Below are 51,959 nucleotides of genomic sequence, written 5' to 3' on the forward strand. Positions count from 1 at the left end.
GATGGCGCAGACCACCCAGTACAACGCAGATACCGCTCGTTCGATTCCGACTCAGGATGGTTACGCCACTGGCCAGATCACCAACCTGACCATCGACGGCACCGGTACGCTGTTCGCCAACTTCAGCAACAACCAGAGCAAGGCCATCGGCCAGGTTGCGCTGGCCAGCTTCACCAACGAGCAAGGCCTGCAGCCTGTCGGCGGCACAAGTTGGAAAGAGACGTTCGCCTCGGGTATCCCGGGTTACGACGCGCCGAAAACCGGTACCTTGGGTGAGGTGGTGTCCAACTCGCTGGAAGAGTCCAACGTTAACCTGACCAACGAGCTGGTGGATCTGATCAAGGGCCAGAGCAACTATCAGGCGAACGCCAAGACTATCTCCACCCAGAGCACTATCATGCAGACCATCATTCAGATGACCTGATTGCGGTTTCTGATTGTGCAAGGGAGCCCCTCTTTTTGAGGGGCTTTTTTGTGGGCTATTGTTTTGTGAGCTTATCCGTTGCTGCGGTAACGGCTACTTAGGGTTTCGCCCTTACGGCGAGTCACTTTTGCAGACGCCCAAAAGTAACCAAAACGCTTGGCCCCAACGTTCGGCCCTCGCTTAGGCTCGGGTTCCTTCGCTGCGGGATTCATCCGGGGGCATCGCCTCCGGTTTGCTTCGCTGCACCTCCTCTCGCTGTGTTTGGCTTCGCCAAACGGTCGCTTCGCTCCCACCCCCGGATAAATCCCTCCACTCAGCCTGCCGACGGGGCCGGTACGGCAAAATCAAAAGCTTTCGGCGAGCTGACACTCGGCCATTGAGTGGTGAAAAGCATGCGCTTGGCTTTTGCTCTTCTGTGGAAGCCAGCCTGCTGGCGATGGCGGCCTGCCAGCCGACCACTCTCTATCCGAATGCATCCAGTCCCTGTGGGAGCTGGCTTGCCAGCGATGGCGGCCTGCCAGATGTACTCATCCTCTGGAGCTGCCGAAGGCTGCGATCTTTTGATCTTTGGCAGAGCACTAAAGATCAAAAGATCGCAGCCTCGTTGCACTCGACAGCTCCTACAGGTAAATGGCGGACAAAAGAAAACCCCCGACAAACCAAAAGTCTGTCGGGGGTTTCTTTTGCCTGGAGAAATCAGGCGTCTCGCGACGCCTGATCCGGCTCAGCTTATTGGCAAGCTTCGCAATCCGGCTCGTCGATTGCGCAAGCCTTTGGCACTGGCGCCGGACCGGCTGGAGCTGCCAGAACCGAATCGTCGCCGTGGTTGCCGCCGCTGGAAACAGCGTTCAGCTTGCCGGTGTTGATGGTCGACTTCTCGGTGCTGGTCGCGGCCAGGGCACGGAGGTAGTAAGTGGTTTTCAGACCACGGTACCAGGCCATGCGGTAGGTCACGTCGAGCTTCTTGCCCGAGGCGCCGGCGATGTACAGGTTCAGCGACTGGGCCTGGTCGATCCACTTCTGACGACGGCTGGCGGCGTCAACGATCCACTTGGTGTCCACTTCGAACGCGGTCGCGTAGAGCTCTTTGAGTTCTTGCGGGATGCGCTCGATCTGCTGCACCGAACCGTCGTAGTACTTCAGGTCGTTGATCATGACCGAGTCCCACAGACCGCGAGCCTTGAGGTCGCGAACCAGGTACGGGTTGATCACGGTGAATTCGCCCGACAGGTTCGATTTCACATACAGGTTCTGGTAGGTCGGTTCGATCGACTGCGAGACGCCCGTGATGTTGGCGATGGTCGCGGTCGGTGCGATGGCCATGATGTTGGAGTTACGAATGCCTTTCTGTACACGGGCGCGAACCGGTGCCCAGTCCAGGGTTTCGTTCAGGTCAACGTCGATGTACTTCTGGCCGCGCTGTTCGATCAGGATCTGTTGCGAATCCAGCGGCAGGATGCCTTTGGACCACAGCGAACCGTTGAACGTCTCGTACGCGCCGCGCTCGTCGGCCAGGTCGCAGGACGCCTGGATCGCGTAGTAGCTGACCGCTTCCATCGACTTGTCGGCGAACTCGACGGCCGCGTCGGAACCATAAGGGATGTGCTGCAGGTACAGCGCGTCCTGGAAGCCCATGATGCCCAGACCGACCGGGCGGTGGCGGAAGTTGGAGTTCTTCGCTTGCGGCACCGAGTAGTAGTTGATGTCGATCACGTTGTCGAGCATGCGCACGGCGGTGTTCACGGTGCGTTGCAGCTTGGCGGTATCCAGCTTGCCGTCGACGATGTGGTTCGGCAGGTTGATCGAGCCCAGGTTGCAAACGGCGATCTCGTCCTTGTTGGTGTTCAAGGTGATCTCGGTGCACAGGTTCGAGCTGTGAACCACGCCGACGTGCTGCTGCGGGCTACGCAGGTTGCACGGATCCTTGAAAGTCAGCCACGGGTGGCCGGTTTCAAACAGCATGGAGAGCATTTTGCGCCACAGGTCTTTGGCCTGGATGGTCTTGAACAGCTTGACCTTGCCCGGGTACTCGGTCAGGGCTTCGTAGTACTCGTAGCGCTCTTCGAAGGCTTTACCGGTCAGGTCGTGCAGATCCGGTACTTCGGAAGGCGAGAACAGGGTCCACTTGCCGTCATCGAAGACACGCTTCATGAACAGGTCAGGGATCCAGTTGGCGGTGTTCATGTCGTGGGTACGACGACGATCATCACCGGTGTTCTTGCGCAGTTCGATGAACTCTTCGATGTCCATGTGCCAGGTTTCCAGGTAGGCACACACAGCGCCTTTGCGCTTGCCACCCTGGTTAACGGCTACGGCGGTGTCGTTCACTACTTTGAGGAACGGAACCACGCCTTGCGACTTGCCGTTGGTGCCCTTGATGTACGAACCCAGTGCACGCACCGGCGTCCAGTCGTTGCCCAGGCCGCCAGCGAATTTGGACAACATGGCGTTGTCGTGGATCGCGTGGTAGATGCCCGACAGGTCGTCCGGAACGGTGGTCAGGTAGCAACTCGACAGCTGTGGACGCAAGGTACCGGCGTTGAACAGAGTCGGGGTCGAAGCCATGTAGTCAAAGGACGACAGCAGGTTGTAGAACTCGATCGCGCGGTCTTCTTTCTGCTTCTCTTCGATCGCCAGGCCCATGGCCACGCGCATGAAGAAGATCTGCGGCAGTTCGAAACGCACGCCATCCTTGTGGATGAAGTAACGGTCGTACAGGGTCTGCAGGCCCAGGTAGGTGAATTGCTGATCGCGCTCGTGGTTGATCGCCTTGCCCAGTTTTTCCAGGTCGAAGGAGGCCAGCACAGGGTTCAGCAGTTCGAACTCGATACCTTTGGCGATGTAAGCCGGCAGTGCCTTGGCGTACAGGTCGGCCATTTCGTGGTGAGTGGCGCTTTCGGCCACGCCGAGGAAGCCCAGGCCTTCGGCACGCAGGGTGTCCATCAGCAGACGGGCGGTGACGAACGAGTAGTTCGGCTCACGTTCAACCAGGGTACGCGCGGTCATCACCAATGCGGTGTTGACGTCGTTCAGGGCCACGCCGTCGTACAGGTTTTTCAGGGTTTCGCGCTGGATCAGATCGCCATCGACTTCAGCCAGGCCTTCGCAGGCTTCGGTGACGATGGTGTTCAGGCGGCCCATGTCCAGCGGCGCGAGGCTGCCGTCGGCGCGGGTGATGCGGATCGACGGGTGCGCGTCGACCGCGGCTTCGACCGGGGTATGAGCTGCGCGTTCTTTCGAGCGGGCGTCACGGTAGATCACGTAGTCGCGAGCGACTTTCTGCTCGCCGGCACGCATCAGGGCCAGTTCGACCTGGTCCTGGATTTCTTCGATGTGGATGGTGCCGCCCGACGGCATGCGACGCTTGAAGGTCGCGGTGACTTGTTCGGTCAGGCGGGCAACGGTGTCGTGGATTCGCGACGAAGCGGCAGCGGTGCCGCCCTCAACTGCGAGAAACGCTTTGGTGATAGCGACGGTGATCTTGTCATCGGTGTAAGGAACGACAGTGCCATTACGCTTGATCACGCGCAGTTGACCAGGCGCGGTGGCGGCCAGATCCGAATTCGAATCGGCGGCCTGCGGCAAGGTGCCCTGCGGGTTCTCGCGAGTTGTGTCGGTTTGCATGGGGGGTGATCTCCACATTCTCTATGTTTGTTTGGGCACCATCATGGTGCTCACCGTTCTGGTCCGAAGCACTACAACCGACGGGCGTCGGGCATAACAACTTCGGATCAGTAGGAAAAAGGCTAATGACGCCGCATCCTTGCCGAAGTTTTTGGCTGCGAGCCAGGGCTCGAGCCGGATTCCTTCCCGGATGACAGTAATGACTGCAACACCCGTACCGTTCCGGTCGTTTCCGACCTGAAAAACGGCGCCATCCGCAAGTGCGGTTTGGGCTTTGAAAAACTTGCTTGGTTCAACCGGAAACTGGCAATAAAGCGCTTGAGTTTCAGGTCCGAAATGTGGTTGGTCGTCTGAGCGTAAAACCCTATATGTAGGGTCTCTCCTCGCGCCGTGCTACAAGATAATGCGTTTTGAGAGGGCTTGCAACGTACTAGCTGTGGATAAACCTGTGCGTAAATTGTGTAAGAAACCAGGAATTCCCGTGTAGGCCGCGAACCTGCTGAGCCAGACCGTTTGTCACTGTTTTTCTCTCGGGAAAAACGCTTCAGCGGATTTTTAAGGGCGCGAACCCTATCACAAAAAACCGCCTTGTCCGAACGCATTTGCCGACTTGTGTTCTGGCTGTACGCTGTTTATACAATCGGGCGGTGTTTACTCATTCTTATCCTCCTCAAACATGACAAAAGGTCGGGAGGATCTAAAACTGTGGGAGCGAGCCTGCTCGCGAATGCGTCGGCAGGTTCAGCATCAACGTTGACTGATCCAACGCTTTCGCGAGCAGGCTCGCTCCCACATGAATTGTGCTGCGTCGTACGGTTCTTCCTTTATTAATAACAATAGAAAGCAGAGGTCACCGGTGGAGCAAGAAGCCTGGCAGGTATTGATAGTCGAGGACGACCAGCGACTGGCCGAACTCACCCGCGAATACCTGCAAGCCAATGGATTGCGCGTGGAGATCGAAGGCAACGGTGCGCTGGCGGCGGCGCGGATCATCAAGGAGCAGCCGGACCTGGTGATCCTCGACCTGATGCTGCCCGGTGAAGACGGCTTGAGCATTTGCCGCAAGGTCCGCGACCGTTACGACGGGCCGATCCTGATGCTCACCGCGCGCACCGACGATGCCGACCAGATCCAGGGCCTCGACCTCGGTGCCGACGATTACGTGTGCAAACCGGTGCGCCCACGGCTGTTGCTGGCACGGATTCAGGCTTTGCTGCGGCGCAGTGACAGCGCCGAGCCGGTCACGGAAAAAAGCCGCCGCCTGCAATTCGGCCCGCTGGTGGTGGACAACGCCTTGCGCGAAGCCTGGCTCAGTGACAGCGGCATCGAACTGACCAGCGCCGAATTCGACCTGCTCTGGCTGCTGGTGTCGAATGCCGGACGAATCCTCTCTCGCGAAGAAATTTTCACTGCGCTGCGTGGCATCGGCTATGACGGCCAGGACCGTTCGATCGATGTGCGCATCTCGCGCATCCGCCCGAAAATCGGTGATGACCCCGATCATCCGCGCCTGATCAAGACCATCCGCAGCAAAGGCTATCTGTTCGTTCCGGAAGCCTGTGTGGATCTGGCGCTGTGAACTCGATCTTCCTGCGCATCTATGGCGGCATGTGCGCGGCGCTGATTCTGGTGGCGGTGCTTGGGGTGCTGGCATTGCACCTGCTCAATCAGGTGCGCAGCGAGCAATACCGCGAGCGCCTGGCCCACGGCACGTTCTCGCTGATGGCCGACAACCTGCAACCGATGAACGCAACCGAGCGCCACCGGGCATTGTTGGTCTGGGAGCGTCTGCTGGGGATTCCGCTGGCGCTGAAGACGTTTTCCGAGACCGATCTGGACCTCTCTCAGCGCGCCCGGGTGCAGCGCGGTCAGGCCTTGGTGGAGCAGACCGGCCCGCATGCGGCGCGGGTCTATCGACTGGTCAGCGACAAGGAACAGTTGCTGCTGACCGGCGACGTCCAGCAGATCAGCGAACAACTGGCCCGCGCGACTATTTACCTGCTGGCCGATGAACTGGTGCGGGTGCCGGTTGGCGAACAGCCCAAGCGGCTGGCGCAGTTAAAGGAGGAGAAAGGTTTCGGTTTTGATTTGCGCCTGGTCACGGTCAACGAGGCCGACATGGACGAAGACCAGAGCCGCCGTGTGTCCGAGGGCGATACGGTGATGGCGCTGGGCAAGGGCGGGGATTCGATCCGGGTGTTTGCCGGCATGGTCGGCACGCCGTGGGTGCTGGAAATCGGTCCGCTGTATCAGATGAATCCGTATCCACCGCAATGGCTGGTGCTGATTGCGGCCCTCGGCCTGAGCCTGATCGGCCTGATCGTTTATCTGTTGGTGCGCCAGCTCGAACGACGTCTGCGCGGTCTCGAGGCCGCAGCCACGCGCATCGCCAAGGGCAGTCTGGAAACCCGCGTGCCGGCCCGTGGCGCTGACTCGGTGGGGCGGCTGGCGGCAGCGTTCAACGGCATGGCCGAGCACTTGCAGCAGTTGCTGGCGATCCAGCGCGAACTGGTGCGCGCGGTGTCCCATGAGTTGCGTACACCCGTGGCGCGTCTGCGATTCGGGTTGGAGATGATCGGCTCGGCCACCACCCCGCAGGCGCTGGAAAAGTACCGCGAGGGCATGGATCACGACATCGAGGATCTCGATAAGCTGGTGGACGAAATGCTCACCTACGCGCGGCTGGAGCAGGGGTCGCCCGCGCTGACCTTTCAACGCATCGACCTCGATGCGCTGGTCAATCAAGTGATTGAAGAACTGGCGCCGTTGCGTGCCGAGGTCACGGTGCAGCGCGGATTATGCCTGTCCGCTGCCGATAATGACGGCGCCTGGGTCGAGGCCGAGCCGCGCTTTTTGCACCGCGCGTTGCAGAACCTGGTGAGCAACGCGATGCGCCATGCGCACTCGAACGTCACGGTGAGTTATCAGGTTGGGCAACTGCGCTGCCGGGTGGACGTCGAGGATGATGGGCCGGGTGTGCCGGAGTCGGCGTGGGAGCGCATCTTCACGCCGTTCCTGCGTCTGGATGACAGCCGCACACGGGCGTCGGGCGGGCATGGGCTGGGTCTGTCGATTGTGCGGCGGATCATTCACTGGCATGACGGGCGGGCGCTGATCAACAAGAGCAAGAGTCTGGGTGGGGCCTGTTTCAGTCTGAGCTGGCCGAGGAATCAGGAACGCCGCTGAGTTTTGTGCTGGTTTTGCCGGCCGCAATCGCTGGCAAGCCAGCTCCCACACTGTCCGGGGGCAGCACACGTTTTGGATACACCCCTGAAACCTGTGGGAGCTGGCTTGCCAGCGATGGGGCCCTCAGCGGCGCTGAAAAATCTTCAGGCAGGGATGCTGACCAGACTCAACAACTGCCCATCCTGCACCCCGAACTGCGCGTCCAGCTCGGTGCCATGACGCCATTCACCTGCAAGATCGGTCAGCAAGCGCAAGCGAACCTGACCCTGCTCCGTCCATTCCAGCACCTCGGCGTGCTCGAAATAAAAGCGCTTCTGCACAATCGGGTACAGCGCCTTGAACAGGCTCTCTTTCACCGAAAACGTCAGGGTCACCCACAACCCCAGTTGCTCTCGCGAGCCGGCGGCCATGCGCTGCAACTCCGCTGGCGTGAGGATCTCCCCGGCCAGGCGTTCGGCACGCTCGGTCTCGAGCAGGTTCTCCAGATCCATGCCCAAGCCGCGCCAGTGTCGCTTGTTGGCGACAATCGCCGCCGCGTGTCCGGTGCTGTGGGTGATCGAGCCGCAGATGTGCGCCGGCCACACCGGTGCGCGGTCTTCGCCAATCGCCGGAATCACGTTTGAGCCTTCCAGTTGCTGCAGCGCAGCCCGGGCACAAATCCGCCCGGCGAGAAACTCGGCCTGCCGTTTGGCCACCGAGCGCTGAATGCTCGGCGGCGGCTCGATGGCACTGCGCTGGAAGTCATCGCCGAGCAGTTGCTTCGGATCGAAACGGGTGCTGAGCAGGACGGTGTCGGGCAACACGTTGGGCAACGGCCAATGGGCGTCGAGCGGGGTGCAGCAGGCGGGGAGGGGCGGGCTGGAATTCATGGCGGGCATTTTGCCGGTTGGCGCGGATGCTGGGTAGAGCCAAAACCTGTATCAGGCGTCGCTGACCCTGTAGGAGCTGCCGAAGGCTGCGATCTTTTGTTCTTGATCTTAAGAAGCAAGATCAAAAGATCGCAGCCTTCGGCAGCTCCTACAGGGGGCGAAGTGGGTCAGCTGAAGATTTTCTGGAAGAACGCCTTCATGTCCGCCCAGGATTTTTCATCGGCCGCTTTGTTGTAGCCGATATCCGGGCCACCGTGATCGCCGTGGCTCAAGCGATCGGCATCCGGATTGGTGAAACCGTGCTTGGCGCCGTCGAGGCTGACGAATCTGTAGTCGGCGCCGGCCTTGTCCATTTCGGATTTGAACGCGGTGACGTTGTCGGCAGTGACCATGCTGTCCAGCGCGCCGTGTTCGACCAGAATTTTCGCCTTCACACTGCCGGGAGTCGCCGGAGTAGTGGTCGCCAGCGCACCGTGGAAACTCACCACGCCCGCCAGCGGCTCGCCCTGACGCGCCGCATTGAGCACCACGCCACCGCCGAAGCAGTAGCCGATGGCGGCGATTTTATTGACGTCGGTCTGCGGCTGCTTTTTCAGCAGGTTCAGCCCGGCCTCGAAACGTTTGCTGGAGGCGGCGGCATCCTGGGTCGCGGCCTGCATGAACGCCATCGCATCTTTCGGGTGCTCGGTGTTCTTGCCCTCGCCATACATGTCGATTGCCAAGGCGCTGTAGCCCAGTTCGGCGAGATCGCGGGCGCGGCGTTTGGCGTAATCGTTCAGGCCCCACCATTCATGCACCACCACCACGCCCGGGCGTTTGCCCTTGATTGCGTCGTCGTAGGCGTAATAGCCGATCAGTCGGGTGCCGTCGGCGCTCTGGTAAGGAATCTCCTGAGTCTTGATCGCAGCGTTGGCCAGGCTGCTGGCGGCGAGCAGGGCAAGGGCGAAAAACAGGCGCATGGTCGGTCTCCTTATCGAAAGTGGTCAAGACAGCCTAGTCGATTTGATTCAGCGCAGGTTCAGAGAGTGTTCAGGGCAGGTACAGGGGCAGGTCAGTAACCTTGCGCCATACCCAAACAGCGCTGTGAAAGAGGAAACGCGATGAATCGTCTGAACAAACTGCTGCTGGCTTTTACCTTGTTGGGCTCCAGCCTTGCGGCACATGCCGATGACACCAGCAACTTCGCCGGCCTGACGTTCGGCCAGACCAGTGACAAGGTCAAAAAGTCCCACGCGCTGAACGACAACCTTGGCCACCCGGACGCCAGCGGCGCAATCGACGGCAACAACGCTTACGGTGTGCGCCTCGGTCAGCAAAACTCGCAAGGTCGCTACTACGCCACTTACGACAACGTGTCCGGTTCGCACAATGGCATTAAACTGCGCCAGGAAAATCTGCTGGGCAGCTACGATCTGTTCTATCCAGTGGGCGGCAGCACCAAGCTGTTCGGTGGTGCCACGGCCGGTTTGACCAAGCTGACCCAGGATTCGCCAGGCTACAGCCGTGACAGCGACATCGGGTACGCCGTTGGTGGTCAGTTCGGTGTGCTGCAACAAGTGGCGCAGAACGTTTCGGTGGAACTCGGTTACCGTTACCTGATGAGCAACGCCAGCACCGAAATGAAAGAGAGCGGTGGCAGCAAGCAAGGCTCGCTGGACTTGACCAGCAGCGCCCAGACTTACCTGTCGGCGAACTACGCTTTCTAAAGCGCGGTTCGCTCTAGACCCTGTGGGAGCGAGCTTGCTCGCGAAAGCGGTCTATCAGTCGACGACACTGTTGGCTGATACATCGCCTTCGCGAGCAAGCCCGCTCCCACAGGTGCGTTGTTGGAGTTTTTGATTTGCCCGGGAGAGCGTTATGAAACTGTTGGTCGTCGAAGATGAAGCGCTGTTGCGTCATCACCTGCAAACCCGCCTGACGGAGAGTGGCCACGTGGTCGAGTCCGTGGCCAATGCCGAAGAGGCGCTGTACCAGACCGGACAGTTCAACTTCGATCTGGCGGTGATCGACCTCGGTCTGCCCGGCATGGGCGGTCTGGACCTGATTCGCCAGTTGCGCTCGAGCGGCAAGAGCTTTCCGATCCTGATTCTCACCGCCCGTGGCAATTGGCAGGACAAGGTCGAAGGCCTCGCCGCCGGTGCCGACGACTACGTGGTCAAGCCGTTTCAGTTCGAAGAACTCGACGCGCGCCTCAACGCCTTGCTGCGCCGTTCCAGCGGTTTCACCCAGTCGACCATCGTTGCCGGGCCGCTGTTGCTTGATCTCAATCGCAAGCAGGCGTCACTGGATGAAGAGCCGCTGGCGCTGACCGCCTACGAATACCGCATCCTCGAATACCTGATGCGCCACCACCAGCAAGTGGTGCCCAAGGATCGCCTGATGGAACAACTCTATCCGGACGACGACGAGCGTGATCCGAACGTGATCGAAGTGCTGGTCGGCCGCTTGCGCCGCAAGCTCGAAGGCCCGGGCGGGTTCAAGCCGATCGATACCGTGCGTGGTCTCGGCTACCTGTTCAATGAGCGCTGCACTTGATTCGTTCTCTTCGCGTTCGCTTGATGCTCGCCGCCACCACGTTGGCGGTGTTGTTCATGCTCGGCTTGCTGCCGGCCATGCAGGGCGCGTTCAGCCTGGCACTGCAGGACTCGATCGAGCAGCGCCTGGCCTCGGATGTCACCACGCTGATCTCGGCGGCGCGCATCGACAGCGGCCAACTGGTGATGCCGACGCAGTTGCCGGATGAACGTTTCAACCTCACTGACAACCGCTTGCTCGGCTACATCTACGACCGCCAGGGCAAACTGGTCTGGCGTTCGAAAGGTACGCAGGAAGAGCAGATCAACTACAAGCCGCGTTACGACGGCATGGGTAACGAATTCGCGCGGATCCGCGAGAGCAACGGCCAGGAGTTCTTCGTCTACGACGTCGAAGTCAAACTGCTCGGCGGCAAGAGCGCGGCTTTCAGTATCGTTGCGCTGCAACCGGTGCGCGAATATGAAAACACCCTTGAAGGCCTGCGCGAGAACCTCTATCTGGGCTTCGGCGCTGCCTTGTTGGTGCTGCTGGCGCTGTTGTGGATCGGCCTGACCTGGGGCCTCAAGGCGCTGCGTCGGCTGAGTCAGGAACTCGACGAAATCGAAAGCGGCACCCGCGAAAGCCTCACCGAACAGCACCCGCGCGAACTGCTGCGCCTGACCGGCTCGCTCAACCGTTTGCTGCACAGTGAACGCCAGCAACGCAGCCGTTACCGCGACTCTCTCGATGACCTGGCGCACAGCCTGAAAACCCCGTTGGCGGTGTTGCAAGGGGTCAGTGAAGACATGGCCCAACGCCCGGAAGATCGCGATCAGGCCTGGGTGCTGCAAACCCAGATCGAACGCATGAGCCAGCAGATCAGCTATCAACTGCAACGGGCCAGCCTGCGCAAAAGCGGTCTGGTACGCCATCAGGTGCGGCTGCAACCGGTGCTCAAGAGTCTGTGCGACACGCTGGACAAGGTTTACCGCGACAAACATGTTCGAGTGGCGTTCGACCTGCCTGAGCAATGTTATGTGCCGATCGAACAGGGCGCGTTGCTGGAGATGATGGGCAACCTGCTGGAAAACGCCTATCGCCTGTGCCTGAGCGAAGTGCGCATCAGCGTGCGCGAGAGTCTCGCCGGCATCGAGTTGTGCATCGAAGACGACGGCCCCGGCGTGCCGCCGAATCAGCGCGCGCGAATCCTTGAGCGCGGCGAACGACTGGATCGTCAGCATCCGGGGCAGGGCATCGGGCTGGCGGTGGTCAAGGACATCATCGAAAGCTACAACGCCAAGCTGATGCTCGGAGATTCGCCGATGGGCGGGGCGGCGTTCAGGATTCAGTTTCCTGCGGTTTAGGTGTTGGTCTTTCGGGCGCTATCGCTGGCAAGCCAGCTCCCACAGTGTCCGAGTCGTATACAAATTCCTTGAACGACATCAAAACCTATGGGAGCTGGCTTGCCAGCGATGAGGCCAGTCAAGGCGTCACAGACGGCGAACAGATCACTGCTCCTGCGCCCGATACGCCCCCGGCGTCAGCCCGGTCCATTTCTTGAACGCCCGGTGAAACGCCGACGGTTCGGAAAACCCCAACTGCTCGGCAATCTGTTGCAACGACAGATCCGCCCGTCCCAGATGATAAATCGCGATATCGCGGCGCAACTGATCCTTCAATTCCTGAAAACTGCTGCCTTCCTCACGCAAATGCCGACGCAGAGTTTGCGGGCTGATGTGCAACTGCGCAGCCACGGCCTCCAGGTCCGGCCACTGCGCGCTGTCGCGGCTGAGCAAACGGCGCAGGCGGCTGCTGAGGCTGTCGCCGTCGTCCGGGCGCGACAACAGGTCGGCGGGGGAGCGTTCGAGGAAATGCTTCAAGGTGCGCTCGTCCTGCAACAGCGGCATGTGCAGGTAGCGACTGTGAAATAGCAGGCTGCTTTGCTCGGCGCAAAACACCAAAGGGCAGGGGAACAGCAGGTCGTACTCGGCACCGTGCGCCGGTTTCGGGTAACTGAAGGTGGCCTGCTCCAGACGAATCCGCTGGCCGATCAGCCAACTGCCGAGGCGATGCCAGATCACCAGCAGGCTCTCGCTGAGAAAGTGATCCGGGTCCCATAACTGCGAGTCAGCGAGGCTCAGGCGCACCCATTCGTCTTCGCGGCTCAGGCTCAGGCGCGGAGCCTCGGGGAATAGGCTATAAAACAATAAACCGCGTTGCAGTGCCTTCTCCAGATTGCGGCAGTGGATCAGCGCGTGGCACATCATCGCGAAGCTGCCGGGTTTGCTTGGCGCATTGCCGAAACCCAGGTATTCGTCATCCAGCGCCAGCCACAGACTCTGGATCAACTGGGTGAATTGCTCCGGGGCGATGCGCGCCCGAGGTTCATCGAGCAACTCGGGGCTGATGCCCAGTTGCTGCAGCAGCGGCGCATAGTCGAACCCCGAACGGCGTGCGCCACCGAGGGCGGCACGGGCGAAATGACTGGCGATGGTACGTTCGCGCATAAGCGGCTGATCCTTCCTCTGGCGCCGGATGGTAGCCGGGGCAAGCGCAGGGCAACAAGGCGGATTTCCGCCAAATTGTAGGACGAGATCCGCTGACTTGGCGGAAATCCGCCACACCTGCGTCACCGGGCTGTGACAAAAAATACCCTGCATACCCTGATATCAAAAGGCTTGCAGCGAATCGCACCAAAGTGGCACGGCGTTTGCGATAAGAGCGACAGAAGTGTGCGTCTTTCCGCTGGAAAAACGCTGCTCGACACAACAAATCCCTCCAGTGCAGGAGGGTTCGCAATTCAGGTTCTGCGCTCAACAGATGGATGTTGCCCGCGGGACGCTTGAGGACACTTGCAATGACGACTCGTCAGCCACTGTACAAATCCCTGTATTTCCAGGTGATCGTCGCGATCATCATCGGTATTGCCCTTGGTCACTACTACCCGCAGTTCGGTGTGGCGGTTAAGCCGCTGGGCGACGGGTTCATCAAGCTGATCAAAATGATCATCGCCCCGATCATTTTCTGCACCGTGGTCAGCGGCATTGCTGGCATGCAAAGCATGAAATCGGTCGGCAAGACCGGCGGTTACGCACTCCTGTACTTCGAAATCGTTTCGACCATCGCCCTGCTGGTCGGTCTGATCGTGGTCAACATCGTGCAGCCGGGCAACGGCATGCACATTGACGTCAGCACCCTGGACGCCTCGAAAGTCGCCACTTATGTGCAGCAAGGCGCAGACCAGAGCGTTGTCGGCTTCCTGCTCAACGTGATCCCGACCACCATCGTCGGCGCGTTTGCTACCGGTGACATCCTGCAAGTGCTGATGTTCTCGGTGATCTTCGGTTTCGCCCTGCACCGCCTGGGTGACTACGGCCGTCCGATCCTCGACTTCATCGATCGCTTCGCCCACGTGATGTTCAACATCATCAACATGATCATGAAGCTCGCGCCAATCGGTGCCTTCGGTGCGATGGCGTTCACCATCGGTGCCTACGGTGTCGGTTCGCTGGTGCAGTTGGGTCAACTGATGGCCTGCTTCTACATCACCTGCCTGGCGTTCATCCTGATCGTGCTGGGTGCCATTGCCCGTATGCACGGCTTCAGCGTGCTGAAGATGATCCGTTACATCCGTGAAGAGCTGCTGATCGTACTGGGCACTTCCTCGTCGGAATCGGTACTGCCACGGATGCTGATCAAGATGGAGCGTCTGGGCGCGAAGAAATCCGTCGTGGGTCTGGTGATCCCGACCGGTTATTCGTTCAACCTCGACGGTACCGCGATCTACCTGACCATGGCCGCCGTGTTCATTGCTCAGGCCACCGACACGCACATGGACATCACCCATCAGATCACCCTGCTGGTGGTATTGCTGCTGTCGTCCAAAGGCGCCGCCGGTGTGACCGGTTCGGGCTTCATCGTGCTGGCCGCCACCCTGTCGGCGGTAGGTCACCTGCCGGTGGCCGGTCTGGCGCTGATTCTCGGTATCGACCGCTTCATGTCCGAAGCCCGCGCCCTGACCAACCTGGTCGGCAACGCCGTGGCGACCATCGTGGTTGCCAAGTGGGTGAAAGAGCTGGACACCGACGTGCTGCAAGCCGAGCTGGCTTCGGGTGGTCGCGGTATTGCTGACACCCGTCCGGAAGACGACCTGGGTGTGGCTGAAGGTGCTACCCCGAGCAACGTCAAGTAACTGCAATTTGGTAATACCTTGTGGCGAGGGAGCTTGCTCCCGCCGGACTGCGCAGCAGGCCCCTCTTTGAAGAACGGGGCCGCTTCGCGCCCCTGCGGGAGCAAGCTCCCTCGCCACAGGTGTCCTGAAAAACCTGCTTCGGCAGGTTTTTTATTGCCTGCGATTTGAGCATTACGGTCACTGCCGCTGACACATCCGGTGATTGCCGTGCGCGGCATCGCTGCCTAGTCTGAGTGCATCGCACAAGGAATTCGCCCATGTCCGCACCGCTGGCCTCACTGAAGATTCTCGATTTCTCGACCCTGCTACCGGGGCCATTCGCGTCGCTGTTGCTGGCCGACATGGGCGCCGAAGTGCTGCGCATCGAGTCGCCCACGCGCATGGACCTGCTGCGGGTGTTGCCGCCGCACGATCAAGGGGTGTCCGCCAGCCACGCTTACCTCAACCGCAACAAGCGCAGCCTGGCGCTGGATCTCAAGCAGCCGGAGGCGCTGGAGGTGATCAGGCAGTTGCTGGGCGAATACGACATCGTTCTGGAACAGTTCCGTCCCGGGGTGATGGAACGTTTGGGTCTGGGCTACGAGGCGTTGAAGGCGATCAACCCGAAGCTGATTTACGTGTCGATCACCGGCTACGGCCAGACCGGCCCGTACAAGGATCGCGCCGGGCATGACATCAATTATCTGGCGCTGGCCGGGCTCTCCAGCTACACCGGCCGCACCGACAGCGGGCCGTTGCCGTTGGGCATGCAGGTGGCGGATATCGCGGGCGGTTCACTGCATGGGGTGATCGGCCTGCTGGCGGCGGTCATCGCCCGGCAGCAGAGCGGGCAGGGCACGCATCTGGACGTGAGCATGACCGATTGCACCTTCAGCCTGAACGCCATGGCTGGCGCCGGATATCTGGCCTGTGGCGAGGAACCGCACTGGGAAGACCAGATGCTCAATGGCGGCAGCTTCTATGACTATTACCGCTCGCGCGACGGGCGCTGGCTGTCGGTGGGCAGTCTGGAACCGGGGTTCATGCAGCAACTGTGCGCGGCGTTGGGCCGGCCGGAGCTGGCGGCGCAGGGCTTGTCGCCGAAACCCGAACAGCAACGGTTATTGAAGGATGCGCTGAAAGTTGAGTTCGAGAGGCACGACTTTGCCGAGCTGTGCGAATTGTTCGCCGGAGTCGATGCCTGTGTCGAACCGGTCTTGAACCTGAGCGAGGCGGTGCAGCATCCGCAGTTGCAGGCGCGGGAACTGGTGACCCAGGTGCCGCGTGGCGACGGTACGACTCAGGCGCAGATCGGCTGTCCGTTGAAATTCTCCGAGGCGCTGCCGGCGCCGCGGCATGTTGGTGCGAAGTTGGGACAGCACACGGAGCAGGTGCTGGGGGAGTTGGGGTTTGATGCTGAGCGGATTGCTCAATTGCGTGCGGCCAAGGTCATTCTCTAGCGTTGGTGCTGGCCTCATCGCTGGCAAGCCAGCTCCCACAGTTTCTTTGGGGTGTTCACAGGCTCTGTGTTCGGCACAAAACCTGTGGGAGCTGGCTTGCCAGCGATGAGGCCCTCCAATGCAGCAACGAACCGGCTATTCCACCCGCATCTCACCACTGAACACCAAGGTGTTGCGACAACGCCGGCACAAATACCGCCGCCCCTGGCGCACCAGGCTATGACGCTGCGCCGAAAACGGAAAATCACTGTCGGCGCACGGGCATTTGTAGATATAGCGGGTCACGCTGCGGCGTTTCACGGCGTAGGTGTGGCAACGATCCGGTGGCAGTTCATAAACCCCGCGCATGATCAGTTGCCATTCTTCGCCATGCGGCTGGATACGGTCGCCGAACAGTTGATGGGCGATCAGGTGCGCGACTTCATGGGCCACGGTCTGCTTGAGGAAGTGTTCGGTGTTTTCCCGGTACAGCTGCGGGTTGAAGCGCAGCAGGTTCTCGTGCAGATGCGCGACACCGGCTTTTTGCCCGCGCAGCTTGAGGCTGACGACCGGGCGTTGGAAATGACGTTTGAAAAAGGCTTCAGCGAGTTGGTAACAGTCTTCGACGCGGGTATTGAGTTGCTCGGGCATGCTTGATGGATCTCCAGAGGCGTCGAGTATGCCGCAACCTCCAGGACTTGCGAATCGTTGACCTGCCGAATGGTCATTCGCGAAACGAGAAGGCCGCCTTGCGGCGGCCTGTATTGGCAGATCTTGTTTTTCTCGGGGATAAAGCCTGTCAGTTGGTATACACCGGCCCCACGCCGAGGCCCCAGACAATCACGGTGAACGCCATGATGGCCACCAGCACCACCAGACCCACCGCCAGCACTGAGCTGGAAAACAGGAAGCCTTCGTCTGACGGTATGTTCATGAACGTTGGTAGCCCGACGTACAGCAGATACACCGTGTAGCAGATGGCCGCCGTGCCGACGATCATCCCCAGCCACATATGCGGATACAGCGCCGCCAGCCCGCCAACGAACAACGGCGTGGCGGTGTAGGTTGCGAACGCCACGCAACGCGCCAGACTTGGATTGGCGTCATACGTGCGGGCCATCCAGTGCACAAAGGCGCCCATCACCGCGACCCCGCCGAGCATTGCCAGGTACGACATCACGGTCATCCAGATCGCACTTTCGACGGTGAGCATCACCGGTGCGCGATTGCCGATCACCCAGCCGACCTGCGTGGTGCCGATAAACGCCGAAACGGCCGGAATCGCCGCCAGGATCAGCGTGTGTGTCAGGTACATGTGGCTGATGCTTTCCTCTTGGTCGCCACGGATTTCCTTCCATTCCTGATCGGGGTGGGTAAAAAGTCCCACTACGTGATGGATCATGCCAGTCACTCCTCTTGTTATTGCCATCGCCCCCCAGCGGAGCGCCTACGGGCCAAGGTGGCCGAGCAAATACAGGTCTTCAGATGTGTGCGACCTTATGTCGCAGTATAGAAAGGACTTAACCGCACAGGGACTAGGGGCTTAGAGCAAATTGCGCTGTAAACACTGGGCGTAATCGCGGCAGGGTCTTGCGCATTTGAGGCTGGGTCACCTCTGTGGCGAGGGAGCTTGCTCCCGCTCGGTTGCGCAGCAGTCGCCAATCCTTGCAGTTCGGTGAGTCAGGAAAATAGCGACTGCAGGTTTGGGGGCGCTTCGCACCCCAGCGGGAGTAAGCTCCCTCGCCACAGGGGATCGGTTGAAAGGGACAGACCCACGGCCCTTCGCGCTCCCCGGGTTTTTGCGTAAAATGCCCGCCTTTCGTCACACCTCACGGATTTCGCGTCATGGGCACTCTTACGGTCAACCAGAACAAACTGCAAAAGCGCCTGCGCCGCCTGGCCGGCGAAGCGGTCGCCGATTTCAACATGATCGAAGACGGCGACAAGGTCATGGTCTGCCTGTCCGGGGGCAAGGACAGTTACACCATGCTCGACGTGCTGCTGCACCTGCAGAAGGTTGCACCGATCAAGTTCGAGATCGTCGCGGTGAACATGGATCAGAAGCAGCCGGGCTTCCCCGAGCACGTGCTGCCGGCCTACCTGAAAGAGCTGGGCGTCGAGTACCACATCGTCGAGAAAGACACTTACTCGGTGGTCAAGGAGTTGATTCCCGAAGGCAAGACCACCTGCTCGCTGTGCTCGCGCCTGCGTCGCGGCACGCTGTACACCTTTGCCGATGAAATCGGTGCGACCAAGATGGCCCTCGGTCACCATCGCGATGACATCGTCGAGACGTTCTTCCTCAACATGTTCTTCAACGGCACCCTCAAGGCGATGCCGCCGAAGCTGCGCGCCGACGACGGGCGCAACGTGGTGATCCGTCCGCTGGCCTACTGCAACGAGAAAGACATCCAGGCCTACTCGGACTTCAAGGAATTCCCGATCATCCCGTGCAACCTCTGCGGTTCGCAGGAAAACCTGCAGCGCCAGGTGGTCAAGGAAATGCTTCAGGACTGGGAGCGCAAGACTCCGGGCCGCACTGAAAGCATCTTCCGCAGTCTGCAGAACGTCGTGCCGTCGCAACTGGCCGACCGCAACCTGTTCGACTTCACCAGCCTGAAGATCGACGAAACGGCGGCTTCGCGCTTCGTTAACGTCGTCAACCTGTAAACCCCTTCCCTGTGGGAGCGGCCCTGTGGTGAGGGGATTTATCCCCGATGGGCTGCGCAGCAGCCCCAGCTTTTCTGGGGGAGCTTTGCTCCTCATCGGGGCGGTGCGACGTTTCGCTAAATCCCCTCACCACAGGGCCTGCCCCCACATGGGGTTTTTCGTTTCATTCAATAGGAGAGGGCATGCGCGATTACAAGTGGCTGCACGAATTCTGTCTGAACCGCTTCGGTTCGGCGGCTGAACTGGAAGCCCATCTGCCCGTTCCCAAGACTCCCGCGCAATTGCGCAAGATCAGCGACGACCGCTACCTCTCGACCATGGCCCTGCGCGTCTTTCGCGCCGGCCTCAAGCACAGCCTGGTGGACGCCAAGTGGCCGGCTTTCGAAGAGGTGTTCTTCAAGTTCGACCCGGAAAAAGTCGTGCTGATGAGCGCCGAACATCTTGAACGCCTGATGCAGGACGCGCGGATCATCCGCCACCTGGGCAAGCTCAAGAGCGTGCCGCGCAATGCGCAGTTCATTCTCGATGTCGAGCAGGAGAAGGGCAGTTTCGGCGCGCTGATCGCCGACTGGCCGGTGACCGATATCGTCGGTTTGTGGACCTACCTGAAAAAACACGGGAGTCAGTTAGGTGGGCTGTCGGCACCACGCTTCCTGCGCATGGTCGGCAAGGACACCTTCGTGCCGAGCTATGACGTGGTCGCGGCGCTGAATGCGCAGAAGATCGTCGACAAGGCGCCGACCAGTCTGCGCGATCTGGCGATTGTGCAGAACGCGTTCAATCAGTGGCATGAGCAGAGTGGCGGGCGGCCGATGAGTCAGATTTCGATGATGCTCGCGTACACTGTCAATCATTGACATCGAGTTGCTTCAATCGCTGGCAAGCCAGCTCCCACAGGATCCTTGTTGAAACACAATTTTGTGATCGACACAAAAACGGTGGGAGCTGGCTTGCCAGCGATAGCGATCTGTCAGGCGACAGAGACTTCGCCCTCGCCAGCCAGCTTGCGATTCAACTGATACCGCCACCGCACATACAGCAGCGCCGAGCAGAACAGTGCCAGGCTCGCGGCCATCTCCAGCACGCCAAACAGCTGCCGGTTCGGGTCATACGCTGCCAGTGCACCCTTGATGAAATACAGATTCACCACAAAGCACATCCACGAGTGCGCACGCGCGTTGCCCATCAGCATTCCCGGCGCGAGGATCAGCCACGGGATCAGTTCGACCAGCAGGATCACCCACGGTCGAGCGCCGTGCAGGTCGGCGAACACCAGGTAATAAGCCGCCAGCAATCCTGCCAGGCCGAAAAAGCACAGCAGACTGATAACCCGCATCGCCCGTACACGCGGCTCCAGCCATTCAACGCTGGGCAGGACTTTCGGCTTCCGGGCCATGTCAGCCCTCCAGTTTTTGCGCGGTTTTCGCCAGGCGTGCGCCGAGTGCGCGACACAGCGCCATCTCGTGCGGATCCAGACCTTTTTTGCCATCGGCCCCGGCGTGATGACTGGCGCCATACGGCGTACCGCCGCCTTGGGTTTCCAGCAACGCCGACTCGCTGTACGGCAGGCCGGTGATCAGCATGCCGTGATGAAGCAGCGGCAGCATCATCGACAACAAGGTGGTTTCCTGGCCGCCGTGCAGGCTGGCGGTGGAGGTGAACACGCCAGCCGGTTTGCCGACCAGTGCGCCGGTCAGCCACAGGTTGCTGGTGCCATCGAGGAAGTACTTCAGCGGTGCGGCCATGTTGCCGAAACGTGTCGGGCTGCCGAGGGCCAGACCCGCGCAATTCTTCAGGTCATCGAGCGTGGCGTACAACGCGCCTTCATCCGGGATGTCCGGCGACACGGCTTCGCACTCGGTGGAAATGGCGGGCACCGTACGCAAGCGCGCTTCGAGACCCGCCTGTTCGACACCGCGCGCAATCTGCCGCGCCATCTCATTGGTCGCGCCGTTGCGGCTGTAATACAGCACCAGAATATAGGGCGCGCTCACGGCAACAGCTCCAGCACATTTTCCGGCGGACGACCGATCACGGCTTTGTTGCCGACTTCAAGAATTGGCCGTTCCATCAGTTTTGGGTGCTGGACGATGGCGTCGATCAATTGCGCTTCGCTGAGGCTTTCGTCAGCCAGCTGAAGCATTTTGTATTCATCTTCTCCGGTGCGCAGCAACTGACGCGCGCTGATTCCCAGCTTGCCGAGCAGTGCCTTGATTTGTACCGCATTCAGTGGGGTTTCGAGGTAACGCACCACGTTCGGGGTCAGGCCGCGGGCCTCAAGAAGTTCCAGCGCGCCGCGGGATTTCGAGCAGCGCGGATTGTGATAAAGCGTCAGATCGGTCATGGCAGGTCGCTTCTGGCGTAAAGTGGCGGCTATTCTAACTGTGCAGCGCGCAATCCAGAACCTTCAGAGGCAACGGGTCGCAGGCGCCTTCAATTTTTGACCAGGGAACATGACATGACACGGCGATTGGCAGCGGCATTGACGATAATCGGGGCGTTGATGCTGGGGGGCTGCGGCAACGACTACGGCATTGACCAGAATGGTCAGAAAGTGGCGTCCGAGCGCCTGGACAAACAATGGGTAGTGCTCAACTACTGGGCCGAATGGTGTGGCCCGTGCCGCACTGAAATCCCGGAACTCAACCATTTGGCGGACGAACTCAAGAGCAAGAATGTCGGTGTGTTCGGGGTCAACTTCGACAACGTCCAGGGTGAAGACCTGAAGAGCGCCAGCGAGAAACTCGGCATCAAATTCACCGTGCTGGCGCAGGATCCGGCCGACCTGTTCGACCTGCCGCGCAGTGAGGCCTTGCCAGTGACCTACATCATCGACAACAAGGGCAAGGTGCGTGAGCAGTTGATGGGCGAGCAGACGGCGGCGGGGGTGATGGCGAAGCTGGAGGCGTTGCAGGCGACGAAGTGAGCTGAATCGGCTTTTGTGGCGAGGGAGCTTGCTCCCGCTGGGCCGCGAAGCGGCCCCAAACCCTGCTGACTCGTGTCTCCGGCAACGCGCGGTTAACGGTTTTGCGACTGCTACGCAGCCGAGCGAGAGCAAGCTCCCTCGCCACAGTAATTTCAGTGTGCGTCGAAGGGGGTTAACCCTCTTCCAGCCACCAACGCAACGGCTTGCCTTCGGCCGGCCAGAAGCGCATCTGCTCGATCGGCGAGATGTCCCAGCGCTCAACGCCTTGCAGCGCTTGCAGGAAGCGTTGTTCCTGCTCCATCAGCGCCGGGGCGCAGAGTTTGCGGGTCTTGCCGATCGGGCCGAAGCTCAGTTTGTCGCCGTCGAGGGTGTACGGCGCGAACCAGTGGTTGCAGCCGCCATTGCCGTAAGCACGACCATCGTCGCCGAGGGTCACGGTCAGGTGGCTGTAATCCATTAAGGGCCGCTCGCCGATCCATTCCAGAATGTAGCTGCGGTTCTGTTGCAACTGCACTGGCTCTGCGGCGCAGCCCACCAGACCGGCACCGACCAGCAGCGGCAGGGCAAGGCGTTTCATCACGCAGGCTCCTGGCATTTCGGGCACAAGTGCTTGTCGCCGACGGCTTTCCAGCCCAGCTCGGCGATGCGCGCGGTGGCGGCCGGCTTCTCGGCGCTCTTGCCCAGCTTGGCGTCCACGGCGAACTCGAAGTTCAGCTCTTTGGCGCAGCTGTCGCAGTTGACCTGCCAGGTGTGGATCGCCAGTTCGCCGAATACCGGGCCGGTGGTCATCGCGGTCCATTGGCCCGGCGGATTGATCAGGTGGCGCACGGTGTCGACGGTCAGGCGCATGGACAAGTCCTTGCTGCCTTTGAGCGTGACCAACAGGACGTCACCGTTGCGAATCGAGCCACCATTGCCGGTGACCTGATAGCGGCCCGGTACAAGGGCGCGGCATTCGGTGAGGGTGTGTTGCGGGTTCATCAGGGTGTAGCGGAAATCGTGTTCGACCATGGGTCCTCCAAATCTGCGCGACATGCTAGCACGGGCTGGATTGCAGGATGGCGTACGTGTGCGACCTTCGATCCGGTTCAAATCGGCTGGCGCTCATGGCAAACTGCCGCCCTTCAATCTGAGGGAACGGAACATGGCGTTGATCGAATGTTATGAATGCAAGCGCAGCATCAGCTCGGAAGCAAAGGCGTGCATTCATTGTGGTGCTCCGATGGCGCAGCAGCACGAGCACACACCGGCGCAAGCCGCCGCGACGATTTCATTCGGCAGCCTGCCGCGCAACAAATCCGTGCCCGAAGCCTTTGTTCCGCCACCAGCTCCGGAGCCGACGCCGAAAGTGACACCGGCCGCTGTCGGCCGGCGCCGTCGGCAGCCCGAGCCCGCGCCGCAGCCTCAGGCCAACGCCGATGGTTCGCGTCCGGTGGAAGGCTGGTTGAAGATCATGGTGTTTCTGTTGCCGATGGTCTTTGTCTGGTTCCTGCTGCGCAACGGCCACTCGATGAAACAGCGCTTTTTCGGGTTTGGCTGGCTGGCGCTGCTGATTCTGGCCTCGTCGCTGTCGCCCAAATAAGCCGCCAATCCTCAGCCTTCGACCTGGTTCTGCGGCGTGCCTGCGGCCCAGGTCGCGATGTTGTGCAGGGTGGTCGCGGCAATCGCACCCAAGGCTTCATGGGTCAGGAACGCCTGATGCGCGGTGATGATCACGTTCGGAAACGTCAGTAACCGCGCCAGCACGTCGTCCTGCAACGGCAGGTCGCTGCGGTCTTCGAAAAACAGCTGCGCTTCTTCCTCATACACATCCAGTCCCAGATAGCCCAATTGGCCGTCCTTCAGTGCATCGATCAACGCCGGTGTGTCCACCAGGCCGCCGCGCCCCGTGTTGATCAGCATTGCCCCCGGTTGCAGATGGGCCAGTGACTCCCGGTTGATCAAGTGTTTGCTTTGCACATTGAGCGGGCAATGCAGGCTGATGATCCGCGACTGCGCGAGCAGCTCCGGCAGGCTCAGATACCGCGCGCCCAAAGCCACAACCTGCGGATTTGGATACGGATCGTAGGCCAGCAACTGACAACCGAAACCGTGCATGATTTTCGCGAACGTCGCGCCGATCTGCCCGGTGCCAACGATGCCGACCGTTTTGCCCACCAGATCGAAACCGGTCAGGCCGTGCAGGGTGAAATCGCCTTCGCGGGTGCGGTTGTAGGCGCGGTGCAGGCGCCGGTTGAGCGCCAGAATCAGCGCCACCGCATGTTCGGCCACCGCATGTGGCGAATAGGCCGGCACCCGCACCACGGCCAACCCGAGGCGTTTCGCCGCGAGCAGATCGACATGGTTGTAGCCCGCCGAACGCAGGGCGATCAGGCGCGTGCCCCCGGCCGCCAGACGCTCCAGCACTGGCGCGCTGAGATCGTCATTGATGAAGGCGCAGACCACCTCGTGGTGCTCGGCCAGGGCGGCGGTGTCGAGACTGAGCCGGGCCTGCTGAAAGTGCAGTTCTATCCCGCCCGGGCAATCGACGGCGAGGAAACTGTCGCGGTCGTAGGTCTGGCTGCTGAAAACGAGCGTGCGCATGTATTCCTCCTGGAACGGGGTGGCGAGTCAATATTGACCACCACCACTTTATCGGCGGTTGCCAACACCGGTATTGCCATGGGTCAGGCGCTGATTCTGGCCTGGGTCGCGAGGCGATTGATTGCCCGCTCCAATTCCTCCAACGCCGCCGGTGCTTTCGGGTCGCCCTGTTTGAGCAGGGTTTCACTGCGCTGGCAGGCCGCGCGCAATTGCGGCACGCCGCAATACCGGGTCGCGCCGTGCAGGCGATGCACGCGCTCGATCAGTGCATTCTGATCGCGGGCTTCACTGGCGGCGCGAATCGCTTCGCGGTCGGCTTCCAGCGAGGCAAGCAGCATCGCCAGCATGTCGGCCGCCAGATCGGCCTTGCCGGCGGCCAGGCGCAAGCCTTCTTCGTGGTCGATCACGGGCAGTTCGTTGCTGCCCGTCGCACTCTCGCTGGCGCGCTCCGCGCCTTGATTGCGCAAGGCCAGCCCCGTCCATTTCAGCACCACTTGCGCCAGTTGCCGCTCGCTGATCGGTTTGGTCAGGTAGTCGTCCATGCCGCTTTGCAGCAAGGCGCGTTTTTCGTTGGCCATGGCGTGGGCGGTCAGGGCGACGATCGGCAGCGGTGTGCTATGCCGTTCGCTTTCCCACTGACGGATGGTTTCGGTGGTCTGGCGTCCGTCCATGCCCGGCATCTGTACGTCCATCAGCACCAGATCGAAGGATTCGCTCTGCACCGCTTTGACTGCTGCGTAGCCGCTTTCCACGGCCAGCACCTTGGCGCCCATGTCTTCGAGCAGGGTCTGCACCAGCAACAGGTTGGCTGGGTTGTCGTCGACGCACAGGACTTTCGGAGCACGGCTCGACAGCGGTTCGCCTGGTTCATTGCGCGGCTGGCGCGGGTTGGCCAGATCCGCCAGCGCCCGACGCAATTTGCGCGTGCAGGCCGGTTTGGCTGGCAGCTGACTGTGCGGGTTGGGCACCGAGAGATGGAACAACGTCTGTTCGGTGGTCGGGCACAACACCAGCACTTTGCAACCGAGGTGTTCCAGATCCCAGATGTGCTGGTTCAGGCGCTCCGGGAGCATGTCGTTGCTGGTGATGCCGAGCACCGCAAGGTCGATGGCCTGATCGGTCTGGTGCGCGCCGGTGACGCCGTTGGTCAGGCTCTCCAGGGTATTGAATGGCGTGACATCGAGGCCACAGTCTTCCAGTTGATGCTGCAAGGCCTGGCGCGCCAGTTCGTGATTTTCCAGCACCGCCACGCGGCGTCCGAGTAGCGGTGGGGCCGGCAAATCTTCGGTGTCGTCGCGGGTTTTCGGCAGGCTCAGGCTGATCCAGAACTCCGAGCCTTCGCCCGGGGTGCTGTCGACGCCGATTTCGCCGCCCATCTGTTCGATCAGGCGCTTGGAAATCACCAGACCCAGACCGGTGCCGCCGGGCTGGCGCGACAGCGAGTTGTCGGCCTGACTGAACGCCTGGAACAACGCGCGCACATCCTGACTCGACAGGCCGATGCCGGTGTCCTGAATGCTGATGCGCAGTTGCACGCTGTCTTCATGTTCTTCTTCAAGCATGGCGCGCGCGACGATGGTGCCTTCGCGGGTGAACTTGATCGCGTTGCTGACCAGGTTGGTGAGGATCTGTTTCAGGCGCAGCGGGTCACCGACCAGCGACAGCGGCGTGTCGCGATAGACCAGGCTCACCAGCTCCAACTGCTTGGCGTGCGCCGCCGGCGCCAGAATCGTCAGGGTGTCCTGCAACAGGTCGCGCAGGTTGAACGGGATATGGTCGAGCACCAGCTTGCCGGCCTCGATCTTCGAGAAGTCGAGGATCTCGTTGATGATCCCGAGCAAGCTGTCGGCGGACTTTTCAATGGTGCCCAGATAGTCGAGCTGGCGCGGGGTCAGCTCGCTTTTCTGCAACAGATGCGTGAAGCCGAGAATGCCGTTGAGCGGCGTACGGATTTCGTGGCTCATGTTGGCGAGGAACTCGGATTTGATCCGGCTCGCCTCCAGCGCTTCTTTGCGCGCCAGGTCCAGTTCGATGTTCTGGATCTCGATGGTTTCCAGGTTCTGCCGCACGTCTTCGGTGGCCTGATCGACGCTGTGCTGCAATTCTTCGCGCGCGTTCTGCAGGGTCCCGGCCATGCGGTTGATGCCCGAGGCCAACTCGTCCAGCTCCTGGCTGCCGAGCGGTGGCAGACGGGTTTCCAGATGACCGTCCTTGAGTTGCGCGACGGCGTGTTTGATCTGGCTCAATGGGCGGTTGATGGTGCGGCCCATGCGCAAGGCGAGCAGGGCCGCGCCGGCGAGGCCCGCGGCGATCAGCAGCAGGCTGGCAAACAGACTGCGATAACCGCGCAGCAGCATGCCGTTGTGCGACAGCTCCAGTTCGACCCAGCCGAGCAGGCGCTCGGATTCTTGCGGGATCACGTCGCCGGCGAGGTTGCGATGCTTGCCGAACACCGGCATCAGATAACGGGTGGCGTCATTGCCGCTGCGCCGTTGCAGTTGTGCACTGTCGCCACTGGGGGCTTGATTGAGCATGGTCGGACCGGCGTGCGCCAGCGGGGTGCGGTCGGGGGCGAGGAAGGTGACGGCGCGCACGTCAGGCTGTTCCAGCGATTGGGTGGCGATGCGTTCGAGCAAATCGGTGTTGCCGTGGCCCATGGCGGGCGCTACCAGTGGCGCCAGTTGCTCGGCGATCATTTCACCGCGCTGCATCAGTTGGGTCTGCAAATCGGACTGTTGCATCCAGGTGAAATAGCCACCGAGCACCAACGCCATCAGGCTGGTGGGCAACAGGGTCAGCAACAATACGCGACCTTTGATTCCCAGTTTCTTGAGCACACCCATCTCCTGCATCCCGCTGAACTGTTGACTCGCACGTGCGTCCGGCACGCGACATTGGCGCAGTGTAGCGATTTGCAGGCAGGCAATCTTCGGAAAAATCATCTCGCCCTCGGCCGTCAGGGCGAGGCGCGTTTGTCCGGCCGGTCAAGCTTGGGTTGCCCGATGGCGGACAATCTTGAATAATCGGCCAACTGAGAATTATTTGCAGATACTCATGACTCCTGTTTCCACCGACCTGCCACGCATTCTTGCCATCGAGGACGACCCGGTGCTCGGTGCCTATGTTCACGAACACCTGGGCCGGAGTGGATTTGCGGTGACCTGGTGCCAGAACGGGCAGGAAGGTCTGAACATCGCTCGCCATCAGCCGTTCGACGTGGTGCTGATGGACATTCTGTTGCCGGGGCTCGATGGCCTGAAGGTGCTGACGCAATTGCGCCAGAGCCATTCGACGCCAGTGCTGCTGATGTCGGCGCTGGGCGCCGAGGCCGATCGCATTAGCGGCTTTCGTCTGGGCGCCGATGATTACCTGCCCAAGCCGTTCAGCATGGCCGAGCTGCATGTGCGGATCGAGGCGATCCTGCGCCGGGTGGCGCTGGATCGGCGCCCGGCAGCGATTGCACCGGCGGCGATTCACGGCGCGCTGCGCTTCGACGAAGAACAGTGCGAGGTCTTCTATAACGCGCAAGCTGCCGGTTTGACCCGCAGCGAATACCGCTTGCTGGAAACCCTCAATCGCAACGATGAAGAAGTCCTGAGCAAGGCCTTCCTGTATCAGCACGTGCTGCAACGCGGCTATGCGGCCCACGACCGCAGCCTCGACATGCACATCAGCCAGATCCGCCGCAAACTCAAGGCCATCGGTTACACCGAACGAGAAGTGCGCACGGTATGGGGCAAGGGTTATGTGCTGAGTGCGCCCGATGAAAGTCTCTGACTTGCCGGGGCGGCATTCGCTGTTCTGGAAACTGGCGTGTCTGCTGGTGGCGTTCTGTCTGCTGATGATCTGGTTAAGCTGGTCGTGGGGGCGTTACATGGAAGAGCGCAATCAGTTCCTTTCCGACGAGGCGCGCGGCACCCTCAGCCGTTATGCCGGCGAGGCCGAGCGGGCGTGGCAGCGCGGTGAGCGCGACGGTGTCGATAACTGGTTGCAGAGTATGGAGTTGCGTGAGGCGGCCTGGGTCGGGGTGATCGACCGCAATCTGCAATCGTTGAGCAGCGAGCCGCTGAATGAACAGGAAATCCAGCACCTGACCTTTTTGCGCGGCCTCGACTGGCCTATCCACAAGAAGGGCCGGCCGTGGCTGCGTGTGCCGTTTCCCCAGGACCCGTCCGCCGGCAGTCTGGTGATCGAGTTGCCCGAGCGTTTCCTGCCGGGGAAATACCGGGTGTTCTGGCGGGTGATCACCAACGGCGTGATTCCGGGGCTGTTCACCTTATTGCTGTGCATTGGCCTGTATCGCTTGCTGGTAGTGCCGTTGAATAACTTGCGTGAGCAGGCCAACGCCTGGCGTGCCGACCAATTGCATGTGCGTCTGTCGAGCGGTATCACCCAGCGCCCGGACGAACTCGGCGAGCTGGCGCGGGCCTTCGATTCAATGTCCGAACGCCTGCAATCCACCGTCGCCCTGCAACAGCAGCTGCTGCGCGACCTGTCCCATGAACTGCGTACGCCGCTGAGTCGTCTGCGGGTGGCCAGTGAGAGCGAGCAGGATCTGCGGCAACTGCGCGAGCGCATCGGCCGTGAAGTCGACGGTATGCAACGACTGGTCGAAGACACCCTGCAACTGGCCTGGCTCGACACCGAGCGTGCGCCGCTGCCTGACGAAGCGATCCAGATCCAGGCGCTGTGGGAAATGCTCACCGACAACGCCTGTTACGAAAGCGGCTGGCCGAGCCTGCAATTGCAGTGCGCGGTGCCGGCGTCGTGCTGGGTGCGCGGCAACCTCAATACTTTGGCGCAGGCGCTGGAAAATATTCTGCGCAATGCCATCCGTCATTCGCCCGAGGGTGGCATCGTGCGCCTCGATGGACGGCGTGACGGCGATTACTGGCATTTGTGGCTGGAGGATCAGGGCGGCGGGGTGGCCGAGGGCGATCTGCAACGGATCTTCTCACCCTTCACCCGCCTCGACGGCTCGCGCCCGGGGGACGGCGGGTTTGGGTTGGGGTTGAGCATTGCGAGGAATGCGGTGCAGCGCCAGGGTGGGATGGTGTGGGCGGAGAATGCCGGGGCGGGGTTGCGGCTGAATTTGCGCCTGGTGGCGGATGACGCTGCACTCAGATCCGATGCCATCGCTGGCAAGCCAGCTCCCACCGTGAACTTCTGTCAGACAAATACCGTGTGAACACCTGAAACCCTGTGGGAGCTGGCTTGCCAGCGATGAGGCCATCAGCATCGCTCTGGAAACTTCAGAACGGCCAGTCTTTTGTCTCACCGCTGATGAGAATTTTACTGCTTATTCCCATAAACCATAAGCACCGCACTTTGCGTGATATGGCCTGCGAACGTTTGCCGGTATGATAGGCGCCCCCGCACGTCTGGATTGCGAATACGCCATGACCCTGCAGTACCCAACCATCGCCGATTGCGTCGGCAACACGCCGCTGGTGCGTTTGCAGCGCCTGCCCGGTGCTACCAGCAACACCCTTTTGCTCAAGCTTGAAGGGAATAACCCGGCGGGTTCGGTCAAGGACCGTCCGGCGTTGTCGATGATCACTCGCGCCGAGTTGCGCGGGCAGATTCACGCTGGCGATACATTGATCGAAGCGACCTCGGGCAACACCGGCATCGCTCTGGCCATGGCTGCCGCGATCAAGGGTTACAAGATGATCCTGATCATGCCGGACAACTCCAGCGCCGAGCGTAAAGCGGCGATGACCGCTTACGGTGCCGAGCTGATTCTGGTCAACCAGGAAGAGGGCATGGAAGGCGCGCGCGATCTCGCCCAGCGGATGGAAGCCGAGGGCCGTGGCAAGGTGCTCGATCAGTTCGCCAACGGCGACAACCCTGAGGCGCACTACACCACCACCGGCCCGGAAATCTGGCGTCAGACCCAGGGCACCATCACCCATTTCGTCAGCTCGATGGGCACCACCGGGACCATCATGGGCGTGTCGCGCTACTTGAAAGAGCAGAGCGACAGCGTGCAGATCATCGGGCTGCAGCCGATGGAAGGTTCGGCCATTCCCGGCATCCGTCGCTGGCCGCAGGAATACCTGCCGAAGATCTATCAGGCCGACCGCGTTGACCGCATTGTCGACATGGCGCAAAGCGAAGCCGAGGACGTGACCCGACGTCTGGCTCGCGAAGAAGGCATCTTCTGCGGCGTGTCCTCGGGCGGTGCGGTGGCAGCCATGCTGCGCCTGTCCAAAGAAGTTGAAAACGCGGTGATCGTCGCGATCATCTGCGACCGTGGCGACCGTTACCTGTCGACCGGCATTTTCGACGCGGCCAACTGATGGCCAAGCATGAGAGAGGCCTGCGCTTCCAGCCCACCGGCGGCAGCAAGGCCGCGCAAATCCCGACCGGCAAAAAGCAGCGCTTGAACATCGAGCGCCTGGCCAATGACGGTCGCGGCATCGCGTTTTTCGAAGGCAAAACCTGGTTCGTCCTCGGCGCCCTCGCCGGTGAAGAGGTCGAGGCGCGGGTGCTTGGCGCCCGCGGCAAAGTGGTTGAAGCGCGCACCGAGCGCGTGTTCAAGGCCAGCGAGTTGCGTCGCCCGGCAGCCTGTCAGCATGCCGGCCGCTGCGGCGGGTGCAGCGTGCAACACTTGCCCCATGCCGAACAGCTTGCCCTGAAACAGCGCATGCTCGCCGAGCAGCTGTCGAAGGTTGCCGGGGTCGCGCCTGACGAATGGGCGGCGCCGCTGACCGGAGCGGAATTCGGCTACCGCCGCCGCGCGCGGATTGCCGTGCGTTGGGACATGAAGGCGAAAAAACTCGAAGTCGGTTTTCGCGCCGCCGGCAGTCAGGACATCGTCGGTATCAACGAATGCCCGGTGCTGGTACAGCCCTTGCAACCGATCATGACCCGTTTGCCGGAGATGCTCCGTCGTTTGAGCAAACCGCAAGCGCTGGGGCACGTCGAGTTGTTCAGTGGTTCTTCGCTGGCGGTGTTGTTGCGCCACATGGCGCCGTTGTCTGAAGCCGACCTGACGATCCTCAAGGAATTCTGCCAGTTCCATGACGCGCAACTGTGGCTGCATGGCGACGGCGAGCCGCAACCGGTGGATGCCACGCAGTCTCTGGGTTATCGCCTGGAACAGTGGGATCTGGATCTGGCCTGGCGGCCGGGGGATTTCATCCAGGTCAACGCCGGGGTCAACGAGGCGATGGTGGCGCAGGCACTGGACTGGCTGAAGCCGACCGGTGACGAGCGCGTGCTCGACCTGTTCTGCGGTCTGGGCAACTTCGCCTTGCCGCTGGCCAAAAGCGTGCGTGAAGTGGTGGCGGTGGAGGGCGTGCAGACCATGGTCGACCGTGCCGCTGCGAACGCTGCTAGCAACAATTTGCATAACACAAAGTTTTTTCAAGCCGATTTATCCCAGCCTTTGACCGATGTCGAATGGATCGGAAACGGCTTTTCTGCGGTACTCTTGGACCCACCGCGTGACGGTGCTTTCGAGGTGGTGCGCAAGCTCGCGACCCTGGGTGCCGAGCGGTTGGTTTATGTGTCGTGCAACCCTGCAACTCTGGCGCGCGATACGGTCGAATTGATCAAGCAGGGCTACCGGTTAAAACGTGCCGGGATTCTCGATATGTTTCCTCAGACGGCGCATGTCGAGGCCATGGCGTTATTTGAAGCGAGCCAGGATGGCTCGTCTGAATCCGTCTGATCTGTCCGCGCAGCGCTCGCTTCAGCCCCGCGAGCGCAAACGGGCATTAGGGATCAGCGATTTGACGCATTGAATCTGCGTCGTAGGGAAGGTAAAGCAGCATGGTACAGGTGAGAGCACACCAGCCGATCAACACCGACGGCAGTATCAATCTCGAGGCTTGGCTCGATCACGCGGTCAGTGTCGACATGGCACTGGATCGCGAAGCCTTGAAAGAAGCCTGCGAGTTCGCTCGCGAGGCCGAACAGCAGTCCAATGCCAAGAAGAACCTCTGGGCCGAGGGCAGCGGCAGTTTCAGTACGGGCCTGGAGATCGCCGAGATTCTCGCCGACCTCAAGCTCGACCAGGACTCGCTGGTCGCGGCGGTGCTGTACCGTGGCGTACGTGAAGGTCAGATTGAGCTCGCGGCCGTCAGCCAGCGTTTCGGTCCGGTGGTGGCCAAGCTGATCGACGGCGTGCAGCGCATGGCGGCGATCAGTGCCAGCCTCAGCCCGCGCCAGTCAATGGTGATGGGCACCCAGGGCCAGGTGGAAAACCTGCGCAAGATGCTGGTGGCGATGGTCGACGACGTCCGCGTCGCGCTGATCAAACTGGCCGAACGTACCTGCGCGATCCGTGCGGTAAAAACCGCCGACGACGAGAAGCGTAACCGCGTCGCCCGGGAAGTCTTCGACATCTATGCGCCGCTCGCGCACCGACTCGGCATCGGCCATATCAAGTGGGAACTGGAGGACTTGTCCTTCCGTTACCTGGAACCCGATCAATACAAACAGATCGCCAAGCTGCTCCACGAGCGGCGGCTGGACCGTGAGCGCTTCATCAGCGATGTGATGACCCAGCTCAAGGATGAATTGCAGGCCACCGGCGTCGATGCCGACATCAGCGGCCGGGCCAAGCACATCTATTCGATCTGGCGCAAAATGCAGCGCAAGGGTCTGGAGTTCAGCCAGATCTACGACGTGCGCGCCGTACGCGTGCTGGTGCCGGAAATGCGCGACTGCTACACAGCGCTCGGTATCGTCCACACCCTGTGGCGGCACATCCCGAAAGAGTTCGACGACTACATCGCCAACCCGAAAGAGAACGGCTACCGCTCGCTGCACACGGCGGTGATCGGTCCGGAGGGCAAGGTGCTTGAGGTGCAGATTCGTACCCACGCCATGCACGAGGAGGCCGAGCTGGGCGTGTGCGCGCACTGGCGCTACAAGGGCACCGACGTCAAATCCGGCTCCAATCACTACGAAGAGAAAATCTCCTGGCTGCGTCAGGTCCTCGAGTGGCATGAAGAGCTGGGTGATATCGGTGGTCTGGCCGAACAGCTGCGAGTCGATATCGAACCGGATCGGGTCTACATCTTCACCCCGGACGGCCACGCCATCGACTTGCCGAAAGGCGCGACGCCGCTGGACTTCGCCTACCGCGTGCACACCGAGATCGGTCACAACTGCCGTGGCGCGAAGATCAATGGGCGGATCGTGCCGCTCAACTACAGCCTGCAGACCGGTGAACAGGTCGAGATCATCACCAGCAAGCACGGTACGCCGAGCCGCGACTGGCTGAACCCGAACCTGGGCTATGTCACCACCTCCCGGGCGCGGGCGAAGATCGTTCACTGGTTCAAGTTGCAGGCCCGTGACCAGAACGTCGCGGCGGGTAAAACCCTGATCGAGCGCGAACTCAATCGCCTCGGTCTGCCGGCGGTGGATTTCGACAAGCTGGCCGAAAAGGCCAACATGAAAACCGCCGAAGACATGTTCGCTGCCCTCGGTGCCGGCGACCTGCGTCTGGCGCAACTGGTGAACCTGGCGCAGCAACTGGTCGAGCCGGAACGCGGTAACGAACAACTGGAGCTGATTCCGCGCAAGGCCACCGGCTACAAGCCGGGCAAGCGCGGCGACATCCAGATTCAGGGCGTCGGCAACCTGATGACGCAAATGGCTGGCTGCTGCCAGCCGCTGCCGGGCGATGCGATTGTCGGTTACATCACCCAGGGCCGCGGCGTGAGCATCCACCGTCAGGACTGCGCCTCGGTGCTGCAACTGGCCGGGCGCGAGCCGGAGCGGATCATCCAGGTCAGTTGGGGCCCGGTGCCGGTGCTCACCTATCCGGTGGACATCGTCATCCGCGCCTACGACCGTTCCGGTCTGCTGCGTGACGTCTCGCAGGTGCTGCTCAACGAGCGCATCAACGTGCTGGCGGTCAACACCCGCTCGAACAAGGAGGACAACACCGCGCTGATGTCCCTGACCATCGAGATTCCGGGTCTGGATGCGCTGGGGCGTTTGCTGGGGCGGATTTCGCAGTTGCCGAACATCATCGAAACGCGGCGTAACCGTACCCCATAACGCGGTCCCCTGTAGGAGCTGCCGAAGGCTGCGATCTTTTGATCTTGAAAATCAAAATCAAAAGATCGCAGCCTTCGGCAGCTCCTACACGGTTGAGTGAGATTTTGTATGCACAGCCTTGAAGACCTGCTCCACCTGATGAACCGCCTGCGCGATCCGCAGTACGGTTGCCCGTGGGACATCAAGCAAACCTACGCGACCATCGTCCCGCACACCCTCGAAGAAGCCTACGAAGTGGCCGACGCCATCGAGCGCGGTGACTTCGATCATTTGCAGGGCGAGCTGGGCGATCTATTGTTTCAGGTGGTCTATTACAGCCAGCTGGCCCGGGAAGAAGGGCGCTTCGAATTTGCCGGGGTGGTCGACAGCATCACCCGCAAGCTGATCCGCCGTCATCCACACGTCTTCCCCACCGGCGATCTGTATGCGCCGCTGGATGTGCCGCGCCTGAGCGAAGAACAGGTCAAGCAGCGCTGGGAAGAGATCAAGGCCGAAGAACGCGCCGAGAAATCTGCCGCGCCCGAGCAGCTGTCACTGCTCGATGACGTGCCCGCCGCATTGCCTGCGCTGTCGCGTTCGGCCAAATTGCAAAAGCGTGCCGGGCAGGTCGGCTTCGACTGGCCGGATGCGTTGCCGGTGCTGGACAAAGTGCGCGAAGAGCTCGATGAAGTGCTCGAAGCCATGTCCGAAAACGATCCGCAAGCGGTGGCCGACGAGATCGGCGACCTGCTGTTTTCCGTGGTCAATCTGGCCCGGCATCTGAAGGTCGATCCGGAAACTGCGCTGCGTGGCGCCAACGCCAAGTTCGAACGACGTTTCCGTTTTATCGAACAGGCATTGCGCGACACCCGTCGTCCCATGGAAGATTGCACCCTCGAAGAGTTGGACGCCCTGTGGGGTGAAGCCAAACGCCAGGAAAAGAATCTGCCCAGCTGCGGCTGAGCCGTTGCCCAAGTGAGTAAGCATTAATGAGCCTTTCCCTTCGCGACCAGTTGCTCAAAGCAGGCCTGGTCAACCAAAAGCAGGCCAAGCAGGTCAGCAAAGACAAGCAGAAGCAACAGCGCCTGGCCCACAAGGGGCAGGCCGAACTGGATGATTCGCAGCAGCGCGCCGCTCAGGAAGCCATGGCCGAGAAGGTCAAGCGCGACCAGGAGCTGAACCGTCAGCAGCAGGAAAAGGCCGAGGCCAAGGCTCGTGCCGCGCAGGTCAAGCAGTTGATCGAAGTCTCGCGTCTGCCCAAGCTGACCACCGAGGACTACTACAACTTCGTTGACGACAAGAAGGTCAAGCGCATCTCGGTCAACACGCTGATGCGCAACAAACTCAGCAGCGGTTCGCTGGCGATCGTGCACCATGCCGGCGGTTACGAAGTGATCCCCCGTGAAGCGGCCCTGAAGATCCAGGAGCGCGACCCGCAGCGTATCGTGCAGCTCAACGTGCAGACCGAAGAGGTCAATGCCGAGGACGATCCGTACGCGGCCTATCAGATCCCTGATGACCTGATGTGGTAAACCGATAAAGCTGTAATAACGACAAACTGTGGCGAGGGAGCTTGCTCCCGCCGGGGCGCGGAGCGGCCCTTGTTTTAAAGCAGGGGCTGCTGCGCAGTCCAGCGGGAGCAAGCTCCCTCGCCACAGGTTCAATATTCGCCTAAGCGGATTTCAGATCCCGCTGCTGTTCCTGCAGTTCAAGTTCGGCCTTGTAGTTGTGGGCGTCGATCTCGTTGTGGAACATGCCGACCAGCAAGTCTTGTTGATGCACATCCCAGATCCGTACACCGGCGGCTACGCCTTCGTGGGACATGTGTGAATCGTCGCGTTCAGTTACTTTTACAGTCATCTGCTAGCTCCAAATCTCAAGTTATCTGCAGCAAGGCGTGTGCAGGACTCTTTTATATGATTTGTTAGCTTGCTAAGTAAACGATTGATTTGCGCAAGGTGTTGTTGCGGTTTTTGCAACAGTGCTGTAGCCCGCGTAATCCGCGACATTCGGTCGCAGGGTGGGAAGTTTCATGACAGAAGTTTCATCTCCTGAGCAAACCGGGATTCCCGGGGGAGCTGGCTTGCCAGCGATAGCAGAGTTTCAGACAACATTGATATTGCCTGTGCTGACGTCATCGCTGGCAAGCCAGCTCCCACAGGGATCGGTGGTGTTTCCGCGACTTTCTACAGGCCAAAAAAAACGCCCCGAACCAGTCGGGGCGTTTTCATGTGTGGCTCTGCAGCGGGGACTTACTTGCCTTCCCAGCGCTTCAGCACCAGCGTGGCGTTGGTGCCGCCGAAGCCGAAGCTGTTGCTCATCACGGTGTTGATGGTGGCGTTCTCGCGGGTCTTGGTCAGCACCGGCAGATCGGCCACTTCAGGGTCCAGCTCGTCGATGTTGGCGGAACCGGCGATGAAGTTGCCTTCCATCATCAGCATGCAGTAGATCGCTTCGTGAACGCCAGCGGCGCCCAGGGAGTGACCGGACAGGCTCTTGGTCGAGCTGATCGCAGGCGCCTTGTCGCCGAACACTTCGCGCACACCTTTCATTTCCGCGACGTCGCCGACCGGAGTCGAGGTGCCGTGGGTGTTCAGGTAGTCGATCGGGGTGTCGACGGTGGACATTGCCATCTGCATGCAGCGGATCGCGCCTTCGCCGCTTGGGGCAACCATGTCGTAGCCGTCGGACGTTGCGCCGTAGCCAACGATTTCGGCGTAGATCTTGGCGCCACGGGCCAGCGCATGTTCCAGCTCTTCAACCACGACCATGCCGCCACCGCCAGCGATGACGAAACCGTCACGGTCGGCGTCGTAGGCGCGGGAGGCTTGTTCCGGGGTGTCGTTGCGCTTGCTGGACAGGGCGCCCATCGCGTCGAACAGGAACGACTGGCTCCAGTGCTCTTCTTCACCGCCACCGGCGAAGACGATGTCCTGCTTGCCCATCTGGATCTGTTCCATGGCGGTACCGATGCAGTGAGCACTGGTGGCGCAGGCAGAAGCGATGGAGTAGTTCAGGCCCTTGATCTTGAACGGCGTGGCCAGGCACGCGGAAACGGTGCTGCTCATGGTCCGCGTTACACGGTATGGGCCAACGCGCTTCACGCCTTTCTCGCGCAGGATGTCCAGCGCTTCCATCTGGTTCAGGGTCGACGCGCCGCCCGAGCCGGCGATCAGGCCGGTACGCGGGTTGGACACTTGCTCTTCGGTCAGGCCGGAGTCAGCAATGGCGTCTTTCATGGCCAGGTAGGCGTAAGCCGCTGCGTGGCCGACGAAACGATAGATCTTGCGATCGATCAGTTCTTCAAGGTTGAGGTCGATGGAGCCGGAAACCTGGCTACGCAGACCCATTTCAGCATATTCCGGGTTGAACCGGATGCCAGGGCGGCTTGCACGCAGGTTAGCGGAGACGGTCTCTTTGTCATTGCCCAGGCACGAAACAATGCCCAGACCAGTGATAACGACGCGGCGCATGCGAATAACCCTTAGAAGTTGTCAGTGGAGGTGAACACGCCGACGCGAAGGCCTTCGGCGGTGTAGATTTCGCGACCGTCGACAGTCACCGAACCATCGGCGATGGCCAGGTTCAGCTTGCCCTTGAGGACGCGTTTGATATGGATGTTGTAGGTGACTTTCTTGGCGGTCGGCAGGACCTGGCCGAAGAATTTCACTTCGCCCGAACCCAGCGCACGGCCACGGCCCGGCAGGCCTTGCCAGCCCAGGAAGAAGCCGACCAGTTGCCACATGGCGTCCAGACCGAGGCAGCCCGGCATCACCGGATCGCCTTCGAAGTGGCACGCGAAGAACCACAGGTCAGGGTTGATATCCAGCTCGGCGACCAATTCACCTTTGCCGTACTTGCCGCCTTCTTCGCTGATCAGGGTGATGCGATCCACCATCAGCATGTTCGGGGCGGGCAGTTGCGCGTTACCTGGGCCGAACAGCTCACCGCGACTGCAGCGCAGCAGGTCTTCCCGAGTAAAGGCGTTTTGTTTGGTCATGCGAGCTCCTCAATAATCCCATGCGGCAGGTGGGGCAAATCTTCCCGGCCGATCGACGCGTTCATGCCTCGTACCGGCAGCCTACTCATAGACTATTGCGTTGTGGTGAAAGTCACAGCACCAAGGACATGAATGTACACTTGTGCACTGAAATTTTTATTCAAGCCTCTTTTGAGGCTCGTTCGGGTGCCTAAGACTGCCGCACTTTCGCTTTTCACGCCAGTCGCAGATGGTCGAAAAACCGTCACTACTGCACCCAGCGCTGCAGAATCTGTTGTAGGTCATTGCGTTTGAACGGCTTCGCCAGGTAATCGTTCATGCCCGCCGACAGGCAGGTTTCGCGGTCGCCCTGCAGCGCGTTGGCGGTCAGTGCGATGATCGGCACCTCGCCGCGTCCAGGCAGTTGGCGAATCTGCCGGGTCGCCTCATAGCCGTCGATGATCGGTAGCCGGCAGTCCATCAGAATCACTTCGAACTCATTGCCCTCAGCGCTGCGTACCGCCTGCGCGCCATCGGTGGCGACGCTGACGGTGAAGCCCAGGCTGCGCAGCATCGCCTCGATCACGGTCTGGTTGACCGGATTGTCCTCCACCAGCAACACATGGCGCCCCTCGCCATGCCCGTTGCCATTGGCCGCGCGCGGTGCCGCCAGCGGCGGCAATGTCTGCTTATATAAGGCCAGCGGGATTTCCAGGGTGAACACCGAGCCCAGGCCTTCTTCACTTTGCGCGCGCAACGTCCCGCCCATGCGTTCGGCCAGGGTGCGGGCGATCGGCAGGCCGAGGCCGGTGCCGCCATAGCGCCGGGAAATTGAACTGTCAGCCTGCTGGAAGGCGTTGAACATCAACTCCAGACTTTCCGAGGAGATGCCGATGCCGCTGTCACGCACCGAACAGGTGAACCACAGCAGTTCGTGATCCAGCGACTGCCACTGCGCCTCGATGCTGACCCGGCCACGCTCGGTGAACTTCAACGCGTTGCCCACCAGATTGACCAGAATCTGCCGGATCCGCGTCGGGTCGCCCTGCACCTGCAAGGCGCGCATGTCCTCGGGGATCCGCAGGTTCAGGTCCAGGCCACGCTGCACCGCGCTGTGCTGGAACGACTGGGCACACGCGCCGATCAGGTCGGCGAGGTTGAACGGAATGTGCTCAAGCTCCAGCTCCGAGCGTTCGATCCGCGAGAAGTCGAGGATGTCATTGATGACTTTCAACAGGTGTTCGGTGGACTCGGACGCGAGCGCCGCGTACTCGATCTGCTCCTCGGTCATGTCGGTGGTTTCCAGCAACTGCAACATGCCCAGCACGCCGTTCATGGGGGTGCGCAGTTCGTGGCTCATCATCGCCAGGAAATCGGATTTGGCATTGTTGGCTTTTTCCGCTTCCTCGCGGGTCTGGATCAGTTGCGCCATGGCCTGATGCTGTTCGCGGCTGGCTTGCTCCAGTGCCTGGGCGAGGTTGTTGATGTGCTGCGACAGCGCGCCCAACTCGGTGTCATCGACGATCGGCAGCGGAGTCTTGTAGTCGCCTTGCTGAATCGCCTTGACCGCGTTGCCGATATCGCGAATCGGCGCTGACAGACTGCCGGCCAGACGCCGCGCCAGAACAAAGGTGAAGAGCAGGGCGAACAACGCCAGAATCCCGGCCTTGAGCAGAATTTCCTGTTGGCGCTGACTGAAGGCATCGTTGGACAGACCGACGATTACCCGGCCCAGGTAATCCTCGCTGGTCACGTTGTTGCTGGCTTTGGCGTCGTGGAAAAAATCGCTGTTGAGGGCGATCCGTTGCAGGCGCACCGGGGCCTGGAACACCTCGACCTGATGCGGGCGGTTGTGCGCGTCGGCGGCTTGCTCAACGTAGGCGAGAATCCGGTTGGCGCTGTCCTGCACTTCCAGAAAGCGCACGTTCGGTGTGGCCAGGGTCGCTTTGAGCAGGCTTTCCAGCACTTCGTTGTTGCCGGAAATCACCCCGTACTCGGTGGCGGGCGCCAGTTGATTGGCGATCAGTTGCCCGGTGTGATTGAGCTCCTGCCGTAAATCCTGAATCCGCACGAAGGTAAAGAAACTGATCAGCAGCAGCGTGAGCAGCAAGGCCGGGCCGAGGCTGATCAATTGCGTGCGGGTGTTGATGTCCCAGCGGCGACGCAGATTCATGGGTGGCTTTCTCCTTCAGCCAACTGGCGGGCAACAGACGCTTCATCGATTGGCTCGATACCCAGGGAACGAGCGACCTGCACATTACTTGAGACCTTGAAACGATCGGGGTAGAGCGTTCGCGGCCACATCGCCGGCGGGCGATCGAGCAACTGGTCAAGGATCGCCAGCCAGTCAGGCTGATCGCTGTAAGTGCTGGCGAGGCTGCCGGCCCGCACGAACGCCGCGTTCGGCCCGACCAGCGCCACTTGCCGGGAGTAACTGCTGAGCAACAGGTTTTTCGCGGTTTTCGGGTTGTACAGATCGGGATCGTCGAGGCCCAGCAGCACGTCACTGTTTCTCAGCACGCTTTGCAACGGGCGACTGTCCTGGGTGTTGTCCCAACGCTGGCTGACGATTTGCAGGTTCAGCGGCGCAGCAGCCTGGTGCAGCTCCTTGAGCAGGAATTCGCTGTGCTGGTCGAACAGCACGCCGACCCGGCGCACCTGCGGCAGAATCCGTCGAATCAGTTGCAGTTGCCGCCCCAGCGGCGGGTCGCTCCACAGCAGACTCAAGTGCGGCGGTTGTGCGCCACCCAGGCGTTGCCGCGCTTGCAATCGGCTGATGCGCAACACCAGCGTCGCCGGCCCCTGGGATTCCTGCAGGCGCCAGTCGAGGCTGGGCAGGTCGAGCAGAATCATCCGCAGATTGCTCGGCAACTTGCCCGGCGCCGGCAGGCTGGTCAGTGGCTGGAACCGCACGTTGTCAGTGGGGCGCAGCTCGCTCAGGGCCTGGACGAAGGCTTGCACCCCGGGGCTTTCTTCGGCGCCGGTCAACAGGATATCTGCGGCTTGCACCGCCACGCCGTGCAGCCACGCGGTCAAGAACAGACAGGCACCCGCCAGCCAGTGGCCAAGGGTGGGCGTCTTGTTTGGCGTGGCGTAGCGCACCCTAGAACTCCAGCTCGGCGCTGAAGTACAGCACCCGGCGTTCGTCGTAATTGTTGTCGACGAAAGTGGTCGGCTGGTTGTCGAGCCGCTGCTGCAGCACGCCGGCCAGTTGCAGTTGCGCCTTGCCCAGAGCGATGCGTTTGGCGATGCGCGTGTCGACGCGCTCGAAGCGGTAGCCGTTGAGCGCGTTGTCGCCGTAATAGAACAGCGCGCTGTTCCAGCCGTGGCCCCAATCACGCAGCCAGCCGGCAGAACCGCTGTTGCGCGAGGTGAATTGCTGATCCAGCGGATTGCTCGCTTCGGCGTCGACGAAAGCGTAAGTGAAGCGCAGGCGATCGACCATGCTCAGGCGCCAGTCGAGCTGGGTTTCGCTGCCGCGAAAGCGTGAGCTGTTGGCGTTGCTGGCGATGTACTGGTTGTTGCGCAGCGGCTCGCTGATCATCCCGGTGATTTCGTCGTAGAACAGCTTCACGTCCACGGCTAGCCCTAGCTCGGCGAAATAGCCGTTGTAGCCCAGTTCGCGCGAGCGCATGTGTTCCTGATCGAGATTGCCCGGGCCACGGGTTTTGACGAAGTAGCGCGCCGAAGACTGGCCATAGGCGGACGGTCGCAGGTTGCTCACCTGATAGCTCCAGTTGACGTTGTTCTCGAACATGTCCGGCGAGCGGATCGCCTCCGAGTACACCGCGCGCAGGCCATGGCGTGGGTTGATCAGGTAGTTGACGGCGAAGCGGGGCGTCAGCGAGCTGCCGATCAATTGGGTGTTTTCAAACATGGCGCCGCCCTGCAACAGCCAGTGTTCACTGGCACGCCATTCCAATTGGCCGAACGCACGCCACGTGGTGTCGTCCAGCGTGCCGTTGAAGTAGGTCTCGGAGTCGGCCCGGTCGTAACGATAGTTCATGCCGCTGACCAGCCGCAGGCTGTCGGACAGGCTGAGAGTGTCCTGCAATTCCAGATCGTAGCGTGATTCGCGGGCGCTTTGATCGATGTCGCCACACAAGGTCTGGCTGTCACCGTTGCGCCATTGATCCAGCACTTGATTGGCCAGGGCCATTTCCTGTGGCGTTCCGGCTTCCGGGCCGGGGCCGGTGAAGCGGGTGATATTGCGTGCCAGGCGTTCGGTGTAGTTCGGGTTGAGCTGCCACAGTTGGGTCAGTTGCGGGCTGAACGACACTTCGGCATCGCAGGCGCGCCACACTTGCTGGCGATCCCAGTGCTGCGCCGAGCCTTGTATATAAAGGCTGTGTTGCGGATTGATGTCGAGATTCCAGCGCACCGAGCCGGCGTAATCCTTGGCGATCACGTCGGAATTGTTCCCGGCAGCGGTAATCCCCGAGAACACCGGGCGGTAGGTATAAGGGCGCTGGTTGGTACCGTCCTTTGCATTGACCTGCCAGTCGAGGCTCTGGTTGTCACTCAGAGTCTGGCTGACGGCGAGGCTGAAGCGGTTCAAATGGCGGCTGTCGCGGTAATCGGCGCCGGTGCGGTCGCTGTCGAAGCCATCGTCTTCCTGGCCGGACAGCGACAGGCGCAAGTCGCCGCCGTTCCAGCCCGTACCCTGGCTGGCATAGAAATCGTTGATGCCGCGCTGGCCGCGAGTGTACTTCAGGCGCGTGCCATGGCTGTCTGCGGGGTTACGGGTGATGATGTTGACCACCGCCATCAGCGCGTTGGCGCCGTAGCTGACGGTGTTCGGCCCACGGAAAACCTCGATCCGCTCGATGTCTTCCATGGCCACCGGAATGTCGCTCCAGTCCACCGTGGCCAGGCCCGCGCGGTACACCGAGCGGCCATCGATCAGCACCTGCATGCGTCGCGCTTCGCTGGCATTGGTCCCGTGATAGTTGACCGCCGCCTGATTGCCGCTGATGTTGCCGACCATCATTCCCGGCACCAGCCGCAGCAACTCACTGATGTCGCGGGCGCCACTGGCGTTGATCAATTCACTGTCGAGTACGGTCATGCTCCCCGGCACTTCCGCCGGTGTCTGTTTCAGGCGTGTGGCCGTCAGCACCTGCGGCAGCGTTTCGCTGTCGACAAACAGGTCGTCCGCCTGCAACACCGGGCTGAACAGCAGCGCCAGCAACAGGGACGAACGTGAGGGGGGAGAGCCAAAAGACACGACACAGCCTTGATCACAAAGAATTGGCGCGCATGTTAACCGAGCACAGTGACTTTTCCAGTCACGATGCTGGCATTTTCCTAGGTTTTATTGGTCTTCTTCCTACAAGTGTCGGTAATTGACGCAGGGGCTGGCCGCGACCCGGACGCCCCGTATAATGCCGGCATCGCCACTGGTATGGATTAACGGATTGCATATGACTGAACAGCGCCCGATTGCGGTCCTGGGAGGCGGAAGTTTTGGTACCGCCGTGGCCAATCTTTTGGCCGAGAACGGCCATCAAGTCCTGCAGTGGATGCGCGACCCCGAGCAGGCCGAGGCCATCCGGGTCAATCGCGAGAATCCGCGTTACCTCAAAGGCATCAAGATCCTGCCGGGGGTGACTGCGGTCACGGACCTGCAGGCCACCCTCGACGCCTGCGAACTGTGCTTCGTCGCGCTGCCGTCGAGCGCCCTGCGCACGGTGCTGGCCGCTCATGCCGAGCGCCTGAGTGGCAAGATGCTGGTCAGCCTGACCAAGGGCATCGAAGCCCACACCTTCAAACTGATGAGCCAGATCCTCGAAGAAATCGCCCCGCAGGCGCGCATCGGCGTGCTGTCCGGGCCGAACCTGGCGCGGGAGATCGCCGAGCACGCGCTGACCGCCACGGTGGTTGCCAGCGAAGACGAAGAACTCTGCAAAGCGGTACAGGCTGCGTTGCATGGTCGCACCTTCCGCGTTTACGCCAGTGCTGACCGTTTCGGTGTCGAACTGGGCGGCGCGTTGAAAAACGTCTACGCGATCATTGCCGGCATGGCGGTAGCGCTGGAGATGGGCGAGAACACCAAGAGCATGCTGATCACTCGCGCCCTGGCCGAGATGACCCGGTTCGCGGTGAACCAGGGCGCCAACCCGATGACCTTCCTCGGTCTGGCCGGGGTCGGTGACTTGATCGTGACCTGCTCGTCACCCAAAAGCCGCAACTATCAGGTCGGGTTTGCCCTCGGTCAGGGCTTGAGCCTTGATGAAGCCGTGTCGCGTCTGGGCGAAGTCGCTGAAGGGGTCAACACCCTGAAAGTGCTCAAGGCCAAGTCCCAGGAGGTTGGCGTGTACATGCCGCTGGTCGCCGGGCTGCATGCGATCCTGTTTGAAGGACGCACGCTGGAGCAGGTGATCGGTCTACTGATGCGGGCCGAGCCGAAAACCGACGTCGACTTTATTTCCACCAGCGGTTTCAACTGATTCAACAGGAAGCGAGCCATGAACGATCCGAAAACCGAAGCCAAGTACGAATCCATCCTCCTGCGGGTGTTGTGGATGATCGTCTACGTGCTGGTCTGGCAAGTGGCACAGTTCATCCTCGGCGCGGTGGTGCTGGTGCAACTGATCTATCGTTTGATTTATGGCGCGCCGAGCGCCAGCCTGATGAACTTCGGCGACAGTCTGAGCCAGTTCCTCGCGCAGATCGGCCGCTTCGGCAGCTTTCACAGCGACCAGAAACCCTGGCCGTTCGCCGACTGGCCGACCCCGCGTGCCCCGGAAGGCGAGGCGCCGCACGCCGTGCCGCCAGCCCCGCATCCGGCCCGCGATGAGGAACCCAAGCTATGAAACTCTGGGTATTGCGTCACGGTGAGGCCGTGCCTTATGGCTCGTGCCCCGACTCCGAACGGGAACTGACCGCGCACGGTCGCCAAGAGGCCTTGAGCAGCGCAGCCCGATTGATCGGTCAGCCGCTGACGGCGATTTACGCCAGCCCTTATCTGCGCGCACAACAGACTGCGCAGATCGTTCGCGAGGCTCTGGGTTTCGAGCCGGAGATCCGCACTGTCGATTGGCTGACGCCGGAGAGCGATCCGGACAAGGTGGCGGATCAACTGGTGTCGGTGAGCAATGTGCTGCTGGTCAGCCATAACCCGCTGGTGGGCAATCTGCTCAGCTATCTGCAGCACGGCGCCGGTTATCCGCCGGAGAAGGTCAGCACCGCTGGCCTGGCCGAATTGGAAAGTCCTGAGTTGTTGATTGGCTCGATGACCCTCAACAGCCTCAAGCACCCTTAACAGCAAAAGATCGCAGCCTGCACAGATCTCTGTTGGCGCTGCCGCAGGCTGCGATCTTTTGATCTTGTTTCTTTTGGTAAAAAATCCAACCAAGCACTTGCTTGGTTGACTACGCTTGCTCCAGACCCAAAAAACAGGAGCGAGTCGCATGTCTGCCGCCTTCCGTTTGCCGCTGGACGTGTTCTACGAGCGTGAGGCCCGGCATCCGCGCCAGCGTTTTTTGGTGCAGCCCATTGGCGGCGGGCAGGTCGAGACGCTGACCTGGGCCGATGTCGGCCATCAGGCCCGTTGCGCCGCGCACTGGCTGCGCGCACGGGAATTGCCGCAAGGCAGCCACATTGCACTGATCTCGAAAAACTGCGCGCACTGGATCATTGCCGATCTGGCGATCTGGATGGCCGGACACGTCTCGGTGCCGCTGTATCCCAACCTCACGGCAGACTCGGTGAATCAGGTCCTGACACATTCGGAAAGCGTGCTGGCGATCATCGGCAAGCTCGATGACTGGCCGGGCATGTCGGTCGGTGTGCCGGCGGATTTGCCAACCATCAGTCTGCCGCTGCATCCGCCCGGCGAGTTCGATTTCAGTTGGGATGACCTGCAAGGGAGCTCGCCGATCCAGGACGATCCACGCCCGGCATCCGAACAACTGGCGACCATCATCTACACCTCCGGCACCACCGGACTGCCCAAAGGCGTGATGCACAGTTTTGCCAATCTGGGGTTTGCCACGACACGCGGCACGCAACTGTTCGGGCTCAACGAGCAAGACCGCCTGCTGTCGTACCTGCCGCTGTGCCATGTCGCCGAACGAATGTTCGTTGAACTGGCGGCGATCTATACCGGGCAAACCGTGTTCTTTGCCGAAAGCCTCGACACCTTCATCACCGATCTGCAGCGGGCGCGGCCCACGGCGATGTTCGGCGTGCCGCGCATCTGGACCAAATTCCAGATGGGCGTGTACGGCAAGATCCCGGCCAAACGCCTGGATTTCCTGCTTGGCCTGCCATTCATTGGCAAGCGGGTCGGGCACAAGGTGTTGGCCGGGTTGGGCCTTGATGCCTTGCGCGTTGCCCTGTCCGGTGCGGCACCGGTGCCGCAGACCCTGCTCAGCTGGTATCGGAAACTCGGCCTCGATGTGCTGGAGGTCTATGGCATGACCGAGAGTTGCGGCTATTCGCACATCTGCCTGCCGGGTCAGTACAAGCAAGGCTGGATCGGCAAGCCGTGCCCGGAGGTCGAGGTGCGGATCGACGAGTCCGGTGAGGTGCAGGTGCGCAGTCAGGCGAACATGCTTGGCTATTTCAAGGAGCCGCAGAAAACCGCCGAGACCCTCACCGAGGACGGCTTCCTGCGTACCGGCGACAAGGGCGAACAGGATGCCGAGGGGCGTTTGCGCCTGACCGGCCGGCTCAAGGAAATCTTCAAGACCAGCAAAGGCAAATACGTGGCCCCGGCGCCGATTGAAAACCGGCTGGCGGTGCATTCGCGGATCGAACAGGTCTGCGTGGTTGGCGATGGTCTGAGTGCGCCGCTGGGCTTGTGCGTGCTGTCGAACGTCAATCAGGAGGAGGCGCGGGCGAGTCTGCATTCGAGCCTGGAGAAGCTGCTCGAAGAGGTCAACGCCGTGCTCGACAAGCACGAGCGCCTGCGCCGACTGGTGGTGGTCAAGGACAGCTGGGCGGTGGAAAACGGTTTTCTCACGCCGACCTTGAAGATCAAGCGCAACGTCATCGAAGACACTTACGGTGCGCGGTTTGAAGAATGGAGCGCGCGCAGCGAGGCGGTGCTGTGGCAGGATTGAATGACGATCAAAACAACAAAGGAAGCCTGCGATGACCTTGTGGCGCACCACTCCGAACATCGAGCAGTTGAACGCAATCCAGAAAAACACCATCGGCGAAGTGCTGGATATCCGCTTTGAGTCCTTCGACGAAACGTCGTTGACGGCGAGCATGGTCATCGACCACCGCACCCACCAGCCTTACGGTCTGCTGCACGGCGGCGCCTCGGTGGTGCTGGCGGAAACCGTCGGTTCCATGGCCAGTTACCTGTGCATCGACGCCAGCAAGTTCTACTGCGTTGGGCTGGAGATCAACGCCAACCATTTGCGCGGTTTGCGCAGCGGTCGGGTGAGCGCAGTGGCCAAACCGATTCACATCGGCCGCACCACGCATGTCTGGGACATCCGCCTGACCAGCGATGAAGGCAAGGCCAGTTGTGTGTCTCGTTTGACCATGGCAGTGGTGCCATTGGGTGAGCAACCGCCGGCGCGTTGAGGTCAGATGCGCCATCGCCATGACCGGACTGTCATCATTCCTGGCAGTTACGGTCATTGCTCAGGGCCGCGCTCTTGCGGACAATCAGCGGCATGTTTCCGCTCATGGATAAACCTGCATGTCGCAACCGATCTTTTTCACCCACGCCAACGGGTTTCCCTCGGGCACCTACGGCAAGTTGTTCGCGGCGCTGGCGCCCGAGTACCGGGTTGCGCATCTGGAGCAACATGCCCATGACCCGCGTTTCCCGGCGGACGACAACTGGTACAACCTGGTCGACGAACTGATCCACCATCTGCAGCAACAGGATCAGCCGGTGTGGGGCGTCGGCCATTCGTTTGGCGGTGTGTTGCACCTGCACGCGGCGTTGCGTTGCCCTGAGCTGTATCGCGGCGTGGTCATGCTCGACTCGCCGGTGCTGACTCGCACAGACCAGTGGGTGATCCGCGCGGCCAAGCGCTTCGGCTTCATCGATAAACTGACCCCGGCCGGACGTACGTTGGGGCGGCGCGAAGAGTTCGCCGACCTCGACACGGCGCGCAGCTACTTTGCCGGCAAGACCCTGTTTCGCGGTTTTGATCCGGAATGCTTCGATGCCTACCTGCAACACGGGCTGCAGACGGTTGGTGACAAGTTGCGCCTGCGCTTCGACCCAGCCACCGAAATCAGCATCTATCGCGGCGTGCCGCACACCAGCCCGGGCCGTACGCGCCAATTGCAGGTGCCGCTGGCCGTGGTGCGCGGGCACAAGAGCCGGGTGGTCATGCGTCATCACACGCGGTTCGTCGGGCGTCTGCCCCAGGGTGAAGCCCTGAGCATGCCCGGCGGGCACATGTTCCCGCTCGAACGTCCGCAAGACACCGCGCGCCTGCTCAAAGAGCTGTTTACGCGTTGGGAGCGCCGCCAGCAGAAGGACTGCGCATGAGCCCGACCTTCGAAGAAGTGCGCCTGAGCCTGCCGCATATCGAACTGGCGGCGCACTTGTTCGGCCCCGAGGACGGTCTGCCAGTGATCGCCCTGCATGGCTGGCTCGACAACGCCAACAGCTTCGCGCGCCTGGCGCCCAGGCTCAAAGGCCTGCGCATCATTGCCCTGGACATGGCCGGGCATGGGCATTCCGGGCATCGCCCGAACGGCGCCGGTTATGCGCTGTGGGACTATGCGCACGACGTGTTGCAGGTCGCCGAGCAATTGGGCTGGAAGCGCTTCGGCCTGCTCGGGCATTCGATGGGCGCGATCGTTTCGCTGGTGCTGGCCGGGTCGTTGCCAGAGCGCATCACTCATCTGGCATTGATCGACGGGGTGATTCCGCCTACAGACAAAGGCGAAAACGCTGCCGAGCGTATGGGCATGGCCTTGCAGGCGCAGCTGGACCTGCGCGAGAAGCGCAAACCGGTCTACAACACCCTCGATCGTGCCATCGAAGCCCGGATGAAGGGCTTGGTGGCGGTCAGTCGCGAAGCCGCCGAGCTGCTGGCGCAACGCGGCCTGATGCCAGTGCCCGGCGGTTATACCTGGCGCACTGATAATCGGCTGACTCTGCCATCGCCGTTGCGCCTGACTCAGGAACAGGCGATGGCGTTCGTCCAGCGCATCACCTGTCCGGCGCAACTGGTGGTAGCCGCCGACGGCATGCTGGCCAGACATCCGGAGTTGCTGGAGCGTCTACCCTTTAGCCAGGAACAGCTGGCGGGCGGGCATCATTTGCATCTGAACGATGAGTCCGGTGCCGACCTTGTCGCAGACTGTTTCAATCGCTTCTTCGCCATTCCTTGACTTGCACCGGGCAACTGTCGAGGCTGGGCGGGTTGAAATGGGAGACAAACACGATGGATTTCTATACCGCTGCGACCCCGACCCGCCAAGCCATGCCGATCCGATGAGCCTGACTATGCGGTCACTCAGTCTGTTGGCGCTGTGCTGTTTCAGTCCCGTTCTCTTCGCTGCCGATGTGCCAGGCAGCCAGGATCTGCAGATCGTGCCGCGCCTGGCCGATGCGCAGATTGTCGACTATCGCCCTCCGGTGGAGCTCGAGCGGATCTATCCGCTGGGCTCGATCCGCAAGATCAGCGGCCAGTTGCGCTTCGACGGCCAGGTCACCGCGCGCGGCCAGACCACTTCGGTCACCTACGAATTGCCCCCGGAACACTCCGCCACCGAAGCCTTCACTGCTGCTCGCGAAGCCCTGCAAAAGCAGGACGCCGAGTTGCTGTTCTGGTGCCAGGCCCGCGACTGTGGCGAAAGCAGCCTGTGGGCCAATGAAGTGTTCGGCAATGCCAAGCTGTACGGTGCCGACGAGCAACAGGCCTATCTGCTGTTGCGTCTGGCCGCACCGAAGGACAACACCCTGGTGGCGCTCTACAGCATCACCCGTGGCAATCGCAAAGCCTACCTGCATGTCGAACAGTTCGAAGCGGGCGCGCCGTTGGGCGAGTTGCTGCCGACCTCGGCCACGCTGTTGCGACAGCTCAAAAGCACCGGCGAACTGGACTTTCCCAAGCTGACCGGAGACCCGGATGACACCTGGCTACGACTGATTTCCCGTGGCTTGAACCTCGACACCACCCAGCGCGTGACGATTGCCGGGCCGAAGGCCGAGGCCTGGCGTCAGGCATTGATCGGTCAGGGCGTGCGCGCGGCGCGGATGGAGGCGGGGAGCGCCGACGGCGCTGGCCTGCGCATTGATCTGTTGCGATAAGCTGCATCCGACGTGCACGCATGGCGTGTTCGCCTACTCTTTGTCCGACTGACTTCTTCGAGACTTTACATGCTCAATAATGATCGGCTGTTGGTGCAGATCCTTTTGCTGGTGCTGTTTGGTGCCAGCCTGTGGGTGATGGCGCCGTTCTGGTCGGCGCTGTTCTGGGGCGCGGTGCTGGCGTTCGCCAGTTGGCCGCTGATGCGTCTGTTGACCCGTTGGCTCAATGGCCGCGAATCGCTCGCTGCGGCTATTTTGACCCTCGGCTGGATGCTGCTGGTGGCGGCGCCACTGGTGTGGCTGGGGTTCAACCTGGCCGATCACGTGCGCGATGCCACGGCGTTCATCAAGGATGTACAGGTCGACGGCCTGCCGGAAGCACCGGCCTGGCTCGGCAGCGTGCCGCTGGTCGGCGAGCGGCTGGTCGGGGTCTGGAACAGCATCGATCAGCAGGGCGCAGCGCTGATGGTGTCGATCAAGCCGTATCTGGGGCAGGTCGGCAACTGGTTGCTGGCGCGCAGTGCGCAGATCGGCGGCGGGATCCTCGAGCTGACCCTGAGCATTGTCTTCGTGTTCTTTTTCTATCGCGACGGGCCGCGACTGGCGGCGTTTGTGCACGGTCTGCTGGAGCGGCTGATTGGCGAGCGTGCCGGGTATTACATCGAGCTGGTGGCCGGCACTGTGCAGCGGGTGGTCAACGGGGTGATCGGTACGGCAGCGGCGCAGGCGATTCTGGCGTTGATCGGGTTCCTGATTGCCGGGGTCCCGGGGGCGCTGGTGCTGGGGATCGTGACGTTCCTGTTGAGCCTGATTCCGATGGGGCCACCGTTGGTGTGGATTCCGGCCACGGCCTGGCTGGCCTGGAAAGGTGAATACGGGATGGCGGTGTTTCTCGGGATCTGGGGGACGTTCATCATCAGTGGCGTGGATAACGTGTTGAAGCCTTATCTGATCAGCCGGGGCGGGAATCTGCCGTTGGTGATTGTGTTGCTTGGGGTATTTGGCGGGTTGATTGCGTTTGGGTTTATCGGGCTGTTTATCGGGCCTACGTTGTTGGCGGTGGCTTATAGTTTGTTGACGGATTGGAGCAAGAGTCAGGCTCGGGTTTAGATTTGGCTGGGGTGGTTTGACTTGGCGGCCTCTGGGCCGACCAGGTTCTTGGGGTTTTGGGTGAATATCCGTTTTTTTGGGTGTTGCGGCTGGCGGTTTCGCCCTTACGGCGAGTCACTTTTTCAGACGCCAAAAAGTAACCAAAACGCTGGGCCCCTGCGTTCGGCCCTCGCTTAGGCTCGGGTTCCTTCGCTCCGGGATTCATCCGGGGGCATCGCCTC

At 61.2% G+C, this 51,959-nt stretch carries 47 protein-coding genes (1 of these 47 cut by a window edge); 28 read left to right on the plus strand and 19 right to left on the minus strand.

Annotated elements, in window-relative coordinates; translation table 11 throughout:
• Positions 1–424, plus strand: the end of a protein-coding gene (gene flgE, locus B1722_RS24620; RefSeq protein WP_041075033.1) for a flagellar hook protein FlgE. The gene continues 893 nt to the left of window position 1, outside the view; the window shows 424 of its 1,317 coding nt (coding positions 894–1,317); the start codon falls outside the window, past its left edge; its stop codon occupies positions 422–424.
• A 729-nt stretch (positions 425–1,153) separates the two neighbouring features.
• On the opposite strand, the gene B1722_RS24625 is transcribed toward flgE, so the two are convergent.
• Positions 1,154–4,048 (minus strand): ribonucleoside-diphosphate reductase subunit alpha, encoded by a 2,895-nt coding sequence (locus B1722_RS24625; RefSeq protein WP_041067575.1) that lies wholly within the window; start codon positions 4,046–4,048, stop codon positions 1,154–1,156.
• A gap of 856 nt (positions 4,049–4,904) precedes the next feature.
• On the opposite strand from B1722_RS24625, the gene B1722_RS24630 reads away from it, so the two are divergent.
• Positions 4,905–5,627, plus strand: coding sequence for a response regulator (locus B1722_RS24630; protein WP_047295809.1), 723 nt, complete (start codon positions 4,905–4,907; stop codon positions 5,625–5,627).
• Positions 5,624–7,234 carry an ATP-binding protein gene (locus B1722_RS24635; RefSeq protein WP_041067572.1) on the plus strand — a complete coding sequence of 537 codons (1,611 nt, stop codon included), beginning with the start codon at positions 5,624–5,626 and terminating at the stop codon, positions 7,232–7,234. The genes B1722_RS24630 and B1722_RS24635 overlap by 4 nt, the downstream gene beginning before the upstream one ends.
• A 143-nt stretch (positions 7,235–7,377) precedes the next feature.
• Here B1722_RS24635 and B1722_RS24640 read toward each other — a convergent pair whose 3' ends face one another.
• Complete coding sequence (locus B1722_RS24640; RefSeq protein WP_086794690.1) at positions 7,378–8,103, minus strand: 4'-phosphopantetheinyl transferase; 726 nt, start codon at positions 8,101–8,103, stop codon at positions 7,378–7,380.
• Positions 8,104–8,270: 167 nt separating this feature from the next.
• Positions 8,271–9,062 (minus strand): dienelactone hydrolase family protein, encoded by a 792-nt coding sequence (locus tag B1722_RS24645; RefSeq protein WP_086794692.1) that lies wholly within the window; start codon positions 9,060–9,062, stop codon positions 8,271–8,273.
• Positions 9,063–9,203: 141 nt separating this feature from the next.
• Between B1722_RS24645 and B1722_RS24650 the strand changes: the two genes are divergently transcribed.
• From B1722_RS24650 to B1722_RS24660, 3 genes are all read left to right on the plus strand, one after another.
• A complete protein-coding gene (locus tag B1722_RS24650; RefSeq protein WP_086794694.1) occupies positions 9,204–9,809 on the plus strand; it encodes a hypothetical protein in 606 nt (201 codons plus the stop codon).
• A 151-nt stretch (positions 9,810–9,960) separates the two neighbouring features.
• Positions 9,961–10,638, plus strand: coding sequence for a response regulator transcription factor (locus B1722_RS24655; RefSeq protein ID WP_086794696.1), 678 nt, complete (start codon positions 9,961–9,963; stop codon positions 10,636–10,638).
• Entirely contained in the window at positions 10,635–11,981 is a 1,347-nt protein-coding gene (locus tag B1722_RS24660; RefSeq protein WP_086794698.1) for an ATP-binding protein, read from the plus strand. The genes B1722_RS24655 and B1722_RS24660 overlap by 4 nt, the downstream gene beginning before the upstream one ends.
• Before the next feature lie 144 nt (positions 11,982–12,125).
• Here B1722_RS24660 and B1722_RS24665 read toward each other — a convergent pair whose 3' ends face one another.
• Entirely contained in the window at positions 12,126–13,124 is a 999-nt protein-coding gene (locus tag B1722_RS24665) for an AraC family transcriptional regulator (protein ID WP_086794700.1), read from the minus strand.
• A 350-nt stretch (positions 13,125–13,474) separates the two neighbouring features.
• On the opposite strand from B1722_RS24665, the gene B1722_RS24670 reads away from it, so the two are divergent.
• On the plus strand, positions 13,475–14,809 hold the full coding sequence (locus B1722_RS24670; RefSeq protein ID WP_041067561.1) for a dicarboxylate/amino acid:cation symporter: 1,335 nt from the start codon (positions 13,475–13,477) through the stop codon (positions 14,807–14,809).
• 257 nt (positions 14,810–15,066) lie between these two features.
• On the plus strand, positions 15,067–16,248 hold the full coding sequence (locus B1722_RS24675; RefSeq protein WP_086794702.1) for a CaiB/BaiF CoA-transferase family protein: 1,182 nt from the start codon (positions 15,067–15,069) through the stop codon (positions 16,246–16,248).
• A gap of 135 nt (positions 16,249–16,383) precedes the next feature.
• On the opposite strand, the gene B1722_RS24680 is transcribed toward B1722_RS24675, so the two are convergent.
• Together B1722_RS24680 and B1722_RS24685 are read right to left on the minus strand one after the other, a co-directional pair.
• Positions 16,384–16,878 carry a SprT family zinc-dependent metalloprotease gene (locus tag B1722_RS24680; protein ID WP_041067555.1) on the minus strand — a complete coding sequence of 165 codons (495 nt, stop codon included), beginning with the start codon at positions 16,876–16,878 and terminating at the stop codon, positions 16,384–16,386.
• A gap of 148 nt (positions 16,879–17,026) precedes the next feature.
• On the minus strand, positions 17,027–17,629 hold the full coding sequence (locus tag B1722_RS24685) for a Yip1 family protein (RefSeq protein ID WP_007917515.1): 603 nt from the start codon (positions 17,627–17,629) through the stop codon (positions 17,027–17,029).
• 443 nt (positions 17,630–18,072) lie between these two features.
• Between B1722_RS24685 and ttcA the strand changes: the two genes are divergently transcribed.
• Positions 18,073–18,897: a tRNA 2-thiocytidine(32) synthetase TtcA gene (ttcA, locus tag B1722_RS24690; RefSeq protein WP_041067551.1), complete on the plus strand. Its 825-nt coding sequence runs from the start codon at positions 18,073–18,075 to the stop codon at positions 18,895–18,897.
• Between the two features lie 182 nt (positions 18,898–19,079).
• On the plus strand, positions 19,080–19,754 hold the full coding sequence (locus B1722_RS24695) for a DNA-3-methyladenine glycosylase I (RefSeq protein ID WP_086794704.1): 675 nt from the start codon (positions 19,080–19,082) through the stop codon (positions 19,752–19,754).
• A gap of 113 nt (positions 19,755–19,867) precedes the next feature.
• Here B1722_RS24695 and B1722_RS24700 read toward each other — a convergent pair whose 3' ends face one another.
• Genes B1722_RS24700 through arsC form a run of 3 tightly spaced genes read right to left on the minus strand, consistent with a single transcriptional unit; the run spans position 19,868 to position 21,241 of the window.
• Positions 19,868–20,293 carry a DUF2069 domain-containing protein gene (locus B1722_RS24700; protein WP_041067545.1) on the minus strand — a complete coding sequence of 142 codons (426 nt, stop codon included), beginning with the start codon at positions 20,291–20,293 and terminating at the stop codon, positions 19,868–19,870.
• Between the two features lies 1 nt (position 20,294).
• Positions 20,295–20,891 (minus strand): NAD(P)H:quinone oxidoreductase, encoded by a 597-nt coding sequence (wrbA, locus tag B1722_RS24705; RefSeq protein WP_041067542.1) that lies wholly within the window; start codon positions 20,889–20,891, stop codon positions 20,295–20,297.
• The gene (gene arsC, locus B1722_RS24710; protein WP_041067539.1) at positions 20,888–21,241 is read right to left on the minus strand and encodes an arsenate reductase (glutaredoxin); all 354 of its coding nucleotides are present in this window, start codon (positions 21,239–21,241) and stop codon (positions 20,888–20,890) included. The genes wrbA and arsC overlap by 4 nt, the downstream gene beginning before the upstream one ends.
• Positions 21,242–21,355: 114 nt before the next feature.
• On the opposite strand from arsC, the gene B1722_RS24715 reads away from it, so the two are divergent.
• Complete coding sequence (locus B1722_RS24715; RefSeq protein ID WP_041067536.1) at positions 21,356–21,823, plus strand: TlpA disulfide reductase family protein; 468 nt, start codon at positions 21,356–21,358, stop codon at positions 21,821–21,823.
• A gap of 172 nt (positions 21,824–21,995) precedes the next feature.
• Here the strand turns inward: B1722_RS24715 and B1722_RS24720 are convergent, their stop codons facing one another.
• Both B1722_RS24720 and B1722_RS24725 read right to left on the minus strand, forming a co-directional pair.
• Positions 21,996–22,400 (minus strand): META domain-containing protein, encoded by a 405-nt coding sequence (locus B1722_RS24720; RefSeq protein WP_086794706.1) that lies wholly within the window; start codon positions 22,398–22,400, stop codon positions 21,996–21,998.
• Entirely contained in the window at positions 22,400–22,834 is a 435-nt protein-coding gene (locus B1722_RS24725) for a hypothetical protein (RefSeq protein WP_041067531.1), read from the minus strand. Before B1722_RS24725 ends, B1722_RS24720 begins: the two co-directional genes overlap by 1 nt.
• A gap of 133 nt (positions 22,835–22,967) precedes the next feature.
• Between B1722_RS24725 and B1722_RS24730 the strand changes: the two genes are divergently transcribed.
• A complete protein-coding gene (locus tag B1722_RS24730) occupies positions 22,968–23,405 on the plus strand; it encodes a hypothetical protein (RefSeq protein ID WP_041067528.1) in 438 nt (145 codons plus the stop codon).
• 11 nt (positions 23,406–23,416) lie between these two features.
• Here B1722_RS24730 and B1722_RS24735 read toward each other — a convergent pair whose 3' ends face one another.
• Together B1722_RS24735 and B1722_RS24740 are read right to left on the minus strand one after the other, a co-directional pair.
• On the minus strand, positions 23,417–24,406 hold the full coding sequence (locus B1722_RS24735) for a 2-hydroxyacid dehydrogenase (protein WP_086794708.1): 990 nt from the start codon (positions 24,404–24,406) through the stop codon (positions 23,417–23,419).
• Positions 24,407–24,489: 83 nt separating this feature from the next.
• Positions 24,490–27,243, minus strand: coding sequence for a response regulator (locus B1722_RS24740; protein ID WP_086794717.1), 2,754 nt, complete (start codon positions 27,241–27,243; stop codon positions 24,490–24,492).
• A gap of 217 nt (positions 27,244–27,460) precedes the next feature.
• Here B1722_RS24740 and B1722_RS24745 point away from each other — a divergent pair, with 217 nt between their 5' ends.
• From B1722_RS24745 to B1722_RS24775, 7 genes are all read left to right on the plus strand, one after another.
• The gene (locus B1722_RS24745) at positions 27,461–28,183 is read left to right on the plus strand and encodes a response regulator transcription factor (protein ID WP_041067521.1); all 723 of its coding nucleotides are present in this window, start codon (positions 27,461–27,463) and stop codon (positions 28,181–28,183) included.
• Positions 28,170–29,594, plus strand: coding sequence for a sensor histidine kinase (locus B1722_RS24750; protein ID WP_086794710.1), 1,425 nt, complete (start codon positions 28,170–28,172; stop codon positions 29,592–29,594). Before B1722_RS24745 ends, B1722_RS24750 begins: the two co-directional genes overlap by 14 nt.
• 211 nt (positions 29,595–29,805) lie before the next feature.
• Positions 29,806–30,708, plus strand: a complete 903-nt coding sequence (gene cysM, locus B1722_RS24755; protein ID WP_176393386.1) for a cysteine synthase CysM — start codon at positions 29,806–29,808, stop codon at positions 30,706–30,708.
• Positions 30,708–32,084 (plus strand): 23S rRNA (uracil(1939)-C(5))-methyltransferase RlmD, encoded by a 1,377-nt coding sequence (gene rlmD, locus B1722_RS24760; protein ID WP_086794713.1) that lies wholly within the window; start codon positions 30,708–30,710, stop codon positions 32,082–32,084. Before cysM ends, rlmD begins: the two co-directional genes overlap by 1 nt.
• Before the next feature lie 101 nt (positions 32,085–32,185).
• Complete coding sequence (gene relA, locus B1722_RS24765) at positions 32,186–34,429, plus strand: GTP diphosphokinase (protein ID WP_041067509.1); 2,244 nt, start codon at positions 32,186–32,188, stop codon at positions 34,427–34,429.
• 108 nt (positions 34,430–34,537) lie between these two features.
• Positions 34,538–35,371 carry a nucleoside triphosphate pyrophosphohydrolase gene (gene mazG, locus B1722_RS24770; RefSeq protein WP_041067506.1) on the plus strand — a complete coding sequence of 278 codons (834 nt, stop codon included), beginning with the start codon at positions 34,538–34,540 and terminating at the stop codon, positions 35,369–35,371.
• 26 nt (positions 35,372–35,397) lie between these two features.
• Positions 35,398–35,940 carry a DUF2058 domain-containing protein gene (locus B1722_RS24775; RefSeq protein WP_007968960.1) on the plus strand — a complete coding sequence of 181 codons (543 nt, stop codon included), beginning with the start codon at positions 35,398–35,400 and terminating at the stop codon, positions 35,938–35,940.
• Between the two features lie 139 nt (positions 35,941–36,079).
• On the opposite strand, the gene B1722_RS24780 is transcribed toward B1722_RS24775, so the two are convergent.
• From B1722_RS24780 to B1722_RS24805, 6 genes are all read right to left on the minus strand, one after another.
• On the minus strand, positions 36,080–36,268 hold the full coding sequence (locus B1722_RS24780) for a hypothetical protein (RefSeq protein ID WP_003227153.1): 189 nt from the start codon (positions 36,266–36,268) through the stop codon (positions 36,080–36,082).
• A 392-nt stretch (positions 36,269–36,660) separates the two neighbouring features.
• The gene (gene fabB / locus B1722_RS24785) at positions 36,661–37,881 is read right to left on the minus strand and encodes a beta-ketoacyl-ACP synthase I (protein WP_003227152.1); all 1,221 of its coding nucleotides are present in this window, start codon (positions 37,879–37,881) and stop codon (positions 36,661–36,663) included.
• 11 nt (positions 37,882–37,892) lie between these two features.
• Positions 37,893–38,408 (minus strand): 3-hydroxyacyl-[acyl-carrier-protein] dehydratase FabA, encoded by a 516-nt coding sequence (fabA, locus tag B1722_RS24790; RefSeq protein WP_003227150.1) that lies wholly within the window; start codon positions 38,406–38,408, stop codon positions 37,893–37,895.
• Positions 38,409–38,655: 247 nt separating this feature from the next.
• Positions 38,656–40,560, minus strand: coding sequence for a response regulator (locus tag B1722_RS24795; RefSeq protein WP_086794714.1), 1,905 nt, complete (start codon positions 40,558–40,560; stop codon positions 38,656–38,658).
• On the minus strand, positions 40,557–41,489 hold the full coding sequence (locus B1722_RS24800; protein WP_086794715.1) for an ABC transporter substrate-binding protein: 933 nt from the start codon (positions 41,487–41,489) through the stop codon (positions 40,557–40,559). The genes B1722_RS24795 and B1722_RS24800 overlap by 4 nt, the downstream gene beginning before the upstream one ends.
• 1 nt (position 41,490) lies before the next feature.
• The gene (locus B1722_RS24805; RefSeq protein WP_086794716.1) at positions 41,491–43,614 is read right to left on the minus strand and encodes a TonB-dependent siderophore receptor; all 2,124 of its coding nucleotides are present in this window, start codon (positions 43,612–43,614) and stop codon (positions 41,491–41,493) included.
• A 196-nt stretch (positions 43,615–43,810) separates the two neighbouring features.
• Between B1722_RS24805 and B1722_RS24810 the strand changes: the two genes are divergently transcribed.
• The 9 genes from B1722_RS24810 to B1722_RS24850 all read left to right on the plus strand — a co-directional run bounded on the left by B1722_RS24810 (position 43,811) and on the right by B1722_RS24850 (position 51,738).
• Positions 43,811–44,836 carry an NAD(P)H-dependent glycerol-3-phosphate dehydrogenase gene (locus tag B1722_RS24810; protein WP_047295760.1) on the plus strand — a complete coding sequence of 342 codons (1,026 nt, stop codon included), beginning with the start codon at positions 43,811–43,813 and terminating at the stop codon, positions 44,834–44,836.
• A gap of 18 nt (positions 44,837–44,854) precedes the next feature.
• On the plus strand, positions 44,855–45,202 hold the full coding sequence (locus B1722_RS24815) for a DUF4389 domain-containing protein (protein ID WP_007968953.1): 348 nt from the start codon (positions 44,855–44,857) through the stop codon (positions 45,200–45,202).
• On the plus strand, positions 45,199–45,651 hold the full coding sequence (gene sixA, locus B1722_RS24820; RefSeq protein WP_041067483.1) for a phosphohistidine phosphatase SixA: 453 nt from the start codon (positions 45,199–45,201) through the stop codon (positions 45,649–45,651). Before B1722_RS24815 ends, sixA begins: the two co-directional genes overlap by 4 nt.
• Before the next feature lie 148 nt (positions 45,652–45,799).
• Entirely contained in the window at positions 45,800–47,455 is a 1,656-nt protein-coding gene (locus B1722_RS24825; RefSeq protein ID WP_041067480.1) for an AMP-binding protein, read from the plus strand.
• 31 nt (positions 47,456–47,486) lie between these two features.
• A complete protein-coding gene (locus B1722_RS24830) occupies positions 47,487–47,930 on the plus strand; it encodes a hotdog fold thioesterase (RefSeq protein WP_041067477.1) in 444 nt (147 codons plus the stop codon).
• A 118-nt stretch (positions 47,931–48,048) separates the two neighbouring features.
• Complete coding sequence (locus B1722_RS24835; RefSeq protein WP_041067473.1) at positions 48,049–48,855, plus strand: alpha/beta fold hydrolase; 807 nt, start codon at positions 48,049–48,051, stop codon at positions 48,853–48,855.
• The gene (locus tag B1722_RS24840) at positions 48,852–49,706 is read left to right on the plus strand and encodes an alpha/beta hydrolase (protein WP_041067470.1); all 855 of its coding nucleotides are present in this window, start codon (positions 48,852–48,854) and stop codon (positions 49,704–49,706) included. The genes B1722_RS24835 and B1722_RS24840 overlap by 4 nt, the downstream gene beginning before the upstream one ends.
• A gap of 115 nt (positions 49,707–49,821) precedes the next feature.
• The gene (locus B1722_RS24845; protein ID WP_041067467.1) at positions 49,822–50,628 is read left to right on the plus strand and encodes a DUF4892 domain-containing protein; all 807 of its coding nucleotides are present in this window, start codon (positions 49,822–49,824) and stop codon (positions 50,626–50,628) included.
• Between the two features lie 69 nt (positions 50,629–50,697).
• Positions 50,698–51,738 carry an AI-2E family transporter gene (locus B1722_RS24850; protein WP_047295744.1) on the plus strand — a complete coding sequence of 347 codons (1,041 nt, stop codon included), beginning with the start codon at positions 50,698–50,700 and terminating at the stop codon, positions 51,736–51,738.
• Positions 51,739–51,959 lie beyond the last annotated feature (221 nt).

The organism is Pseudomonas sp. SCPG-7, assembly GCF_002156405.1.
Classification (GTDB): domain Bacteria; phylum Pseudomonadota; class Gammaproteobacteria; order Pseudomonadales; family Pseudomonadaceae; genus Aquipseudomonas; species Aquipseudomonas parakoreensis.

What these genes read in the sequence shown, in the direction of transcription:
- B1722_RS24625 (WP_041067575.1), bottom strand. Translation starts at nt 4,048, where the DNA reads ATGCAAACCGACACAACTCGCGAGAACCCGCAGGGCACCTTGCCGCAG.
- B1722_RS24640 (WP_086794690.1), bottom strand. Translation starts at nt 8,103, where the DNA reads ATGAATTCCAGCCCGCCCCTCCCCGCCTGCTGCACCCCGCTCGACGCC.
- B1722_RS24645 (WP_086794692.1), bottom strand. Translation starts at nt 9,062, where the DNA reads ATGCGCCTGTTTTTCGCCCTTGCCCTGCTCGCCGCCAGCAGCCTGGCC.
- B1722_RS24650 (WP_086794694.1), top strand. Translation starts at nt 9,204, where the DNA reads ATGAATCGTCTGAACAAACTGCTGCTGGCTTTTACCTTGTTGGGCTCC.
- B1722_RS24655 (WP_086794696.1), top strand. Translation starts at nt 9,961, where the DNA reads ATGAAACTGTTGGTCGTCGAAGATGAAGCGCTGTTGCGTCATCACCTG.
- B1722_RS24665 (WP_086794700.1), bottom strand. Translation starts at nt 13,124, where the DNA reads ATGCGCGAACGTACCATCGCCAGTCATTTCGCCCGTGCCGCCCTCGGT.
- B1722_RS24670 (WP_041067561.1), top strand. Translation starts at nt 13,475, where the DNA reads ATGACGACTCGTCAGCCACTGTACAAATCCCTGTATTTCCAGGTGATC.
- B1722_RS24675 (WP_086794702.1), top strand. Translation starts at nt 15,067, where the DNA reads ATGTCCGCACCGCTGGCCTCACTGAAGATTCTCGATTTCTCGACCCTG.
- B1722_RS24680 (WP_041067555.1), bottom strand. Translation starts at nt 16,878, where the DNA reads ATGCCCGAGCAACTCAATACCCGCGTCGAAGACTGTTACCAACTCGCT.
- B1722_RS24685 (WP_007917515.1), bottom strand. Translation starts at nt 17,629, where the DNA reads ATGATCCATCACGTAGTGGGACTTTTTACCCACCCCGATCAGGAATGG.
- ttcA (WP_041067551.1), top strand. Translation starts at nt 18,073, where the DNA reads ATGGGCACTCTTACGGTCAACCAGAACAAACTGCAAAAGCGCCTGCGC.
- B1722_RS24695 (WP_086794704.1), top strand. Translation starts at nt 19,080, where the DNA reads ATGCGCGATTACAAGTGGCTGCACGAATTCTGTCTGAACCGCTTCGGT.
- B1722_RS24700 (WP_041067545.1), bottom strand. Translation starts at nt 20,293, where the DNA reads ATGGCCCGGAAGCCGAAAGTCCTGCCCAGCGTTGAATGGCTGGAGCCG.
- arsC (WP_041067539.1), bottom strand. Translation starts at nt 21,241, where the DNA reads ATGACCGATCTGACGCTTTATCACAATCCGCGCTGCTCGAAATCCCGC.
- B1722_RS24715 (WP_041067536.1), top strand. Translation starts at nt 21,356, where the DNA reads ATGACACGGCGATTGGCAGCGGCATTGACGATAATCGGGGCGTTGATG.
- B1722_RS24720 (WP_086794706.1), bottom strand. Translation starts at nt 22,400, where the DNA reads ATGAAACGCCTTGCCCTGCCGCTGCTGGTCGGTGCCGGTCTGGTGGGC.
- B1722_RS24725 (WP_041067531.1), bottom strand. Translation starts at nt 22,834, where the DNA reads ATGGTCGAACACGATTTCCGCTACACCCTGATGAACCCGCAACACACC.
- B1722_RS24730 (WP_041067528.1), top strand. Translation starts at nt 22,968, where the DNA reads ATGGCGTTGATCGAATGTTATGAATGCAAGCGCAGCATCAGCTCGGAA.
- B1722_RS24735 (WP_086794708.1), bottom strand. Translation starts at nt 24,406, where the DNA reads ATGCGCACGCTCGTTTTCAGCAGCCAGACCTACGACCGCGACAGTTTC.
- B1722_RS24745 (WP_041067521.1), top strand. Translation starts at nt 27,461, where the DNA reads ATGACTCCTGTTTCCACCGACCTGCCACGCATTCTTGCCATCGAGGAC.
- B1722_RS24750 (WP_086794710.1), top strand. Translation starts at nt 28,170, where the DNA reads ATGAAAGTCTCTGACTTGCCGGGGCGGCATTCGCTGTTCTGGAAACTG.
- cysM (WP_176393386.1), top strand. Translation starts at nt 29,806, where the DNA reads ATGACCCTGCAGTACCCAACCATCGCCGATTGCGTCGGCAACACGCCG.
- rlmD (WP_086794713.1), top strand. Translation starts at nt 30,708, where the DNA reads ATGGCCAAGCATGAGAGAGGCCTGCGCTTCCAGCCCACCGGCGGCAGC.
- relA (WP_041067509.1), top strand. Translation starts at nt 32,186, where the DNA reads ATGGTACAGGTGAGAGCACACCAGCCGATCAACACCGACGGCAGTATC.
- mazG (WP_041067506.1), top strand. Translation starts at nt 34,538, where the DNA reads ATGCACAGCCTTGAAGACCTGCTCCACCTGATGAACCGCCTGCGCGAT.
- B1722_RS24775 (WP_007968960.1), top strand. Translation starts at nt 35,398, where the DNA reads ATGAGCCTTTCCCTTCGCGACCAGTTGCTCAAAGCAGGCCTGGTCAAC.
- B1722_RS24780 (WP_003227153.1), bottom strand. Translation starts at nt 36,268, where the DNA reads ATGACTGTAAAAGTAACTGAACGCGACGATTCACACATGTCCCACGAA.
- fabB (WP_003227152.1), bottom strand. Translation starts at nt 37,881, where the DNA reads ATGCGCCGCGTCGTTATCACTGGTCTGGGCATTGTTTCGTGCCTGGGC.
- fabA (WP_003227150.1), bottom strand. Translation starts at nt 38,408, where the DNA reads ATGACCAAACAAAACGCCTTTACTCGGGAAGACCTGCTGCGCTGCAGT.
- B1722_RS24795 (WP_086794714.1), bottom strand. Translation starts at nt 40,560, where the DNA reads ATGAATCTGCGTCGCCGCTGGGACATCAACACCCGCACGCAATTGATC.
- B1722_RS24810 (WP_047295760.1), top strand. Translation starts at nt 43,811, where the DNA reads ATGACTGAACAGCGCCCGATTGCGGTCCTGGGAGGCGGAAGTTTTGGT.
- B1722_RS24815 (WP_007968953.1), top strand. Translation starts at nt 44,855, where the DNA reads ATGAACGATCCGAAAACCGAAGCCAAGTACGAATCCATCCTCCTGCGG.
- sixA (WP_041067483.1), top strand. Translation starts at nt 45,199, where the DNA reads ATGAAACTCTGGGTATTGCGTCACGGTGAGGCCGTGCCTTATGGCTCG.
- B1722_RS24825 (WP_041067480.1), top strand. Translation starts at nt 45,800, where the DNA reads ATGTCTGCCGCCTTCCGTTTGCCGCTGGACGTGTTCTACGAGCGTGAG.
- B1722_RS24830 (WP_041067477.1), top strand. Translation starts at nt 47,487, where the DNA reads ATGACCTTGTGGCGCACCACTCCGAACATCGAGCAGTTGAACGCAATC.
- B1722_RS24835 (WP_041067473.1), top strand. Translation starts at nt 48,049, where the DNA reads ATGTCGCAACCGATCTTTTTCACCCACGCCAACGGGTTTCCCTCGGGC.
- B1722_RS24840 (WP_041067470.1), top strand. Translation starts at nt 48,852, where the DNA reads ATGAGCCCGACCTTCGAAGAAGTGCGCCTGAGCCTGCCGCATATCGAA.
- B1722_RS24845 (WP_041067467.1), top strand. Translation starts at nt 49,822, where the DNA reads ATGCGGTCACTCAGTCTGTTGGCGCTGTGCTGTTTCAGTCCCGTTCTC.
- B1722_RS24850 (WP_047295744.1), top strand. Translation starts at nt 50,698, where the DNA reads ATGCTCAATAATGATCGGCTGTTGGTGCAGATCCTTTTGCTGGTGCTG.